Raw genomic sequence first — 56,164 nt, forward strand, 5'->3', positions numbered from 1 at the left:
CACACAGCGCCCCCCGGGGCTGGTGTTGGTTGGGGGGGGGGGGGGGGCGTCGCATAGAAAGTCGGGCTGGTCGACTTTCTGTGCGGGTGGTGGAGTCGGTTAGGCGCAGGGATATGCAGATCGGTCTACATATTTTCCCGGGGCGGGCAGGGGCGGGGCGGAGCGCGCGTAGGAAGTCGGGTGGGCCGACTTTTGGTGGGTCAGGGGGCGATGGTGTCGAGGGTGGTGCGGAGGCGGGTGAGGGCGGTGGGGAGGTCGGCGAGTGGGGGTGTGGCGAGGGCGAGGCGGAGGGCGTTGGGGTGGTGGGTGGTGGTGGCGAACGCATCGGCGGTGGAGATCAGGATGCCCTCGGCCGCGAGGGCGGCGGCCGCGTGGTCGGGGCGCTGGTGCGGTTCGAGGGTGAGCCAGAGGATGTAGGAGCTGGGGTGGGCGGTCGTGGTGAGGCCGTCGAGGGCGGCGCGGGCGATGGCCTGGCGCGCGGCGGCGTCCGTCCGGCGCTCGCGTTCCAGCCGGGCCACCGTGCCGTCCGCGAGCCAGCCGGTGGCGAGGGCGGTGATCAGGCCGGGTGCGCCCCAGGCCGCCGTGCGCAGCTGGGTGGTCGCCGGTCGCAGCAGGTGCTCGGGCAGGACGGCGAAGCCGAACCGCAGGCCCGGCGCCACGTTCTTGGACAGTCCGGCCACGTAGCAGGTGCGTTCGGGCGCGAGGGCGTGCAGGGGTGGTGGCGGCGCGGCCTCCAGGAAGGCGTACGTGCCGTCCTCGATCAGCGTGCAGCCGTGTTCGGCGGCGAGGCCGACCAGGCGTTCGCGCCGCGCCCGGTCGAGCACCCAGCCGAGCGGGTTGTGGACGGTTGGCATGGTGTACACCGCGCGTACCGGTCGGGCGTGGCAGAGCCGGTCGAGCGCGTCGAGGTCCGGGCCGGCGGGGGTGACGGGGACGGGTGCCAGGTCGAGCCCGTGCGCGGAGGCGAGCAGCTTGATGCCCGGGTAGCTGAGCGCGTCCACGGCCAGGACGTCCCCGGGGCGGGTGAGGGTGCGCAGGACGCAGTCCAGCGCCTGTTGCGCCCCGCTGGTGAGCAGCACGTTCTCCGGTGCCGTGTCGACGCCGCGGTCGAGCAGGTACCTGGCGACGGCCGCCCGGTCGTGCCGGTGGCCGCCCGGGGGGTGCTGGCGCAGCAGGGCTTCGGCGTCGCCCGAGGAGGCGAGGGCTCGCAGGGCCTGCCGTAGCAGGTCGCCCTGGTCGGGGGCGAGCGGCTGGTTGAAGGAGAGGTCCGCCAGCCGCGGCACCGGGAGCGTGCGGGAGGGTTCGAGGCCGTCGTAGCCGGAGCGCAGCCGGACGAAGGTGCCCCGGCCCTGTTCGCCCACCACCAGCCCGGCGGAGGCGAGTTCGGCGTAGACCCGGGTGGCGGTGGCGAGGGCGACCCGCCGTTCGCGGGCGAGGGCGCGGTGGGTCGGAAGTCGCGTGCCGGCGGGGAGCGCGCCGGAGCGGATGGCCGTCGCGTACTCGTCGACGATGGCCTTGTAGGAGGGCGGTCGCACCGGTCACCTGCCGTTCCTGGGCGTCATGCGCGTGGACGTGTATCCAGGACAATAACTGGATTGTCATGGGGTGGAGTTCCTAGCCTCGATCCGTCCGGCAGTGGAGCCGGGAAACCGAGCGGGGAAGCCGAGCGGGGAACCCGAGCCGGGAACGGAGCGCGCCCATGACCGTCCGCAGCGAGCGGGACCAGCACGTCGTCACCCTCACCATCGACCGGGAGAAGAAGCTCAACGCCCTCGACCACCCGACGATCGACGCGCTGCTCGCCGAGTTCGACCGGATCGACGCGGACGACACCGTCCGCGCGGTGGTCCTCACCGGCGCCGGGCGGCGGGCGTTCAGTGCGGGGGCCGACATCCCGTCCCTGGCGGCCGACATCGCGGGCGGGCCCGAGCGGGCGCTGCGCGAGTTCGTCCGGCGCGGCCACACCCTCACGCGGCGGATCGAGGAGTTCCCCAAGCCGATCATCGTGGCCGTCAACGGCCTTGCGTACGGTGGTGGTTGCGAGATCACCGAGGCGGCCCCGCTGGCCGTCGCCGCCGAGCACGCGACCTTCGCCAAGCCGGAGATCTCGCTCGGCTTCCCACCGCCCTTCGGTGGTTCGCAGCGGCTGCCGCGTCACGTCGGGCGCAAGCGCGGCCTGGAGATGATCCTGACCGGGGACCCGATCCCGGCCGCCCGGGCCGCCGAGCTGGGCCTGGTCAACTCGGTCGTCCCGGCAGGTGAACTGCTCGACGCGGCCCGGGACCTGGCCGACCGCATCACCCGGCACGCGCCGACGGCGGTGGCCGCCTGCCTCCGGGCGGTGACCCGCGGGATCAACCTCCCGATCGACGAGGGGCTCGCGGTCGAGGCGGCGGCCTTCGCGGCGACCGTGCCGACCGAGGGCGTCCGGGACGGGCTGCGGCGTTTCCTGGACCGCTCGTCCGGTTCCCGCTGACGGCGGTTCGGCAGGGCGCCGCGCTCCCGGGGCTGCGCTCCCGGTGCCGCGAGCCGAGAGACCGCCCGGGTCGCCAGGACTGGTGGAAGGCGCCAACGGGCGGGCAATGGAGAGGAATCGGGGGACGTCGGGCAAACCCGGGATCTGCTCGGGCGCCGGACGGGGACCTCGCGGGAGAACGTAGGGGCCGGGGCCGCCGGCGGCGTGCCGGTGGTCGCGGAGCACGGCGCGCGGGCGGTCGGGCAGTGGTGGTCAGGCGGTTCCCGGGTGCCGCGCCGGGAGGGTGGGCCCGGCGCCGCAGTGGGCGGCGACCGTGTCGGCGAAGGCGCGGGCCAGGGGGCACAGATTGGCCCAGTCACGGATGGCCCAGCCGGCGGTGAGGGCGGGCAGGTCGGGGAGCGGGAGCAGCCGCAGGCCGGGGTGGCCGGGGCCCTGCCACTGGGGGAGGGTGGGGACGACGGCGTGGCCGAGGCCGAGTTCGGCGAGCAGGATCGCGGTGTCCCAGTCCGCGACGCTGGTGTCGAAGACCGGTCGGATACCCGACTTCCCGAGCCAGGCGTCGAGTTGGGAACGGGCGACGGAGTTCTGCGGCAGCCCGATGAGCCGGGCGTCCTGGAGGTCGGCGGGTTCGATGCGGGCCCTGGTGGCGAGCGGGTCGCCCGCGGCGACGGCCAGGACCCACGGCAGGTCGACGACCGGCCGCTGGTCGATGCCGCGGACCGGGGTGCCGAGGGTGATCCAGGCCAGGTCGACCCGTCCGGCGGTGAGCGCCTCCAGGCAGCTGCGGCTGGAGACCTCCGTCTGGAACTCCAGGCTGACCTGGGGGAAGCGCCGCCGGAAGGCCACCACGGCCGCCGACATGAAGTGGCGGATACTGGTGGCGCCGGTGGTGATCCGGACGGATCCGCCCTCGCCGCGGGCGAGTTCGGCCACCCGGTGCAGTGCGTGGTCGATGCTGCCGAGGCCGGTGGAGACGGCCGCCTGGAGCAGGCGGCCCGCCTTGGTGGGCACCACCCCGCGCGAGTGGCGCTCGATCAGGGCGAGACCGAGCTCGCGTTCGAGCCGCTTCACGTGCTGGCTGACCGCGGACTGGGTGCAGTGGAGGTCGCGGGCGACGGCGCTGAGCGAGCCGGCCCGGCAGACCGCCGCGAAGACGCGGAGATCGTCGATGGTCACGGGGACCCAAGGTATCGCTTGGAGATGCCCCAGCAAACCGGCGGATTGACTTGGGGGTTCGGCGGGCTCGATCATCGATTCCGGGCCCAGGGCGGCAACCCGCCCGCTGTCCCCGCGGCGTTCCGGACGCACAGGCGGGGGCAGCGGGCGGGTGTCGACCCGCATCGAATCGCTACCTGCACGACGTGCACCACGTGGATGACCAGAAGGGGGAACGGAATGCGCTACGCCGACGGTCCGGGGACGGTCTGCGAGATCTTCGTCCAGGCACCGGTGGAACGGGTGTGGGAACTGGTGACGGACATCGACCTGCCCACCCGGCTCAGCCCGGAGCTCCAGCGCGTCGCCTGGCTGGACGGCGCGGACGGACCGGCGCCGGGCGCCCGATTCGAGGGCCACAACCGCCGTGAGGGCCTGCCCGACTGGCGGACGGTCTCCGAGGTGACCGAGCTGACCGAGCCGGCAGGGGTAACCGAGCCGACCGAGCCGGCCGTTTCCGTCGACCCCACCCGCCCCCGCGCCTTCGCCTGGGCCGTGATGGACGCCGACGGCTGCTACGGCGAGCCGGTGTCCGAGCCGGCCGGTGCGCTGGCGCGCTGGCGCTTCGACCTGACCCCCGAGGACGGCGGCACCCGGCTGCGCCAGTCGGTGGTGATCGGCCCGGGCCGCAGCGGCATGAGCCGCATCATCGACGCCAGGCCCGAGATCGAGGAGAAGGTCGTCGACTTCCGGCTGGGCGAGCTGCGCACGGCCATGACGGCCACCCTCGAAGGCATCAAGTCGCTGGCCGAGCAGGGGGAGTAGTCCCCGTCCGACGATCGATCCGGGCTGTCCGGGCTGTCGAGGCTATCCGGGTGCCCGGGCCGCCCCGGCCGGGTGAGACGGGCGTGGGTTCGCCGAAGGAGCGGTGCGGTGGCACGGGTGGCGTGGGCGGGCTCCGAGGTCCGCTGGATCGGGCAGCTCGGCCGACGACTCGTCGTGGTGCGGGAGGTGGACGGTCAGCGGATCCTGCAGGTCGACGACTGGTCCACCGTGGTCGACGAGCGGACCGCCGTCCACCACCGCTAGCGCGTAGCCGGTGGCCCGCAGCTGGAACAGGCCTGCGATCAGCACCGCGAAGCCGACCGTGACCAGCACCGGCACGGCGGTCGAGGCGGTGCGCCGGACGGCGGTCGGCGCGCTCTCCCGGGCCACCAGGCCGGTGGCGCCGCGGAGCCCGGACAGCGGCCACCAGACGGCGCGGACGACCGGCGGGACCATCGCGGGCAGGAGCAGGGCGAGGCCGACGATCGGCGCCATGGCCGCGTGGAGGGCGTTGTTGATCATGCTGTCGGACGCGCTGTCGGCCGCTCACGACCCGTTGCAGAGGCTGAGCCCCAAGGAGCAGGAGGTGCTCGGGCTAATCGCCGAGGGCCGCTCCAACGCGGCCATCGCCCGGCGCCTGGTGGTCACGGAGGCCACGGTGTCCAAGCGGATCGCGAGCATCTTCACCGAGCTCGACCTGCCCCAGGCGCCGGACGACCACCGGCGGGTGCTGGCGGTGCTGCGGTACCTGGCGGCCTGGAGGGGCGTCCGGCCTCCCTGCGCGGGGTCAGCGGCCTTTGCCCGGGCGGGGGTTGCGAGGTTGTCCTTCGGCCTCGCCCTCGGCCTCGGCCTCGCCCTCGGCCTCGGCCTCGCGGAGCGCTGCAGCGATGGCGTGGAAGCCGCGGCGCTCGGCGTGGGCGCGGGCGGTGGTGCCGTCGGCGTCGGGAAGGAGGGGGTCGGCGCCGTGGGCGAGGAGGATGCCGACGATCTCGCGGTGGGCGGCACCGCCGTCGCCGAGCAGGACGGCTTCCAGGAGGGCCGTCCAGCCGAGGTCGTTGACGTGGTCGACGTCGATCGCGGTCTCGGTGAGCACCGCGCGGACGTAGGCGACGTGGCCGCGTTCGGCGGCGGGGATGACCGACACTCCGCCGTAGCGGTTGCGGCGGGTGAGGTCGGGCCGACCGGGAAGCAGGGCGCGCATCATCGGGACGCTGCCGGTGATGCCGGTGACCAGCCAGGGGCTGTTCAGCGCGCGGTCCTGCGCGTTGACGTCGGCGCCGGCCCCGACCAGCAGCCGGGCGACGGCGACCCGGTCGGCGAAGGCGGCCCGCAGCAGCGCGGTGCGGCCCTCGGCGTCCCGCGCGTCGACGGCCGCGCCCGCGGCCAGCGCCGCGCCGGCGGCGTCGAGGTCGCCGCGCTCGGCGGCCTCCAGCAGCGACCGGTCGGCGGGGGAGAGCGGGCGGTCGGTCATGGCGGGGGTTCCTCCACGGGGTCGGCGGTCGGCGGGTGCTTCCAGCCTGACCTCTGCGGCACGTTCCGGCGTCGGCGGGGCGGTCGGTCGAGTCGGGCGGAACGGAGGACGGCCGGGTCATCCGATCGGATGACCCGGCCGTCGGCGATCACCGCGACAGGGTGAGCGGGTGGTCGTGCGGCCTGGGCCTGCTGGCCTGCGGTCACATGCAGGCGTGCGGTCGTGCGGTTTGCGAGGCCCTGTGCGCGGTCACCAGGACAGCGGGTAGCGGACCGGGTGACCGCCGATCCGGCCGGGCAGCAGGCCGATGACGACCAGCAGCCCGGTCGCCAGTGCCAGCAGGGGCAGGAACGGCACGGGATGCGGCGCCTGTAGGACCACGATCACGGCGGTGGCCGCCGCCGGGGAGTGCGAGAGGTGGGTGAGCATCATCGCGCCCAGCGAGAGCCCGGCGGCGATGGCCGCGCCCCAGGCGGTGCTGCCGGTGACGGCGAGGGTGGCGTAGCCGATCAGGGCCGACATCAGCTGACCGCCGACCAGGTTGCGGGGCTGCGAGATCGGCAGGCCGGGCGCGCCGTGCACCAGTGCCGCGCTGGCCGCCAACGGAGGGATCAGAAGGGGCTGGCGGAGCAGCACACCCACCGCGACGAGCAGGAGCAGGGCGCCGATGGCGAAGACGGTGGCCCGCAGGGCGTGCAGTCGGTGTGGTCCGGGCGTGGCGGCGGGCGAGGGCGTGGGCATGCGTGAGTGCTCCGGATGGGGGATACGGACCCGGAGATGATAAACAGACTGTTGAGGAAAAGGTGGGATGTTTTGCCTGGTGGGCAAGATCGTCCCCGAGTCGACCGGGGTCGCCTTGCCCCCCACCGGCGGTTCGCGCCGGGCGACCCCGGCGCGCCGGGTCAGCCCGCGCTGATCAGCGTCGTCGGGAGGTAGCCGGAGGTTATGCCCAGCTCCCACCCGTGGGCCTGGACGGCGAGCGCGGCGAGGGCGATCGGGACGACCGGGAGCAGTGTCCGGGGCCAGGCCGTCGAGGGCGTGCTGTTGCGGTGCCGGGCCAGGCGGGCGGTGAGGGCCTCCTCGAAGGCCGCCCGGTCGTCGTCCAGCAGGACCCGCAGCAACTGCTGGTCCTGGCTCAACCCCTCCGGCGCCGCCTCGCCGGCGGCGTCCAGGGCCCGGGCGGCGGCCGCGCGCCCGTCGGCGTCCGGCTTGCGCAGTGGCACGGGCCCGGGGGCGATCCACGGCGACCGCTCCGTCGGGACGACGAAGAGGTACGAGCGGAGCGCCTCCATCTCGGCGAGGGCGGCGGGGTCGGAGACCGAGGTGAGGTCCGAGTGCGGCAGGCCGTCGCGGACCGCGGGCGCGTAGTCGTCGGTGAGCAGCGGGCCGAGCATCCGCTCCCGGTTCCGGATCAGTCCGCTGATCACGCACATCGCGAAGGCCTCCACCCACGTCGCGGCAGTGGGTGCGAAGTCGACGGTGGCGCCGAAGCGGATGTCCTCGCTGTCCAGCGTCGTGCCGATGTACGGGAAGGGGACGTCGAAGTCGCCCCGGGGGAAGCAGCCGAGCTGGAGCACCCCGAGGGCGCACTCCGCGGCCGTCCGCAGGGCCGCGCGGGCGTCGGCGCCGGCGAGCGTCGGGTCCTCCAGGGTGAGGGCGCCGAGGTGGTCGAGCAGCTCCTCGCCCATCGAGCGGACGGACCCGATGGTCAACTCGTCCTCGATGTCGTACCAGTGGCCGAGGACCCGCCCTCGGATGTCCCCCAACGCGTCGCGGATCCGCTGGTGGACCACCGTGTGGCACGTCACTTCCACCACTTGCTGCTACCTCCCCGTCGGCGGCGCGGCACTCGTTCCGCGACCCGTAGCTGATGGAGAGGGACGCTAACAGCGACCACTGACAAGGCCTGGAGTACGGAGGAGGCGGGTCGCACGGGCCAGGTGCGGAAGGAGGTGGAGGTGGAGACGCACGGGTGGTCGGCGGCCAGGGCCGGGCTGCCGGGGTCCGTGGCCGCCGTGCGGTTGTCAGATGATCGGATAGGGATGTGACGCGACGTCAGGCGTCAAGCGGCCGGAATTGAGGCCTCGGGCGCCGGGCGCCGGACGCCTGACGCCGGTCGTCGGCGTTTCAGGTGGAGTGGACGAACTGCTGGTAGCAGGCGACGTCGTACTGGGAGGGCGCGCCCGCATTGCTGTAGGCCTGTCCACCCTTGCCACCGTTCGGTTGGCTGCCGAAGCCCGGCTCGTCGAAGGGGGAGCCGGGGGAGGAACTGGTGTGTCCCGGAGTGTGTCCGCCGGCCGCCAGGAAGTCCTGGCAGGTCTGGTTCGGCGGCCCCGGCTGGTTCGGGGTCGGGTTCGCGAACGCGACGGACGCGCCACCCAGGCAGAGGAGTCCGGCGAGCAGCCCGGTGGCCGCGGTACGGAGCATCGTGCCTCCTCGGTCGGGCACGTACGCGGGACCGGGCGGCCCCGCGCCCCCGTTCAGGGGTACGGAGCGGGATTGCCAGGTGTTCAGACCCGCGGTGGCCGGTCGGCTGATGCGCCGCCGGGTGTGACGGGGGTGCCTGCCGAAGTGGTGGTGCTCGCCGTGGAACCCCCCTGCCACTACCAGATTATCGCCCCCCAGGGGGCTTGCGGCAAGGCCCCGGTCGTCCCGCAGAATCGACGGCTGTAAGGCCATGACCTGCGGAAACGGAGTCGTGAGATGCGTGTGTTGTTGACGACGTGGGGCTCGCGCGGAGATGTCGAACCGCTGGCGGGGCTGGCGGCGGCGTTGCTGGGGCTCGGGGCGGACGTGCGGGTGTGCGCGCCGCCGGACGAGGAGTTCGTGGACCTGCTGGCCCGGATCGGGGTGCCGCTGGTGCCGCTCGGCCCGACGGTGCGCTCGGTGGTCGCCGGCCCGAAGCCGCCGACCATGCAGGACGCGTTCCGGCTCGCCCCCGAGCTGGTCGCCGCGCGGTTCGAGGTGCTCACCGCCGCGGCCGAGGGCTGCGACGTCATCCTGGCCACCGGTCTGATGCCGGCCGGCGCCCGGGACGTGGCCGAGCACCTCGGCATCCGCTACGTGCTCGCCTGCTTCCACACCCTGGGACTGCCCTCGCGGCACTTCCGGCCCGGAGCCCGGCCCGGCACGCCGTCCCCCGAGGGCGAGACCGACCACCGGGTGCTGTGGGAGCAGGACGCCCAGCGGGTGAACGGGCTGTACGGCGAGGCGCTCAACCGGCACCGGGCGGCGCTCGGCCTGCCGCCGGTCGACAACGTCCGCGACCACGTCCTCACCGACCGGCCGTGGCTGGCGGCGGACCCGGTGCTCTGTCCGTCGCAGGGCATGACGGAGCTCGACCCGGTGCAGACCGGGGCGTGGATCCTGCCCGACGACCGTCCGCTGCCGGCCGAGGTGGAGGCGTTCCTGGAGGCCGGCGAACCGCCCGTGTACGTGGGCTTCGGCAGCATGGCCGCCCACGCTCCGGAAGGCATCGCCCGGATCGCGATCGACGCGGCCCGCGCCCACGGCCGCCGGGTGATCCTGGCCCGGGGCTGGGCCGGCCTGGCCCCGGTCGATGACGGGGACGACTGCTTCGCCGTCGGCGAGGTCAACCAGCAGGCGCTGTTCCGCCGGGTCGCCGCCGTCGTCCACCACGGCGGCGCGGGCACCACCACCACGGCCGCCCGGGCGGGCGCGCCCCAGCTGGTCGTGCCCCGGATCGCCGACCAGCCGTACTGGGCCGCCCGCGTGGCCGAGCTGGGCATCGGCGCGGCCCACCTCGACCCCGCGCCCACCGTCGATTCCCTGTCCGCCGCGCTGGCCACGGCCCTGGCCCCCGAGACCCGTACCCGCGCGCTGGCCGTGGCCGGGACCATCCGCGCCGACGGGGCGACGGTGGCCGCGAAGCTGCTGTTCGAGGCCGCGGCCGCCCAGGAGGAGCCGTACGGCGCCGGGTGAACCGGACGGCGCCCGCGTCGGTGCGAACGGGCCTGCCGGACCGGTGAGTTCCGCGATCGGACCACCGCCCCGACGCCCGGTCGGCGGCGGGAGCCGGCCCACGCCGGGCCCTGATCCGGCACCGTTCCGGCGACCGGGCTCCGGCCGTCGGCGGTGTCGGTTAGGGTGCCCACCGGCGCGCCCGGCCACCGCAGGCCGGCGCGAGGGGAGGGCGGCATGACCGACGGAACGCGCGAGGGAGCCGGGAGGGACGGCGACGGCATCCAGTGGCTCGCGGACGTCGGTCGGCCGGACGCCGGTCGGCCGGGCACCGGACTGCCGGGAACGGGCGGGCCCGACGCGGACGGCGAGGTCGGCGGTGTGGTGTTCGCCCGGGGGATCCCGCCGGAGGAACTCGCCCGCCGGATGGGCGCCGACCCGACCGCCGGGACCGTGCCGATCAGCGGCGCCGAGATCCGGGCCCTGGACATCGACGTCTACCGCCCGGGCGACGACGGCGACGGCGTGGTCCGCGTCGGCGAGTGCGGCGGCTGGTCGTTCGCGATCGAGTACGGCGACTCCACCGGCGGCGAGCTGCTCACCGAGATAGCGCGCGACGGCGTCGAGGTCGTCCACTTCCGCCTGATGCCGGAACAGCCGCCGGCGCTGCTCGACTACGCCCGGGACGGCGCCGTGCTGTGCGGCTTCGGCCTCGGCGAGGAGCGCTGGCGCTGGGGCCAGGAGCCCGACCTGCTGGTGCCGGACCTGGTCGCCGCGTGCGTCCTGGAGGCGGACGGCGTCACCCCCTGCGGCCCCGAGGGCGAAGGCCCGGCCGCCCGCCGCACCCTCGCCGCCGTCGAGCGGCGCTTCGGTCTGAGCCTGCCCCGGACCGCCTTCGACGGGCTGCGCCTGCGTGCGTACGCCGTCCGCGGCACGCCGGGGATGGAACCGGGGTGAGCCGCGGGTGCGAGCCGTGCGGGCCCCGGTGGTGACGGCCGTGACCGGGGCCGCGGCGAACGCGACGCAGACAGCGCTGAGCGCGGCGATCGCGAACACCGGGAACAGGATGGACATCGCGGTCATGGCTGCCTCCTCTCCGGGCCCCGACGGCGGGCCCCGACGACCGTCATCGTTGCGCGCTTCCGGCCCTCCGCACATGTGCCGATCGGGAGGTTCCTGGGCCGGGATTCCCGGTGTGCCCCTGCCGATCGGCAGGGGCAGTAGGGCTGGGAAAGACGGGGTGAGCCGGTGGGGCCAGGAGGCCGGTCGGAGGGGCCGGGCCGCCTGAGACCCTGGGACAGGGCGTGAGCCGGCGCTGACGCCGAGGCCGGCGACCCTCGCCGGGATCCGGACGCACGGCCGGGAACACCTCGGCCGCACCGCACGGCCGGGAACACCTCGGCCGCACCGGCCAGTTGGCACCCGCCCCGGCTGCCCCCGTTACCCCACCGGCGGCTCGCCCGGCTGCCGCGGGCGCCAGGCGGCGAGGTGGGCGGTGAGGACGGCGGCCGGGTCGGGGGTGGTGTCGCGGAGGGCGACCATCGCCGCGGTGATCACGTCGCAGAGCTCGCCCTGCAGGTCGGCCAGGGTGTGGCTGACGCCCTTGCGGGGATTGGCGCCGAGGACGCCGAGCAGGGCCTCGGCGACCTCCCCGGCCTCCTCCTGGACCTTGACCACCTGGAGCGTCAGCAGCGGCTGACCGATGCCCGCCCGGTGTTCGGAGAGGTGGCGGTGGACGGCGTCGATCACGGCCCAGTCCCCGGCGCGGGAGGCGGGCCGGGGGCCGGTGTCCCGCTCGTCGTCTCGCAGGCGGGGCAGGACCTCCCGGCGGGTGTCGGTGACGAAGACGTCCACGCCGTCGGAGTCGGTGCGGTCGTCCTCGTCCGGTGCGGTGGTGTCGCTGCTCAACTCGCCCTCCGTGGCACGGTTCCGGCGCCCGGTGCGGCCGGACGGCGGTAAGGGTGCCACCGGGTGGGGCGGTTGAACCCTCACCCGGGCGGCCGGTGGCAGGACGGGCGGCGCGCGCCCCCGTCCGGAGGCTTCGGGCGGGTTGTGCCGGGTCGCGGCGCCTAGGGTCCATGGTGACCGGCCGACCCGAGAGGTGGACCCACCCCATGCACACCGCCGTCCGCGGCGCCGGAGCGCTCGGCCTGACCGCGCTGCTGCTCGCCGCCGCCACCGGATGCCAGGGTGAGGGGTCGTCCGCCGCCGAGCCCGCGCCCACCTCCCCGGCCATCGGCGCCTCGGCGACCGCCACCGGGCTCGCCGCCCAGCGACTGGACTGGCACGCCTGCGCCGCCCCGAGCGCCGCCCAGGGCGGCGGCACCGCACCCGCCGCGGACTGGCAGTGCGCCACCCTCAAGGCCCCGCTCGACCACGGCCGGCCGGACGGACCGACGATCGACCTCGCGCTGATCCGCAGCAAGGCCAAGGACGAGCAGCACCGGATCGGCTCGCTGCTCTTCAACTTCGGCGGCCCCGGCGCCTCCGGCGTGGCGACCCTGCCCGCCCTCGCCCCGAGCTACGCCTCCCTCAACAGCCGCTACGACCTGGTGAGTTTCGACCCGCGCGGGGTGGGCGCCAGCGCCGGGGTGACCTGCCTGGACGACCGGGCGCTGGACGCCTCCGCGACCGTCGACAGCACCCCCGGCGACCCGGCCGCCGTGAAGGCCCTCGACGACAGCAACGCCCGGTTCGTCGCCGCCTGCGAGCACAACTCGGGCGCGGTGCTGCCGTACGTGGACACCGAGAGCGCCGCCCAGGACATGGACCTGATGCGGCAGGTGCTGGGCGACCGGCAGCTCTCCTACTTCGGCATCAGCTACGGCACCCAGCTCGGCGGCGTGTACGCGCACCTGTTCCCGCAGCAGGTCGGTCGGATGGTGCTGGACTCCGTGGTCGACCCGACCAAGGACCCGCAGCAGTCCGCGCTCGGCCAGGCCCAGGGCTTCCAACTCGCCCTCGACGACTTCATGAAGGCCTGCGCGGCCCGGGTCGGCGCCTCCTGCCCGACCGGCGCGGGCGGTGCCGAGGGGACGGCGAAGGTCACCGCGCTGGTGCAGCAGTTGGAGCGGTCGCCGCTCCCCACCGCGGACGGGCGGCAGCTGACCGAGACCCTGGGCGTCACCGGCATCGCCGGCGCCCTGTACAGCCAGGAGACCTGGCCGGTGCTGGCGGCCGGGCTCACCGAGGCGATGGAGCAGGGCACCGGCACCACGCTGCTCCAGCTCGCCGACGGCCTGAACGGGCGTGACGCGCAGGGGCACTACAGCAACCTGAACGCCGCGAACCGGGCGGTCGGCTGCGTGGACTCGCGGCAGCGCTACTCCGACCAGGACGTCCAGCAGCAGCTGCCGCAGTTCCAGGCCGCGTCCCCGGTGTTCGGCGCGTTCACCGCCTGGGGCCTGACCGGCTGCACCGGTTGGCCGGTGCCGGGCAAGGGCGACCACCCGGAGGTCGCCGCCGCGGGCGCGGCCCCGATCCTGGTGGTCGGCACCACCGGCGACCCGGCCACCCCGGTCGAGGGCGCCCACGCGATGGCGCAGCAGCTCGGCCCGGGCGTCGGCGTCACCGTCACCCTGCACGGCGAGGGCCACGGCGGCTACAACACCGGCAACCCCTGCCTGAAGCAGACCGTGGACGCCTACCTGCTGGACGGTACGGTGCCGGCGGACGGGACGACCTGCAGCTGAGGAGGGGTCGTCGGGAGAAGTGGCCCAATGGAATCGGTGATGATTGGCTCTGTTGAGTGGTCCACTTCGCCGTTAGGCTCATCGACGTGACGAACAACGCGACCCACGTGACCGACGCTTCCAACGCTTCCGATGTTTCCGACGTTTCCCTTGCTTCCGGTGTTTCCGAGGTTTCCGGGGTTTCCGAACTGACCGACGGCCGGCCGGGGACCACCAAGGTCGACTTCTACTTCGACCCCGTCTGCCCGTTCGCCTGGATCACCTCCCGGTGGATCCTGGAGGTCGACCGCCACCGCGAGCTCGACCTCACCTTCCGGGTGATGAGCCTGTCCGTCCTCAACGAGGGCCGCACCGACCTTCCCGAGCGCTACCAGCGGCTGATGACCACCGGCTGGGGCCCCGTGCGGGTCTGCATCGCGGCCGCCGAGAAGCACGGCCAGCACGTGCTGCGCGACCTCTACACCGAGCTCGGCACCCGCCTGCACGACCAGGACCGGCCCGCCGACGACGCCGTCATCCGGGAGGCCCTGGTCGCGGCCGGGCTGCCCGAGGAGCTGGCCGACGCGGCGAACAGCACCCAGTACGACATCGCCCTGCGCAAGAGCCACCACGAGGGCATGGACCCGGTCGGCGAGGAGGTCGGCACGCCGACCATCCACGTGGACGGCGTCGCCTTCTTCGGGCCGGTGCTGACCGCGATACCCCGCGGGGAGGACGCCGTGCGGGTCTTCGAGGGCGTCCGGCTGCTGTCCGGCTACCCGAAGTTCTTCGAGCTCAAGCGGACCCGGACGGGCTCGCTCGACTTCTCCTGACCCCGCCGGGGGCCGCGGCCGGCTCGGCCGGGGACCGCGGACCCGGTGCCCGACGGGGGTGGGCGCCGGGTCCGGGGTTTCGGGACAGCCCCTCTTCGGGCTCCCGTCCTGGCGCGGAGCGTCCGACCATGGAGACGGAGGCTCCGTGGCCCCGAGAGGCGGTGAGCGTGGATGATCGCACGAATCCGGCTGCGCGCCGGCCGGAACCCCGCGACACCGCCGGACTCCGATCCCCGACCCGAACCGGGACCCGGACCAGCGCCCGAAGTCGAACCGGGACCCGGACCCGGTCCGACGGGCGAGCGCGGCCCCGGGCCCGGTCCGACGGGCAAGCGAGGCCCCGGCCAGGGCCCCGGCTGGAATCCCGGCCCGGGGCGGAACCCAGGCCCGGGGCGGCCCGGCCAGGGCCCCGGGGACGGCCCGCCCAAGCCGCCGCCGCCCTCGTGGCGCCGCTGGCTGCTGCCGGTCGCCGTCCTGGTGACGCTGCTCCTCCTGGTGCTGTTCTCCAAGCCCGGCACGCCCGGCAACCGCTACGCCTACACCGACTTCGTCAACCGCGTCGACACCGGACAGGTGCAGACGGTGATCGTCAGCGACACCGGAGCGGTGAGCGGCACGCTCAAGGACGGCACCCGCTTCACCAGCCAGATCCCGACCGCCCTGGACACCTCCCACCTCAGCCAGGCGCTCGGTGACCAGCACGTCACCGTCACCGGCACCCGTTCCGGCGGCAGCTCGATCTGGTCCACCCTGCTGCTGTTCCTGCCGCTGCTGCTCTTCGGCGGCCTCTTCCTCTGGTCGGGCCGGATGGCCGCCCGGTCGCTGGGCGGCGGGCTGAGCGCCATCGGCCGCTCCCGGGCGAAGATCATCGAAGCCGAGCGGCCGGCCACCGGGTTCGCCGACGTCGCCGGGTACGAGGGGGTGAAGCAGGAGGTCAGCGAGGTGGTCGACTTCCTGCGCAGCCCGGAGCGGTACGCCGCCGCCGGGGCCAAGGGGCCGCGCGGGGTGATCATGGTGGGGCCGCCGGGTACCGGCAAGACCCTCCTGGCCCGGGCCGTCGCGGGGGAGGCCGAGGTGCCGTTCCTGTCCGTGACCGGCTCCGGGTTCGTCGAGATGTTCGTCGGCGTCGGCGCCTCCCGGGTCCGCGACCTCTTCGAGGAGGCCCGCAAGCGCGCGCCGTCGATCGTCTTCATCGACGAGATCGACGCCGTCGGCGCCCGCCGGGCGGGCGGCACCCGGATCGGCGGCAACGACGAGCGGGAGCAGACCCTGAACCAGCTGCTCGCCGAGATGGACGGCTTCGACCAGAGCACCGGAATCGTCGTCATCGCCGCCACCAACCGGCCCGACGCCCTCGACCCGGCGCTGCTGCGCCCCGGCCGCTTCGACCGGCAGGTCACCGTGCCGCTGCCCAACCAGGCCGAGCGGGCGGCCATCCTCACCGTGCACACCCGGGGCAAGACCCTCGCCCCGGACGCCGACCTGGACCGGATCGCCCGCGGCACCCCCGGTTTCTCCGGCGCCGACCTCGCCAACCTGGTCAACGAGGCCGCCATCAACGCCGTCCGCGCCGACCGCGCCACCCTCACCGCCGACGACCTCGACGCCGCCCGCGACCGGGTGCTGCTCGGCCGCCGGGAGTCCTCCAACGCGCTGCTGCCCGAGGAGCGGCACGCCGTCGCCGTGCACGAGTCCGGGCACGCCCTGATGGCCGCGCTGTGCGAGCACGCCGATCCGGTCGCCAAGGTGACCATCCTCCCGGCCGGGGTCGCCCTCGGTGCCACCGAGCAGCTGCCGGAGGCGGAGCGGCACCTCTACAGCGAGGGCTACCTCACCGACCTGCTCACCGTCCAACTCGGTGGCAGGGCAGCCGAGTTGGTGGTGTTCGGCGAGGGCTCCACGGGCGCCGCCAACGACCTCGCGAACGCCACCACGGTGGCCACCCGGATGGTCCGCGAGTTCGGCCTCTCCCCGGAGCTCGGCCCGGTCGGCTATTCCAGCGGCAGTCCGCACTACCTCGGTGACAGCCCCGAGGACCTGCTGCGCCGCCCGTACTCCGAGCAGACCCAGCGCGCCGTGGACGAGGCGGTCGCGGGCCTGCTGCGGCAGGCCGAGCGTCGGGCCGTCGGCCTGCTGACCGAACACCGGCACCACCTGGACGAGCTGGCGAGCCTGCTGGTCGCCCAGGAGACCGTGGACGGCCGCCTGGTCCTGGAGATCCTGAAGCACCCGGGGAAGCGCCCGGCGGAGCCGGCGCGCCCGGCCGGGCCGACGCGCCCGGTGTCACTGACCAAGGCGGAGGAGCCTCAGGCGGACGGGGACCGAGGCGCGGACGGGGACTGAGACAGGGACCGGGTCGCGGACGGGGACTGAGACGCGGGCGGGGACTGGGTCGCGGGCGGTCGCTCGAAGAAGGTCTCCAGCACGACGGTCGCCTGCGTCCCGCTCACGCCCTCGATCGCGTAGAGCCTGCGCAGCACGTCCTGGAGCTGCTCGGTGGTCGCCGTCCGCACCTTGACCAGCACCGAGGCGCTGCCCGCGATGACGTGCGCCTCCACGATCTCGGGGATCGCGGCGAAGGCCTGCGCGGAGTCCCCCATCCAGGCCGAGGAGTCCACCATCACGAAGGAGAGCACCCCCAGCCCGAGGCCCTTCGGGTCCACCTCCACCGTGGTGCGGCGGACCACGCCGCGCTCGCGCAGCTTGCGCACCCGCTCGTGCGCCGCCGCCGCGGAGAGCCCCACGGCCCGGCCCAGGGCCGCGTAGGCCTGCCCGGCGTCCTGCTGCAACAGGGTGAGCAACGCGCGGTCGGTGTCGTCGAGATGATCGATGGTCATGGTGGGACCATACCCTGTTCTGGCATACTCCGGATCACCGGAACGACATTCGGCGAATCACGACATGAGGTGAACGATGTCTGGCTCCATCGAGTTCGGGCTGTACGAGGTACTGGACGAGAGGTTCCGTCGCTGCGCCAACGGTGACGTCCGACTGGAGAAGCTGTACGGCGACTGCCGCTGGGCCGAGGGCCCGGTCTACCTGCCCGCCTGGCGCCAGGTCGTCTGGAGCGACATCCCCAACGACCGCCTGCTGCGCTGGGACGAGGCCTCCGGAACGGTCGGCGTCTTCCGCTCCCCGGCCGGCCACCCCAACGGCAACACCCTCGACCGCGAGGGCCGGCTGATCAGCTGCGAGCAGGGCAACCGCCGGGTCACCCGCACCGAGCACGACGGCCGGATCACCGTCCTCGCCGACCGCTACCAGGGCAAGCGGCTCAACTCGCCCAACGACGCGGTGGTCCGCTCGGACGGCGCGATCTGGTTCTCCGACCCGGACTTCGGCATCACCAGCGACTACGAGGGCCACCGCGCCGAATCCGAGATCGGTGCCCGCAACGTCTACCGGATCGACCCGCACAGCGGTGAGGTCCGGCTCGCCGCCGAAGGCTTCGACGGGCCCAACGGGCTGGTCCTCTCGCTCGACGAGCGGCAGCTCTACGTCAACGACAGCCGGGCCGGGCACATCAGGGTCTTCGACATCGGTGAGGACGGCGACCTCAGCGGCGACCGGATCTTCGTCAAGGGCGAGGGCCGCCGGTTCGACAACATCCGCTTCGACCTCGACGGGCGGCTCTGGGCGGCGGCCTTCGGCGACGGCGTCCACTGCTACGCCCCCGACGCCACCCTCATCGGCCGTATCCTCGTCCCCGAACCCGTCTCGAACATCACCTTCGGCGGCCCGAAGAACAACCGCCTGTTCATCACCGCCACCACCTCGCTGTACTCGCTGGTGACGTCGATGACGGGCACCCACCGCGTCGCCTTCCGCGCGGGGCGCGCCGCCCGGCCCGAGGAGGCGCAATGAGCGAGGAATCGCCGTGACCGAGGAATCGCCGTAACCGAGGAGTCGCCATGACCGAGCCCCTGACCGCCGACCTCCAGCGGGAGATCGGCCGCGCGCTCGGGGTCGCGCCCGTCCCCGACCCGCTGCGGGAGGCCGAGCGCCGGGCGGCGTTCCTCGCGGAGCAGCTCCGGGCCGCGGGCGCCCGCACCCTGGTGCTGGGGATCAGCGGCGGGGTGGACTCCACCACCGCCGGGCGGCTCTGCCGGCTCGCCGTGGACCGGCTGCGCGCCGACGGGTACGCGGCGGCCTTCTGCGCGATGCGGCTGCCGTACGGGGTGCAGGCGGACGAGGAGGACGCCCGGCGGGCGGTCGCCTTCATCGAGCCGGACGAGCTGCTGACCGTCGACGTCAAGCCCGCGACCGACGCCGCCCTGGACGCCCTGCTCGCCGCCGGGCTGACCTTCACCGACCACGCCCACGAGGACTTCGTCCGAGGCAACGTCAAGGCCCGCCAGCGGATGGTGGTCCAGTACGCGGCGGCGGGTGCCAACGGCGGACTGGTCGTCGGCACCGACCACGCGGCCGAGGCCGCCGTCGGCTTCTTCACCAAGTACGGTGACGGCGCGGCCGACGTGATGCCGCTGTCCGGCCTGACGAAGCGGCAGGTGCGGTCGATGGCGGAGGCGCTGGGGGCGCCGGCCGAGCTGGTCAAGAAGACCCCGACCGCCGATCTGGAGAACCTGGCCCCCGGCCGCCCCGACGAGGAGGCCCTCGGCGTCACCTACGACGCCCTGGACGACTTCCTGGAGGGCCGCCCGGTCGACGAGGAGGCCGCTGCCACCGTCCTCGGCCACTACCGCCGCACCGCGCACAAGCGCGCCCTGCCGACCGTCCCGGACCCGGCGTGACGTCGGAGCACCGCGGGCCGTCGGCCCGGACCGACGCCGCGGCGGAACTCCTGGACCTGGCCGCCCGGTTGGCGGCCTGGCGGGCTCGGTAGTCAGCCCGTGACGACCAGTGCCGGGTGGTGCCGCCGCATGGCGGTGACGACCGCTTCGGGGCCGACGGGGAGGGTGGTCGTGGAGATGTTCGCCGGGCCGAAGCCCATCCGGCGGTTGGCCGCGGCGGTCGTCCGGACGGTTCGCGGGGCCCGGGCCAGGTAGCGGGCGGGGTCGGTCAGGACCAGCTCGACCATGCGCTGGGTGGCGCCCCTGACGGTGATCACCCGGATGCCGACGGCGGCGATCTCGTGCCAGGCGATCCGCCCGAGCTGCACGTGGTCCAGCCCGGCCGCGTCCAGCACCAGCTCGGGCCGGCCCCGGACGAGCCGGTTGGCGCACATCAGGGCGCACAGGCCGAAGAACAGCACGCCGGCCCCGCCGACGAGCCGGTTCTTTACCGACCCGTCCCCCGTCGCGAGGTCCGCGCCGAGCGCCACGAAGGCCACCGCGCCGATCAGGACGAGGAGCATCCGGAGCGGGGAGGAGCGGTACACGGTCGGCGGCACGGCCGCGGTCTGATCGGTCACGCCGGACAAGCTACCGGGCGCTCTCCGGCCCCCGCGGCCGGGGCTCCGCCTGCGGGGTCGGGCCCGGGGGCCCCGGCGGCAGCGCCCGGAGGGGCCTACGAGCGACCCCGGCAGGGCCGCGAAGAGGACCGGGGTGGCCAGGACGAGTGCGGAGTTCACCGCGTCGCGCTGCCTGTTCGCGGCCTGCGCGCCGTTCCGGAAGGACGACAGCAGCCACCCGTCGATCGTCGCCGTCAGGCCGCCCAGCACGGCGGCGAGGACCGCGTCGTGCGTCTCCTGTCCCCGGCCCTTGATACCGGTCCCCGTCACGGTGTCCCGTCCCCCCGGTGTCGACCCGCTCACGCGCCTCGCTACGGTACAGGGGAGCGGTTCGGAACCGAAGGGCCAGTGAGGCCCCGGATCGAACCGCGCCGACAGGCGTACGAGAGGGGACGAAGTGACGGGGGAACAGCTCGCGGTGGTGTCCGGCGGGGGCACCGGGATCGGCCGGGCGATCGCGGCCCGACTGGCCGGGGACGGATACCGGGTGGTGATCCTCGGGCGCCGGGCCGACGTGCTGGAGCGGGCCCGCGAGGAGATCGAGTGGACGGTGGGGCCCGACCGGATCGTCCCGCTGACGGTCGACCTGACCGACCCGGAGGCGGTCGAGGAGGTGGCCCGCCGGATCGGCGAACTCGGGCCGGTGGACGCGCTGGTGAACAACGCGGGCGCCTCCGTACCGGTGCCCGAGGACGGCAGCCTGGCGGCCCTGGCGCGCTCCTGGCGGCACGGCCTGGAATCCAACCTGCTCACCGCCGTCCTGCTGACCACCGCCCTGCAGAGCCGGTTGCGCCGGCCCGGCGGACGGCTGGTCGTGATCAGCTCGACGGCGGCCCAGCGCGGCGGCGCGGGCCCGTACTCGGCCGGCACGTACGCCGCCGCGAAGGCCGCGCTGCACGGCTGGGCCTTCGGCCTGGCACGGGAGTTGGGTTCGGAGGGGATCACGGTCAACGTGCTCGCGCCCGGCTACATCGAGGAGACCGAGATCTTCGGCTCCTGGTGGAGCGAGGAGTTCCACGCCCGGAAGATCGCCGACACCCTGGTCGGTCGGGCCGGCACCCCCACTGATGTGGCCGACGCCGTCGGCTACCTGGTCTCCCCGGCGGCCGGGTACGTCACCGGGCAGGTCATCGGTGTCAACGGTGGAGCGGTGCTCGGGCGCTGACGCGTTCATCGATCGTCAACCGGGCGTCCCTACGGTGGGTCCGACCACGAACCGCAGCACCCACCACAGGAGCCTCCGCTGTCCAGGATCATCACCACCGCCCTGCCCGCCCACGGCCACACCGGCCCGCTGCTGGCCGTCTCCGCCGACCTCGCCGCCCGCGGGCACGAGGTGGTGTTCCTCGGCGGCTCGCGGTTCGCCGGGGCGGCGGAGCGGGCGGGGGCGCGGTTCGTCGCGCTGCCCGCCGGGGCGGACTTCGACGACCGCGACCTCGACGCGAGCTTCCCGGGACGGTCGAGCCTGCCGCCCGGCCCGGAGCGGCTCGCCTTCGACGCCCGGCACGTGTTCATCGCGCCGATCCCCGTCCAGTACCGGGCGCTGCTCGCGCTGCTGGCGGACTTCCCGGCCGACGCCGTGATCGCGGACGCCTTCCTGCAGGGCGTGCTGCCGCTGGCGCTGAGCCGCCCCCGGTCGCAGCGCCCGTTGCTGATCGGCGTCGGCGTCACCCCGGCCATGCTGCCGAGCGTGGACACCGCGCCCTTCGGGTCCGGCCTGCCGCCCTTGCCGGGGGAGGAGGGCCGGGCCCGAAACCGGGCGCTCGGGGAGGAGGCGGCCCGGCGCGGCGAACCGCTGCGCCGGTACGCCGAGGAGGTGCACGCGGAGCTGGGCGTCCGGCTGCCGGAGGGCCCGCGCGGGCTGGCCGCGGTCACGGTGCCGGACCACTTCCTGCAGCTGACCGTGCCGGGCTTCGAGTACCCGCGCAGCGACGCCCCGGCCGGCTTCCGGCTGATCGGCGCGCTGCCCGGGCCGGTCGGGGGCGAGCAGCCGCTGCCGTCGTGGTGGGGGGAGGTGACCGGCGGGCGGCCGGTCGTCGTGGTGACCCAGGGGACGCTCGCCAACCGCGACCTCGGGGAACTCGTCGCGCCGGCCGTCAGCGCCCTGGCGGAGCGCGACGTGCTGGTCGTGGCCGCCACCGGCCGCCCGGACGGGCCGCAGGCGCTCGCCGAGCTGCTCGGCGGCGCCCTGCCGGGGAACGTGCGCGCCGCCGACTACGTCCCGTTCGAGCGGCTGCTGCCGCACACCGACGTGCTGGTGAGCAACGGCGGCTACGGCGGGGTGCAGACGGCGCTGCGGCACGGGGTGCCGCTGGTGGTGGCCGGGGCGACCGAGGACAAGCCGGAGGTGGCGGCCCGGGTGCAGTGGTCGGGGGCGGGGCTGGACCTGCGGACGGGCCGGCCGGCGGCGGAGGAGGTCGGGCGGGCGGTCGACCGGGTGCTCGGCGAGGGCCGGTTCCGGGAGCGGGCCCGTGCGCTGGGCGCGGAGTTCGCGCGGTACCGGCCGTTCGACACCATCGCCGAGCTGGTGGAGACGGACGGGCGTTGAGCCGCCCCGCCGGCGGGCCGGGAGGACCCGTCGGCGGAACGATTCCTCAGCGTTCGTCAGCGCCCCGTCGGCGTCGGCAGCCCGTCAGTCCCGTCGGAGTCGGTCTCGCAGCCGTCAGTCCCCGTCGGCGTCGGCCTCGGCGGTCGGCGTGCCGCCGGACCTGATGCCGAGCTTGACCTCGGCCGTCGTCCAGTCGGTCGCGATCGCCTGCTGGGCGGCGGCGAGGGTGACCTGGCCCTTGCAGATCGCGGTGTGCAGGTGCGTCTCCACCGAGTCCTTGGGGTTGTTCGGGCCCTTGCCCGGGACGTGGCCGGGGGAGGGCGGCTGGATCCACAGGTTGCGCGCGTCGTTGGGGTCGCCGCCGAGCTGCAGGCTGATCAGGTGGTCGTACTCGGCGTCGCCCATCGGGCCGGTGTAGCCGTAGGACTTGGCGTTGTCGGCCTTCTCCTTGCCCGTCAGGTTCGACGGCGGGCGGATGGTCGAGGTGTACCCGCCCGGCTTGCAGATGGTGTCCTTGAGGTTGTCCTGGGTGACCGCAGGGCTGATCGCGCCGGGGGTGCAGGTCGGGTCGGGCAGCGGCTGCTTGTCCGCCGTGTAGCGGAAGTGGCAGCTGCCGGGCGCGGGCTGCGGCTGGGCGTCGTAGGAGCTCTTGGGGCCGGGCCCGGTCACGATCGCGGCCGGTGCGGGCTGGGCGGCGTCACCGCCCGCGGCCGGGGCGGAACTCCGGCCGCTGCTCCCCTTGGCGGTGTGGCCGCCGCCGGGCGAGCAGCCTGCGGCGGTGGCGAGCAGGACGGCCGCGGCCACGGCCAGGACGCGGCGGGCGGGAGCCGACACGGGGGTTCCTCCATCTGGGTGTGCGTGAGCTGCGGTCACCCGGATGGCGGGGGCCGCGCCAGCGGACACTACCGTGTCGACAGGGCCGAAGGGGTGATGCCACGTCCGGGCGGGGGAAGCCTTTGCCGGGCGCGAGGAACCGTTTCCGCACCCATGACCGTCCGCCCGCCCCGGGAGCGAGCCGGGCGCCATCCCGGGAGTGACCCGGGCGCCCCGGGAACGAGCCGCCCGCCCCGGGAGCGAGCCGGGCGCCGCTCGCCCCGGGTGGGCCGGGCCGGTCGGCTACTGCGCCGCCGCGATCCAGTCCGAGACCAGCTCGTCCAGCACCCCCAGCGGCAGGCTGCCGTGCCCGATCAGCTGGTGGTGGAACTCCCGGACGTCGAACCGGGCACCGAGCGCCGCCTGCGCCCGCTGACGGTGCCGGACCAGCTCCCGACGGCCGATCAGGTAGGCGGTCGCCTGGCCCGGCCAGGCGAGGTAGCGGTCGATCTCGTTGCGGACGTTGGCCTCCTGGGTGGCCGTGTTGTCCCGCATGAAGGCCATCGCCCGCTCCCGGGACCAGCCGTAGTGGTGCATCCCGGTGTCCACCACCAGGCGCACCGCCCGCAGCGCGTCCATCGAGAGCATGCCGAAGCGGGCGAGGTCCGAGCTGTACAGCCCCATCTCGTCCGCGAGCCGCTCGGTGTACAGGCCCCAGCCCTCGACGTGGGCGGTCAGCTGGCCGCTCGGCTTCTGCCGGAACCGCGGCAGGTGGTGCAGGGTCTGCGCGACGGCGATCTGCAGGTGGTGGCCGGGCACGCTCTCGTGGAAGGCGATCGCCTCGTACTCGTACCTGAACCGGGTCCGCGGGTGCAGCGTGTTGATCCAGTGGGTGCCGGGCACCCCGCCCGGGCCCGGCGGCTGGTAGTAGGCCAGCGGGGCGCCCTCCGCCTCGATCGGGTCGATCTCCTTGGTCACGCAGTCGGCGATCGGGTACGGGCGGAACCAGTCCGGGCCGGCGCGGCGGGCCCGTTCCAGGGCGCCGTCCACCAGGGCGATGATCTCGTCGGCACTGTCGAAGCGGAGCGAGGGGTCCTCGCGCAGCGCGGTCAGCACGCCCGCGGCGTCGGTGATGCCGAGCACCTTGCCGCCCAGCTCGGCGAACTCCTCGCGCAGTGCCGCGACCGTGTCCAGCCCGATCCGGTGGATCTCCTCCGGGGTGAGGCCGGGCCGGGTGAAGCGGGCGACGGCGTCGGCGTAGCCCTCGGCGCCGCCCGGCACGTGGCAGACGCCGGCCCGGTCGTCGGGGCGGGCGTCCGGCGCCAACTGCCGGGCCAGCCCGTCCCGGTAGCGGGCCACCGCCGGGTGGACGGCGTCGCGCACGATCTCCCGGGCACGCTCGTACTCCGGCCGGCCCCGCAGCGGGCGCAGCAGCGTGGACTCCTCCGGGGCGGCGGTGAGGTGGCCCGCCAGCTGGGTGACCGCGGCGTCCACCCCGCTGCGCAGCGGTCGGCGGCCCTCGGCGGCGGCGTCCAGGGCCAGGCGCAGGGCGGCGTCGAGGTAGGCGGGCAGGCCGGCGAGCCGCTCCAGGTAGGCGTCGGCGCCCTCGTGGTCGACGGGGGTCATCGCGAGAGCGCCGAAGGCCTCGTTGTGCGCGGCGACGATGGTCGCCGAGACGCTGAACTCCTCCAGCCCGTGGGTGAGTCGGCCGATGCCGTTGTCGATCAGCCGGGCCAGGACCCGGTGGGTGGTCCGGTCCTCGTCGGCCAGCCCGTCGAGCGGGATCGCGGCGAGCCGGCCGCCGAAGCCCCGCAGGGCCTCGCGGTGCCGCAGCGCGGCGTCGCGGGAGGGGTCGGGCAGCAGGTGCGCGTAGCCCTCGACGCCGCTGAGGGTCGCGTCGAACGGGTTGTGGGTGTTCTCGGCGTCGAAGTACTCGTCGGCCAGTGCGGCGAGTTCGTTGTGCGGTGGCTGCTCGATCACGGGTCCCCCTGGTCCGGTGCAGTGCAGTGCGGTGCGCTTCGGTGCAGTGCAGTGCAGTGCGCTTCGGTGAGTGCTCGGTGCGATCAGGGGCTCGTCGGCGGGCCCCTGATCCCCGGCCCGCGTTCCCCCGATCCCGCCCGATTATTCGGAGCGGCCGGCGGCGTGGTCAATACGCGGCGGAGGGAGGGTAGTTCAACTGCCGCCTGGTGTCGGCCGCGCCGCCGGTGCGGTCCGGAGGGTCAGCGGTACGCCTCCGGGGCGGCCGGCTTCCCGGCGTCCTGCACCTCGACCAGGTAGCGCCAGCAGTCCGGGCGGCTGCCGTCCCGGTCGGTGAAGCCGTACTCCCGGGCGAGGTGCCCGCTGGACGTCGAGCGGCTGTTCCAGCGGGCGACCCCGGGGTCGGCGGCCAGCGCCGCGACCGCCCGGCCGACGAAGTACGGGGACTCGGAGATGCCGAAGTGCGGCTCGTGGGCCAGGGCGTCGCGCCAGGTCTCCTCGGTGACGCCGAAGTGTTCCAGCATGATCTCGGAACGCATCCAGCCCGGGGTGAGCGCGACGGCGGTGGCACCGCGCGGGCCCAGCTCGTGTCCGAGCGAGAAGGCCATCCGCAGCACCGAGGACTTGGCCAGGTCGTAGAAGAAGGAGTTGCGGTAGGTGTCGCGGTTGTACTCGGCGGTGCCGTCCGTCATCTCCACGACCAGGCCGCCCGGGTGCTTCAGCAGCAGCGGGAGCACGTGGTGGCTGGTGACGGCGTGCGTCTCGACCGCCAGGCTCAGCAGCCGCAGGCCGTCGTCCAGGTCGTGCTCCCAGACCGGGACGTTCCAGCCGAACAGCTTCTCGGCGCCCCAGATGTCGTTGACCAGGACGTCCAGCCGGCCCTGCTCGGCGTCGATCCGCTCCACCAGGGCGGCCACCTGGGCCGGGACGAGGTGGTCGGTCGGCACGGCGATGCCCCGGCCGCCCGCCGCGGTGACCAGTTCGGCGGTGTCCTCGATCGTCTCGGGCCGGTCGTACTCGGAGCGGTGCTCCCGGGTGCTGCGGCCGGTGACGTACACCGTCGCGCCGGCCGCGCCGAGCTCGACGGCGATGCCGCGCCCGGCGCCCCGTGTCCCGCCCGCGACCAGCGCGATCCGCCCCTCCAGCGTTCCTGCCATCCGTACGCCTCCCTGTTCGCCGGCCCTGGCACGACTGTGCCGACGCCCGTGGGAACGGACGTCGGCACCATCGTTGCGCAGGGGTCCGACAATCGGCGCCGACGTGCGGGCGCCGGAGTGCCGGAGCCGTGGGCCGCCGGGCCGCCGGAACGGCGGCGGAGCGGGGCCGGGGCAGCGGGGCCCGGGCCGGGGGTCAGCGGGCCTGGGCGGCCTTCGCCTCCTTGGCGGCCTTGGCGGCGGCCTCCTTCTCCTGCTTCTCCTTGATCCGCACGGCCTCCTTGCGGACGTCGACCTGGTTGGCGCGCTCGTGCTGCAGCCAGAGCGGGTTCTCGGCCTTGATCGCCTCGATCTCCTCGGTGGTGAGCGCGTCGGTCACGCCGCCGCGGGCCAGGCCGGAGATCGAGATGCCGAGCTTGGCGGCGACCACCGGGCGCGGGTGCGGGCCGTCCTTGCGCAGCTCCAGGAGCCACTGCGGCGGCTCGGCCTGCAGCGCGTTGAGCTCCTCGCGGGAGACCACGCCCTCCTGGAAGTCGGTCGGCGCCGCGGCGAGGTAGATCCCCAGCTTCTTGGCCGCCGTGGCCGGCTTCATGGTCTGGCTGGTCTTCTGCTTGAGCGATGTCATGGAGACAAGGGTAAGGGAGTGCGCGGCCTCCTCCGGTCACGGTCGGTAGCCTTGCCCTGTGACAGACATGCAGGTGAACCCCTCCTTCCGGCTCGTGTACGTCCCCGGCGTGACCCCCGGCAAATGGGCCCGGGTCTGGGGCGAGCGGCTCCCGGACGTGCCGCTCGACCTCCTCGCGGTCCCGTTCGGCGACGGCGAGCGGACCCTGCGGGAGGGCGGCGCGGACGCCGGGCTGGTCCGGCTGCCGGTCGACAAGGACGTGCTGAGCGCGATCCCGCTGTACACCGAGACCACCGTCGTGGTCTTCCCCAAGGACCACTGGCTCGCCGCCGCCGAGGAGGTCACCCTCGACGACCTCGCCGAGGAGGTGGTGTTCCACCCGCTCGACGACACCCTCGGCTTCACCGCCGAGACCCTGCCCGGGCAGCCCGCGATCGCCCGCCCGGACTCCACGGCCGACGCGATCGAGCTGGTGGCGGCGAACGTCGGCGTGCTCCTGGTGCCGCAGTCCCTCGCCCGGCTGCACCACCGCCGGGACCTCACCTTCCGGCCGATGACGGAGGCGCCGCAGTCGCAGGTGGCGCTGTCCTGGCCGCAGGAGCGGACGACCGACCTGGTGGAGGAGTTCATCGGGATCGTCCGGGGTCGTACGGTCAACAGCTCGCGCGGCCGCGGGGCCGCGCCGGCGGCGGCCGAGGCGGCGCCGAAGAAGGCGGCGGACGGGCAGCGCAAGCCGCAGCAGCAGAAGCCGGGCGGGGCCAGGGGGGGAGCGGCGAAGGCCGGCGGCCAGAAGGCCGGTGCGCCGAGGGCGGGCGGGCAGAAGCCGAAGCCGTCGGCCGGCGGGCGGGGCGCGGCGGCGGCCCGGCGCGGCAAGCCGAAGCGCCGGTCGTAGGCTCCCGTGGCGTAGCGTCGGCCCCGTTCCGTCGCGTCGTGGTGGGAGGAGCGGGGCCATGTGGCAGCACCTGGCGGTCATCCAGATGTCGATCGCCGAGAAGATCATCCGCACGGTCGCGGTCTACGCGCTGATCCTGATCCTGTTCCGGATCGCCGGGAAGCGCGGGCTGGCGCAGCTGAACACCTTCGACATGGTGGTCGTCTTCCTGCTCTCCAACGTGGTGCAGAACGCCATCATCGGCAACGACAACAGCCTCTTCGGCGGCGTGATCGGGGCGGTCACGCTGGTCGCGGTGAACTCGGCCGTCACCCGCTGGCTCGCCCGGGACCCGCGGGCGGCCCGGCTCCTGGAGGGCACGCCCACCACCGTCGTCCAGGACGGCAAGCTGGTGCCCGGCGCGCTGCACGGCCTGGCGCTGCGGGCGTCCGAGCTGGAGCACGCCATCCGGATCCAGAACGGCGACAACGTGACCGACGTCGCCCGGGCCCGGCTGGAGCCGGACGGCCAGCTGCTGGTCACCCTCAGGCCGAGCGAGCAGAACGCGACCCGGGGTGACGTCGAGGACCTGCAGCGGCGGTTGGAGAGGATCGAGCGGCTGCTCGCCGACCTCGCGGACGGGCGGCGGCCGTCGCGCTGACGGGGTGTCGTCCCCGTCGTCGGCCGCTGACGGGGTGGCGCTCCCGTCGTCGGCTGCTGACGGGGTGTCGCTCCCGTCGTCGGCCGCGGAGGGTCACGGGTGGGCGTCCGCCGGGGCCAGGGCGTCGGCCCTTCGGCGGCGGGAGGCCAGCGCGGCCGCGGCGCCGGCCAGGGCGAAGCCGAGCGCGGCCGAGAGCAGGTGGCCGACGGTGGTGAAGTCCGGTAGCGGGCCGGGCCATTCGCCGTCGCCGGAGAGCGGCCAGGCGAGCACGAAGGCGGCCCAGGGGAGGCGGGCCCAGCGGGGCAGGGCGAGGGTGGCGAACGCGAGGCAGGTCTGGGCGCCGTAGCTGATGCCGTAGTCGGAGTCCTGGCGCACGCTCTCCGGGTACCAGCCGTGCCGCAGGGCGACCAGGATGACGACGGCGGTGATCAGGGTGGCGCCGATGTGCCCGCCGAGGAGGACGGCGGTGGCGCGCAGTTTGCCGTAGCGGTGTTCCGCCCAGGCGAGGCAGCAGCAGATGCCGAGGCCGAGGGTGATCAGGGTGCCGACGAAGCCGGTGGAGGCGATGTCGGTGAGCGTGCCGTCGTAGAGCAGCGCACTGCCGAACAGCGCGGTGAGCGGGTGGTCGTGCAGGTTGTCCAGGTTGGTGCTGATGTAGGCGCGCAGGGCGTCCGCCCGGTCCGCGGAGAGGAAGCCGTCGACCCAGACGTGGCCCAGGACGAGCAGGGCGACGTAGCAGAGCGTCAGCGGCGAGCGGCGCGGGTACCGGAGCACGGCGCGCAGCAGCCGGGCCGGGAGCCCCCGTGGTGATCGAGCGTTCATGTGTCTGGTGCTGTCCCCGTCGAGCCGATAGTCCGACCGGCGCAACCCCGCCGGCCCCCGCCGCGACAGTACCGTCCCTGCCGGACGGGTGCTCACGGCCGCGTGCCTGTGCCCGTGTTCGTGCCCGTCTTCGTGCTTGCGTTCGCGGGCGGGGGCCGGCGGCGGGGCCGTCGGGAAGGCGCCGCCCCGCGGCGGCTACCGGCGGGTCAGGGTCGCCGTGAAGGGGCGCGGGGAGAGCGAGAGACCGCGGACGGGGCGGACGGGCCGGCCGGGCGCGGGGGTGATGGTCCAGCGGGCGGCGATGGTGGCGATGGCGAGGACGGCTTCGGTGGTGCCGAAGGTGTCGCCGAGGCAGCTCCGGGCGCCGAGGCCGAAGGGGGCGTAGGTGCCGGCGGCGGGCCGGGCGGTGGTGAGCCAGCGGTCGGGGTCGAATCGGCCGGGGCAGGGGAAGACGTCGGCCCGGCGGTGCAGCAGGTACGGGCTGACCAGGACGGTGGCGCCCGCCGGGACACGGTGGCCGCCGAGCCGGGTGTCGGCGGTGAGGGTGCGGCTGAGGAGCCAGACCGGCGGGTAGAGCCGCAGGGTCTCGCTGACGATCCGGGCGGTGAGCGGGAGGGCGGGCAGGTCCTCGTGGCGGGCGGGGCGGCCGTCGAGGACCGTGTCGAGCTCGGCGTGCAGGCGCTCGCGGACGGCGGGGTTGGCGGCGAGCAGGGTCCAGGCCCAGGAGAGGGTGGCGGCGGTGGTCTCCGTGCCGGCCAGCAGGAAGGTGACCACCTGGTCGTGGATCTCGGCGTCGGAGAGGCCCTGCCCGTCCTCGTCCACCGCGCCGAGCAGCACGGAGAGCAGGTCGTGGTGGTCGGTGCCGGCGGCGCGGTAGTCGGCGATCAGCCGCCCGGTGACGTCCCGGAGGTCCTGCCGGGCGCGCCGGTAGCGGCGGTTGCCGGGCGTGGGGAGGCGGCCGGCGCCGGGCAGCGGCATCATGACGCGGCGGCCGGCGCCGCGGACGATGGCGTCCATGCTCGCCTGCCCCGGCAACGCGCCGGCCCGGTCGTGCGCGGCGAACAGGCAGCGGGCGGTGACGGCGGTGGTGAGGCGGTACATCGCGGCGGGGACGTCGATCACGTCGCCGTCGCGCCAGGGGGCGGTGGTTCCGGCGATCTCCTCGGCCGTCATCGCGGCGTAGCCGGGCAGCCGGTCGCGGTGGAACGCGGGCTGCAGCATGCGTTGTCGGCGCCGGTGGGCGGTGGCGGGGCAGGCGGCGAGGCCGTCGCCGGGGGCCTCGCGGGCGCTGTCGGGGACGGGCCCGCCCCCGTCGTGCGCGTGGTCCTCGTCGAGCAGTCGGCGGACCAGTTCGGGGTGGCAGGCGACGTAGGCGTCGAGCGGGCCGAGCCGCAGCCGGACGAGGTCGCCGTGGGCGGCCAGCCCGGCCACGAAGTCGAACGGGCGCCGCAGGAGGGCGGGGGCGTGGCCGAGCAGCGGGAGACCGCCGGGGGCGGTGGCCGCGGTGAACCGGGTGGTCGGGAAGGAGTGGATCGGCACGGGCGTCACCTTGGGTCGGGTGGGAAGGACCGGAACGGTTCGTGCCCGGTGGTCTTTCCCGGCGGCCGCGCGTGAAACGATCGTGGACCGGCGGGTGGGGTGGGCGCGGGGGCGCACGCCGAATGTCCGTGCGCCCTCGAAGATTTGACGGATCGTTTACCAACCGGGCGCACGAGTGACTGGTGCTGCGCCGATCGGCGCATAGACTCGGGGTCTTGCGAGATTACCGGTCAGTAGGGCCGGGCGGCACCACCGGTCGGTGTGACGACCGGACGGCAGGAAGCCCGGCGGGGAGTGGGGAGTTCGGATGACCGACGAGCGGGTGCACGCGTTCACCGACGACGCCCTCGGCACGCACGACGCGGTGGCGCTGGCCGCCCTGGTGCGGGCCGGCGCGGTCAACCCCCGGGAGCTGGTCGCCGCGGCCGTCGCGCGCGCCGCGCGGGTCGACGGCCGGCTGCTGCCGGTCGCCCACGCCTCGTACGACAAGCCGCAGATCAGCCGGGAGGGCATCGGCGGGCCGTTGTGGGGCGTGCCGACCTACCTCAAGGACAACGTCGACCTGCGCGGCCTGCCGACCGCGATGGGCAGCGAGGCCTTCCGCGCCCAACCGGCCCGCCGCAACGCGCGCTTCACCGACCAGTTCCTCTCCACCGGCCTGGCCGTCCTCGGCAAGACCCGGCTGCCCGAGTTCGGCCTCAACGCCTCCACCGAGTTCGCCAACGCCCAGCCGGTGCGCAACCCCTGGAAGCCCTCGCACTCGGCCGGCGCCTCCTCCGGCGGCGCGGCGGCCCTGGTGGCCTCCGGCGTCGTGCCGATCGCGCACGCCAACGACGGCGGCGGCTCGATCCGCATCCCGGCGGCCTGCTGCGGCCTGGTCGGACTCAAGCCCACCCGGGGCCGGCTGGTCGCCAACTCGCAGGGCGCCAAACTGCCGATCGACCTGGTCACCGACGGCGTCCTGACCCGCTCGGTGCGCGACACCGCCGCCTTCTTCGCGGCCGCCGAGCGCCACCGCCGCAACCCCAAGCTGCCCCCGCTCGGCCTGGTCGAGGGCCCGGGGGAGCAGCGGCTGCGGATCGGGCTGGTGGTCGACTCGCCGATCGCCAAGACCGACGAGCCGACCCGCAGGGTGGTCGAGGAGACCGCCGCGCGACTGGAGGCCATGGGCCACCGGGTCGAACCGACCGCCCTGCCGTTCGGCGAGGAGTTCTCCCGCGACTTCGTCTCCTACTGGGGCTACATCGCCTGGGCGATCGCCTTCACCGGCCGGGTGCTGATCGATCCGAGCTTCCGCGCCGACAAGCTGGACGGCCTGACCACCGGGCTGCGCCGGCAGTTCCAGGCGGAGTTCCCGCACACCCCGGGCGTGCTGCGGCGGCTGCGCCGGGCCGAGGGGGTGTACCACCGGGTCTTCCGCCACCACGACGTGATCCTCTCCCCGGTGCTGGCCCACACCGCCCCGCCGATCGGGCACCTCAGCCCGAACGTCGACTTCGAGGAGCTGATGGACCGGCTGATGCGCTACGTGGCGTTCACCCCGGTCAACAACGTGACCGGCGGCCCGGGCCTCGCCCTGCCGGCCGGTACGGCGCCCGGCGGGCTGCCCGTCGGCGTGCACCTGTCGGCGGCGCACGGGCAGGAGCGGGTGCTACTGGAGCTGGCCTTCGCGCTGGAGGCGGACCGGCCCTGGCGGCGGATCGAGGACTGACCGGGGGCTCTCCGTCAGCGGCCAGGGGGCGCACCGCGGCGGCCCGGGGGCCGTCGGCGGCGGTGGCAACTACGGCGCCGGCGTGGCCACCGACCGGGCCGCGTGCACCTCGTGATGCAGTCGGGCCAGCGCACAGTCCGGTGCCAGCGTGGCCGACACCGCCTCCGGCAGCGGCCGGCCGGTGCGCAGCGACTCGGCGAGGTCGGTCAGCTCGCGGGTCACGGTTCCGACCTCGGCCGGGGTCGGGACGGGCGCGCCGTGTTCGATCCGCACCCGGGTGGCGGTCGTGGCGTCCACGATCCGCTCGACGGCGATCACCACCGGCCACAGGGCCTCCGCCCTGGTCCCGACCGGCGGCGGTTCGGTGAGCGCCCGCTGGAACTCGCTGCGGACCGCCGAGAGGTCCCGGTAGAGCCGCCGCCGGTACCGGGCCCGCGCCGGCTCGTCCCGCCCCGGCGCGGTGGTGAACGCCAGCGACACGTACGAGGCGGTGTCCTGGACGGCTTCGGCGAGGCGGTCGCCGACCCGGGTGTGCCAGGACTCCGGCCACAGCAGGTAGCCGGCCAGCAGGGAGATGGCGCAGCCGATCAGCGAGTCGTAGAGCCGGGGCAGCACCAGGTCGAACCCCCGGTGGTTGAGCAGGTCCGACAGCAGCAGGATCACCGGGGTGATCGCCGCGGTCTGGAAGGCGTAGCCCTTGGTCGACAGGGCGGGGATCAGCGCCGCCAGCACCGCCATCACCGGTACGTCCCACCAGCCGCGCGGCACCTCGGCGAGCACGGGGACGGCGATCAGCAGCCCGGCCGCGGTGCCGAGTGCGCGCAGCACGGCGCGCGAGAACACCGAGCCGAAGTCCGGTTTCATCACGAAGGTCACGGTCAGCGCCACCCAGTACGAGCGGGGCACCGCGATCACCGAGACCAGCACCTGCGCGAGGCCGATGCACAGGGCCAGCCGCAGCCCGTACCGCCAGGACGGGCCGGACAACAGCAGGGCGCGGGTCGCCCGCCGGGCCCGGACCCCCAGGCCCGCGGGCCGGCCGAGCCGGTCGTCGACGGCGTACGGGTCCGGCGCGGGCTCGGACACGACGGCGGCGGCGTGCCCGATGGCCTCGACCAGTGCCCGGGTGGACGGCCCGGCGGGGACGGGCAGGTCGGGCGAGGGGGCGGGACCGGTGCGGCCCTGCTCGACGGCGTCGGCCAGGGCGCGGACGGCGGCCGGGTAGGCCGCGGGCAGCGGGCCGTACCCGGGCGGCCGCAGGTGCGCCGCCGCGGCCCCCTCCACTACCGGGATCACCGCGTTGAGCTGGGCCAGCAGCCGTACCAGGGTGGGGGAGCGGCCGTGCCGCCGGGCCCGCCGGGCGAGCAGCAGGTCGTAGGAGTGGTTGAGCGACTGGGTGAGCTCGCGGCGCCGGGCGTCGTACTCCGGGGTGCCGGCGGCCGCCAGCACCTCGGCGGCCGAGCGGTAGGTGCCGGCGACCACCGCGCGTTCGGGGACGCCGAGGCGTAGCGGCCAGGCGAGCAGGGTCAGGGCGAGCACCTCCAGGCCGCCGAGCAGCAGCAGTCCGGGCGGCAGCCACCACGGGGAGGGCATCGGCAGGCCCGCTCCGACCACGGCGTTGAGCAGCAGGAGCAGGCCGGAGACGGAGGCGACCGCGCCGATCGAGGAGATCATGCCGGAGACCAGCGCGATGACGGTCAGCACCAGGACGGCCCACCATCCCGTACCGAACACCAGGGTGCCGAGCAGGACCCCGAGGGCGCCGAACAGCTGCGGGACGGCGATGTTGAAGATCCGCATCCGGTAGGCGTCGGCGGTGTCCCCGATCACCCCGGACAGCGCGCCCATCGACACCAGCGCCCCGTAGGCGGGCCGCCCGGTAGCGGTGCCCACCGCGAGCGGGGCGGAGAGCGCGACCGAGGCGCGAACCACCGCGGCCCGGGGAATCGGCGCGGCCAGGGGCCGCAGGCTCGCGGTCAGCCAGCTGGGCGGGGCGAGCCGGGCGGCTCCTCGGCGTGGCACGCTCCCAACCTATGGCGGCCGGGCTCCGCCGGCCCGGCGTAACACGCGGCGTGGAACACGGCGCGGCGAACGGCGCGGCGCACGGCGGCCCGGCGTCACGCCCCTACGCATGCCCCCGGCGGCCCGTAACGGTTCGCGGGGTTGCCGGGGTTCAATCCGGCGGTTATGTCAATTCCCGAAACATACCCCGGCTTATGTCCGCCTGCGAAACATAAAGCGAACCGCGAGAGGCGTCATGAGCTGCGCCGAATTCCCAATCGGCAACCCGCGGGAAAGGGTTGACACCATTAGTTGGTCTAGTCCAATGTGTGGGGGGCGTGGTTCGGCAGAGCCTGAGGCGGGGTGAGAGGCCTTGTCGGACAGGCGAGTTGGCCCCCTGACGCGGCGCCGGTGCGCGCTCGGGGGTCGAGCCGCGAAGGAGTGTGTGCGGACCGCCGCCGGCCCGCAGGGGTAATTACCGATCCGGTCCCGGGGCCGGTCGAGTGGCCCGCCGCGCCCGCGCCGCCCGCCGAATCAAGCGCTGCGTCGACTACGAACCGTGGAGTGACTGCCCATGCCGAGCCCAGACGGACAGGCCGAGGAGTATCTGTACCGCGCCGCCTCGCAGCGCCCCTACTTCAGCGCGGACACCGAGAGCTACCTGGCCCGCACGGCGCTGCGCGAGATCCGCAAGCAGCACCCGCTGCGCGTGCTCTCCGAGGAGGACCACGCGTTCTGGCAGACCTACGGCTACGTCGTCGTCAAGCAGGCCGTCCCCGCCGAGGCCGCGCGGCGCCTGCTCGACTTCACCTGGGAGTTCCAGGGCCTGTCGCCCGACCGCCCCGAGGACTGGTATCGCGAGCGCGAGTACCGCGACGAACTCGACCAGCACCTGCACATCTACGGCTTCGTCGAGGCCTACCACCACCAACTCCTTTGGGACAGCCGCCAGTCGCAGCGCGTCTACGACGCCTTCGTGGACGTCTGGGACTGCGAGGAGCTGTGGGTCACCCTGGACCGGCTCAACCTCAACCCGCCGAACGTCCGCAACCGCGACCGCGCGCTGATCGAGCCCACCGACCGCGGCTTCGACATCGAGCTGCACTGGGACGTCGACACCACCCGGGGCGTGCTGCCGCAGCGCGTCCAGGGCATCATCGCGCTCAACGACACCGCCCCCGACCTCGGCGGCTTCCAGTGCAACCCGGAGCTGTTCCGCCGCTTCAACGAGTGGCAGGCCGCCCAGCCGGCCGACCGGGACCCGATCCGCCCGGCCGTCGACCGGGACGAGTTCCCCGTCGTACGGCCAGAGTTGGCGGCCGGCGACCTCCTGATCTGGAACGGCCTGCTCGCCCACGGCGTCGAGCGCAACACCTCCGAACGCGGCGTGCGCGCGGTGCAGTACCTGTCGATGATGCCCGCGCTGGAGGAGGCCGAGAAGCTGCGCCGCTCCCGGGTGGAGTCCTGGCGCACGCTCGCCACCCCGGACTGGAACCGCACCCTCGTCGGCGACGCCGACCGGCCCGAGTCCCAGCGCTACCGGACCGCCGAACTCACCGAACTGGGGGAGAAGTTGCTCGGACTGCGGTCCTGGAGCGGCAAGCGCCTCGACGAGCCGAACGCCACCGGGGAGCGGGCATGCGCGACGTCTGCCTGACCCTGCCCACCAACCGCGAGTGCGCCGACACCATCACCGCGGTCGGCGCCGAAGCCGCCTACGCCGTACGGCGGTTCGGCGTCCGGGTGCACCTGCTGGTGCTGGACTCCGCCGACCCCGCCGCACGCGGCCGGCACGCCGCCGCGGCCGCCGCCCTGCCCGCCGTCGACGGCCTGACCGTCCACCACCTGGACGAGGACGCGCAACGCGCCTTCCTGCGCGAGGTGATCGACCGCTCGGGCGTCGCCGGCCCCGACAAGCTGCTCGACCTGATGCTGCCCGACACCGTCTCCTACGGAGCCTGCACCAACCGGGCGTTCCTGCTCGCCGCCGCCCTCGGCTGCGCCTCGGTGCACCGCCGCGACTCCGACAGCCGCTACCAATGGCTCGACGGCGAACCGGTGTTCCCCGTCGAGCACGAACTGGCCACCCTCGGCCTCAAGGCCGCCGACGCGGCCGCCGCCGTCACCGAGAACACCCTCGACCCGGCGCACGCGGACAAGCCCGTCGCCCTGGTCGGAGCCTCCTTCGTCGGCGAACTCTCCGTCGACCTCGGCGAGATCCTCGCCCTCGACCCCGAGGTCTACCACGACGTCGTCGCACTCTGGGCGCCCACCGGAGCGAGCGAGCAGGAGCGGCGCGAGCTCGTCGCCGAATCGTTCACCGGCGGCGGCACCGAACCCTTCACCGCCGACCACGCCGTCCTCGGCCGGCCCGACATCTGGCGCATCGACATGTGCAACATCGCCCTCGACCGCGAGGTGTACGAACGCGTGCCGCTGCCGCCCGCCACCGACACCATCGGCAGCGACTACTTCCTGCACCACGTCGTGCACGACGCCACCCTGCCCGGCGTCACCCACAACCGGCACATCGTCAACTACTACACCCCCGAGCGGCGCACCGGCCCCGGCTTCACCGCCTACCAGCTGCGCTACGCCAAGTTCCTGCTCTCCATGCTCTACCTCCACCCGGTCTACGCCGAGATGGCGGCCGCCGGCGGGGCCCTGCTGGACGAGCACCACCACCTGCGCCCCCGGCCGATCGCCGACGCCGCCCGCCGCAGCGCCGCGACCGGCCGGGCGGAGAACCACCGCAGACTCGCCGAACTCGACCGCTGCTACCGGCGACTGGGCGGCAAGTACGCCGAGTTCGCCGACCACCTGGCGCCCCGACGGGCGCGCCTGCTCGACCGAGCACAGTCGGACATCGAGGACTTCGCCCTGCTGATCGACGCGTGGGGCCCGCTGGTGCGGGCGAGCAGGACCACCCCCGCCGACCGGCTGCCGCGCTAGCCGGAGGACCGGGAGCTCTACGTGACACGCCAGACAAGCAGCCAGCCGGCACACCGGGCACGGAACCCGGTACCCGCCCACCGTGCCCCGACCGTCACCGCGGTCCACAGCGGCGCACCCCGCCCCGACCGGTACGGCCTGCACGACCAGACCGCGTTGCGGGCCGCTCTTGCGGCTGCGACCGATGACCGGATCATCTACGACCTGGACGGCATCGGCCGTCAGTACGCCGCGTTGTGCGCCGAACTGCCGGGTGTCGCGGTGCGGTTCGCGATGAAGGCCTGTCCGGTGGACGAGGTCCTCGGCCACCTCGCCGCACTCGGCTCCGGCTTCGACGCGGCAAGCCCCCAGGAGATCGCCCAGGCACTGCGCACCGGCGTGGCGCCCGAACTGATCCACTACGGCAACACCGTCAAGTCCGACCGCCACATCGCCCAGGCCTACCGGCTGGGCGTGCGCGACTTCGCCACCGACAGCCCCCAGGACCTCGCCGCCATCGCCGAACACGCCCCCGGCTCACGGGTGTTCTGCCGGATCGCGACCAGCGGCGAAGGCGCCCTGTGGGGCCTGAACCACAAGTTCGGCTGCTCACCCGAGGACGCCCTGCGCCTGCTCGACCAAGCCCGAACCGCCGGACTCCTCCCCTCCGGCCTGTCCGTCCACGTCGGCTCCCAGCAGATGACCGCCGAAGCCTGGAGCGCCGCCCTGGACTCCCTCGCCGCCGTCCTGGAAGCCCTCAACTGGCGCGGCATCACCCCCCGGCGCATCAACCTCGGCGGCGGACTGCCCGCCCTCGGCGTCCTCGACCGCCACGGCAACCCCCTCGACCCCCCACTCGACAAGATGTTCACCGTCATCCGCGAAGGCACCGACCGGCTGCGCGCCGTCAACGCCGGACCATTGGAGTTCCTCGTCGAACCCGGACGCCACCTGGTCGCCGACCACGGCGCGATCCGCGCCCACGTCGCCCGCCTCACCACCCGCCACCGCCTCGACGGCACCCGCGAGGACTGGCTCTACCTCAGCTGCGGCAAGTTCAACGGCCTCTACGAGATGGACCAGCTCCAGTACCGCCTGGAGTTCCCCGGCCACCCCGGCGGCCAGTTCGTCAACGCCGTCGTCGCCGGCCCCACCTGCGACAGCGACGACGCCTACACCCACGACGGCGCCCCCGTCCGCGTCCCCCACGCCGTCGCCTCCGGCGACCCCGTCTGGATCCACTCCTGCGGCGCCTACGCCACCGCCTACACCACCCAGGGCTTCAACGGCTTCACCCCCCTGCCCCACACCAGCATCGGCGGCGCCCGGACCCCGAACGGAGACACCCCATGACCGACCCCCGGATCCGACTCCTGCGCGCCGACGACTGGGACACCGTCGTCGCACTCGAAGAACGCGCCTACGCCACCAGCGGCCTCTCCGAAGGCCGCGACGCACTCCAGTCCCGACACCGCACCTCACCCTCCACCTGCTTCGTCCTCGACCACGCAGGCCACGTCGGCGGCTACCTCCTCGCCCTGCCCTACCCCCTCCACCACTGCCCCGACCTCCACCACACCGAAAACACCACCAGCGCCGAACAGCCACCCACCACCAACCTGCACGCCCACGACCTCGTCATCGCCGAACACCTCCGCGGCCACGGCCACGCCCACCGCATGCTGCGCCACCTGGAGGCCACCGCCAGGGCGGCCGGCTACCGGACCCTCTCCCTGGTCGCCGTCCGCGGTTCGCACGTGCTGTGGACCCCACTGGGCTACCGCGCGCGGCCCGAGACCGAGCTGCCCGCGAGCTACGGCGACGAGGCCGTCTACATGACGATGAGTCTGACAACTCGTCAGGAGCCGCTTCGGGTAACGGATTCCCGCGTCCCGGACAGGGCGCTGCCGCTGCCGCACTCCACCGACCCGATCCCCGGGCCCCGCCCCAGAGCCGAAGTGGGCTGATACGCATGTCCCCCGTTCGCGACGACTACCGCCGCTCCCAACTGGCCATCGGCGCACTGTTCTTCGTCCTCGGATTCCAGTACGCGACCTGGGTCTCCCGGGTGCCCGCGCTCAAGGCCGAGCTCGGCCTGGGCGAGGCCCGGATCGGCCTGCTGCTGATGACCTGCGGGATCGGTGCGGCGGTGTCCTTCCCGCTGGTGGCGGTGCTGATGCGGCGGCTCGGCTCCCGCCTGCTCTCGATGCTGTCGGCGCTCGCCCTCGGCGTGATCCTGCTCGCCCTGTCGGTGGTGCCCGACTACCCCGTCACCGTGCTGGTGCTGTTCTGCGACGGTGTCGCGGTCGGCTGCCTGAACGTCGCCATGAACGCCCAGGGCGCCGCCCTGGAGGCCCGGTTCGAACGGGCCACCATGTCCCGGCTGCACGCCACGTTCAGCGCCGGCTCCCTCCTCGCCGCGCTGCTGGCCTCCGCCGTCAACGCCTTCACCGGCACCCTGGCCGTGCACTTCGGGCTGGCCGCCGCACTGCTCGCGGCCGTGGTCGCCGCCGCCCGGCCGGGCCTGCTGGCCGACGAGCCGCAGCAGACCGCCGCCGAGGAGGAGAAGGAGGACCGCCGCGGTTTCGTCCTGCCGACCGTCGCGACGCTCTGGATGGGCCTCGCGATGGTGTTCGGCACCGTCACCGAGGGCGCCATGAACGACTGGTCGGCGCTCTACCTCAAGGACGTCGTGCACGCGGGCGCCGGCCTCGCCCCGCTGGGCATCGCCGTCGTCTCGGTGATGATGGTGTGCGCCCGGATCTTCGCCGACGGCTGGCGCACCCGCTTCGGCGACGGCCGCATCGTTCGCACCGGCAGCCTGCTGGCCGGCCTCGGCCTCGCCCTCGCCCTGCTGGTCGGCGGCGTGCTGCCGACCCTCCTCGGCTTCGCCTGCGTCGGCCTCGGCGTCGCGGCGGTCACCCCCTGCGTCTACGTCGCCGCCGCCCGCCGCGGCGCCGACGCGCTCTCCCTGGTCGCCGCCATGGGCACCACCGGCCTGCTCGCCGGCCCCGCCGTGATCGGCTTCGTCGCCGGCGCCACCAGCCTCGTCTGGGGCATGGCCGCCGTCGCCACCTCCGCCGCCCTCGTCTCCCTCTGCGCCACCCGCATCACCTGGCCGTCCACCGGCGCCCGGGACACCCCCACCCGGGAAGCACCCGCCACCACCTGACCCACCCCCACCCCCACCCCCAGTCCTCGCCCGGCACCTCGCGCCCTCCCCCGCGCAACGTGCCGGGCGAGCCCGATCCGCGCTCCGCCCCCGTCCACCCGAGAGCCCGCTCGCTCAGGCGGACGGGACGTCCGCGCCGTTGGTGGCGATGTGGTGGGCGAGCTTGGTGCGGAGGTCGGTGAGGCGGGCGATCTCTGCGTCGAGGGTGGCCAGGCGGGCGCGGACGACGGGGGCGTAGGTCTCCGGGCCCGGGTCGGCCGTGCAGCGGCGCGGCGGGTCCTCGGCGAGCAGGTCCAGCCGGTGCGGACGACTGGCCAGGTCGTCCACCGTCAGCCCCACGGCGAGGAGCCGGCGGATCACCCGGACCCGGGCGATCTCGGCCGGGCCGTACTCCCGCTGGCCGGAGGCGGACCGGGCGGGCGGGCGCAGCAGCCCGCGCTGTTCGTAGAAGCGCAGTGCCCTGGGGGTGGTGCCCGCCGCTGCCGCCGCGTCCCCGATCCGCATACCCGCCCCTCCCGTCGTCAGAGCTCCACGATGGTCGCCCCGAAGGTGTCCCCGGTGAACACTCGGGACAACGCCTGCGGGGCCCGATCGATGCCCGCGACCGGTGTCCACGGAAAGGTGAGTTCCCCGCTGCGCAACCAGGCACCGAGGCGTTCGCGCCACTCGGCCTCCAGGCCCGGGTGGTCGAGCAGGGTGAAGCCGCGCACGCTGAGGCCGAGGGTGACGATCCGGAAGCTGTCGACCACCGCGGGCGAGTTGCCGCCGGAGAGCCCCGGGTCGAGCTGCCCGGACACCGCGCCGACCACGGCGAACCGGGCGCCCCGCCGGGCCGCGTCCACCGCGGCGGTCAGCTGCTCACCGCCGACCAGGTCCAGGACGACGTCGAGCCCGTCCGGTGCCGCCTCGGCCAGGAGCTCGGCGAACGGCCGCTCGCCGGTCACCAGCACGGCGTCGTAGCCGAGTTCGGCGGTCAGCCGCTCCGCCTTGGCGGGTGAGCGGGTGGTGCCGATCACCCGCGCGGCGCCGAGCAGTCGGGCGACCTGCCCGGCCAGGGAGCCGACCGCGCCCGCCGCACCGGTCACCAGCACCACGTCGCCCGGGTGCACCTCGGCGCAGCGGGTCAGTCCGCCGTAGCCGGCCGAGGCGGCGGAGACCAGGGCGAGCGGGTCCGGGAAGTCCGGCGGGACCGGGGTGAAGCCGGCGGCGTCCGCCACCGCGTGGTCCCGCCACCCGTGCAGGTGGGTCACCAGGTCGCCCGGGCGCAGCGGCCCGTGCTCCGGCGCGGCGAGCACCTCCCCGAGGGCGGGCCCGAACAGCGCGTCCCCGGGCTCGACGTGGGGCACCAGCAGGCCGGTGCCGGCGCCGCTGATCACCGTGCGCAGCGCGGGGAAGACCAGGAAGGCCCGGTTGCGGACCAGCACCTGCCCGGGCCCGGGCTCCGGCAGCGGCTCCTCGGCCACGGTGAAGTCCTCGGGGGCGGGCAGCCCGCGCGGCCGGGTGGTCAGTCGGACGACTCGGGTGGTGGTGGGCAGGGGCACGGCAGCGCTCCTCGTGAGAAGGGGAAGCCCGTCGATGGGGCGCCCGGACGCTAACCCCTGACGCCTGCGTCAGGGGCAAGCGCAGCGGTCGATCAGGTGTCTGACGGTGTGTGAGGGGCGGAAGTCTTCTAGAGTCACCGGCGGTACGACCGTACGACCGTGAGCCGGACCGAGAGGGAAGAGCAGCATGACCGAGCAGGCCCCCGCGCCCTTCGAGCACGTGGACGAGGACTGGCAGACGGCGCTGGCGATCGTCGCCCACCCCGACGACATGGAGTACGGCGGCGCCGCGGCCGTCGCCCGCTGGACCTCGCAGGGCAAGAAGGTCGTCTACGTGATGGTCACCAGCGGCGAGGCGGGCATCGACTCGCTGGACCCCGCCGAGTGCGGGCCGCTGCGGGAGGCCGAGCAGCTCGCCTCGGCGCGCGTGGTCGGCGTGGACACCGTCGAGTTCCTCGGCCACCCGGACGGCGTGGTGGAGTACGGGCTGCCGCTGCGCCGGGACATCGCCCGCGCGGTGCGCCGGCACCGCCCGGACGTCGTGATCACCAGCAACTTCCGGGAGACCTACGGTGGGGTGTTCCTCAACCAGGCCGATCACATCGCGGTCGGCCGGGCGACCCTGGACGGCGTCCGGGACGCCGGGAACCGCTGGGTGTTCCGCGAACTGGTGGCGGAGGGCCACGAGCCGTGGAACGGCGTGCGGCAGATCTGGGCGGCGGCCTCGCCGGAGGCGAAGCACGCGGTGGACACCACCGACACCTTCGACCGGGGCGTGGCCTCGCTGGAGGAGCACAAGGCGTACCTGGCCGGGCTCGGCGGGCAGATGGCGGACGCCCGGGAGTTCCTGGAGGGCTTCGGCCGGGGCGCGGGCAGCCGGCTGGGGACGCGCTTCGCGGTGCCGTTCGAGGTGTTCCCGCTGAGCTAGTCGGACGGTTCGTCGGACTCGGGTCCGGGATCGGCCGCGGAGTCGGTCCCGGAGTCGGTCGTGGTACCGGCCGCGGAGTCGGTCGCGGTACCGGAGCCCGCTGCGGTTCCGGTGTCGGCCGTGGCCTCGGTGCCGTCCGGCGTCCCCGTGTCGGCTGCGCCCTCGGCGTCGGCGCCCTCGCGGCGCCGGCGCCGGTAGCGCAGCACCTGCCGCAGCAGGAGGGCGGCGACCAGCACCCCGAGGCCGATCGCGAACCAGAGCTGGTAGCGGATCGCCGTCCGGTACACCGCGCCGATGTTGGCGCCGGCCAGGTAGCCGAAGGTGCCCCAGACGGCCGTCCACAGCACCGCGCCGAGGATGTTGAACGGCAGGAACCGGCGCCAGGGCATCCCGGTGGTCCCGGCGATGATGCCGTTGGTCTGGCGCAGCACGTCCACGAAGCGGGCGACCGTGACGACCTTGCCGCCGTTGCGTTCGAAGAAGCCGTCCGCGCGCTCCATCCGGCCCGGGGTGAGCAGGACGTAGCGGCCCCACCGGTGGACGAAGGCGCGGCCGCCGGTGCGGCCGATCAGGTAGCCGAGGCTGTTGCCGAGGGTGGCGGCGACCGCTGCGATCACCAGGACGGCGGCGAAGTCCAGGTGCCCGGCGCCGGCGTACACCGAGGCGAGGACCAGGATGGTCTGCCCGGGCACCGGGATGCCGCAGTTGTCGAGCAGCACGAGCAGCGCCACCGCGAGGTACCCGTAGTGGTCCAGCAGTGGCGCGAGCCCGGCGAGTGCCCCGGGCAGCGGGGTGGTGGGGGCGGACACCGCTCCTCACCACCTCGCGCGGTCGGGGCGCGGGGTGGCAGGGGCGTCGGTCAGCGTCCCGCCTGACGCGTTTCGATGTTGCAGTCGGGGCCGGGGTAGATCAGACCCTCGTGGCCGTCCTCGAAGCGGACCATGTACGGCGGCTGGCCGTCGGCGCCGCGCACCTCGATGATCTCGCCCTTCTGGTCCACCATGCCCACCGACCTGCTGTGGATGTGGAGCTGGTCACCTACCGCTGCGTGCATGGTCTGCTCCTCGGGTCGTGGAGGCCGCCTCCGCGGCCGTTCCGCTATCCACTGTGCTGCGGGGGCGGCGGGCTCGCAACGCCTCGGGCGGACGGGACGCGGGGGGAACCCCGGGCCGGGCGTCAGCGGGCGGGCAGCTGTTGCACGAGGTAGCCGCGGACCAACCGCTTGCACTCGGCGATCAGTGTGGGATCACCGTCCGGGTCCCCGCGGAAGGCCAGTTTGAGCACCGCGTCGGCCGCCTCCAGGGCGACCCGCAGGGTCAGTGTGGTGGCCGCCGGGTCGCCGGCCCGGAAGAGTTCGCCGCCGAGTGCCTGCAGGCGCAGGGCGACGGCGGTGTTGTTGTCCACGCCCGTGTCCAGCAGGTGCCGGTCGTCGCGGACCCCGGCGGGGACGACGGGCCCGGCCAGGCCGAAGTCGACCTGGCCGAAACCGGGCACCGTGCGCTTCATCGCCACGAACTCCTCCACCGCGAGGTCGGTGAAGACCGCCGGATCGACCGGGGCCGCGGCGGTCAGCCGGGCGTCGAGGCGCTGGAGGTAGCGGTCGAGGTTGCGGCCGGCGAGCGCGGCCAGCAGGTCCTCCTTGCCGGCGAAGAACTGGTAGAGGGTGCCGATCGGCACTTGCGCGCGGTGGGCGACCTCCTTGGTGGTGAGCGCGGTCGCCCCGACCTCGTCCAGCAGCCCGGCGCAGGCGTCCAGGATGCGGCCGTACCGCTCCTGGCTGCGCTGCTGGACCGGGCGCCGCCGGGCCGACGGGGCCGTCCGTCCCGCCGGCTCGTGACGCCGGGTGCCCACGAACGCACCCGCCTCGCTGCCCTCGGCGGCCGCGTCGCGCAACGCGCACCGTTCGATTGGCTCGCTCCGCTCGCTCATGGGCTCACTCTGCCGCATTCGCCGTGGTGGCGGCGAATCACCGGGGCCGGAGCGGCCCGGAGTGCTCCGTGGGGGAGGAATCGACTGGTGGCCGGAGCTGAACGGCACGGTGGCGGGAAGGTGTCCACGAGTTGGCTTTGGTCTTGTCGTGGACGCGAAGACCGGTTCATACTCCTGGGGCGGACTACCTTGTGTGATCGGCCCGTGTCTCTTCGTGGTGATCGCGATTCGGTCGTGGCCGCCGTGACGACCGCGGCCGCCGTGACGGCCGTGACGGCCGTGGCGGCCAGGGCGACTGTGGCGACCGTGACGACTGTGACGGCCGTGACGGGCGTTCCGCCGGCGCCGCAGGTCCGGATCACCCCGTGTGCCGCCTGACTCGTGCCACGTCCCGTTGCTCGTCCCGTCGAACGGAAGGAGGGGGTCGGCCCGGTGACGCTGTCCCAGGGAGGGCGTGAGGCCCTCGACACCGCGAACCGCCGGCAGTTCCTGGAGTCCGGGTACCTGGTCCTGCCCGGCCTGCTGCCGGAAGCACTGCGCGAACGACTCGTCCCCGAGGTGGACCGGTGGGTGGACGAGGGGCTGCGGGCCCGCTCCATCGCGGCCTGCGCCGACCCCGCCCGGAACGGCCCGCCCCCGCTGCTGGAACTGGAGTTGCCGGCGCACGGCGAACTCCTCACCCACCCGCCGTTGTTGGGCGCCCTGACCCGCCTGCTCGGGCCGTCCTTCGTCTTCCACCACCTGCACAGCGACCGCCAGGCCCCGGACATCCCCGGCAAGCCCTGGCACCACGACTGCGAGCCCAACGACCGCGCCGACCCGTCGCTGCTGATGGTCCACGCGCTGCACTACCTCGGCGGCCTGGACGAGAAGGTCGGCAGCCTGGCCGTGCTGCCCGGCTCGCACCGCGGCACCGCCGACAGGTCCGCCTTCGCCCACCGCGGCACCGCGGAACTGCCCGGCGAGGTGGTCATCGACCGGCTGCCGCCCGGCTCGACCGTACTGCTCAACTCGGCGCTGTTCCACACCCGCAGGCCGGCGCCCGACGGGCCGGGCCGGAACCGGTACTTCATCGACGCCTCCTACTGCCAGGTGGGCGCGCGCTGGCGCCCGGTGAAGCCGTACTGGCGGCAGATGCTCGCCCGCGCCCGAGAACTGGACCTGGCCGACGGCCAGTGGCCCGAGCTGTTCGCGGAACGGCACTTCACCGAGTACACCGGAACCGTCTGAGGAGCCCTGCCGTGAAGATCGTCACCGCCGTCGCCTACTCCGAGGTCCACGACGCCTACCTGCGGGACCACCCGGTGGAGCGGGCCCACGAGGCGAACAGCAACGTGTACGGGGAGGAGAACCTCGAACGCGCCGACCGCATGCCCGGCGGCTGGTGGCGCGTCCGGCTGTCACGCGCGGACGTCCTGGGCGTCGTGCTGCCCTGGCACCTCAGTGAGGGCGGGGAGCTCGAACTGGTACCGCGCACCGGGCTGACGGTGGGGGAGGCGGCCGCCCGGGTCCGCTCCGGCGGGGCCGCCTGGACGGCCGCCAACCCGGTCTGCGCGGCCAAGCTGAAGCTGCTGCGGCGGGCCCCGTTCACGCCGCTGTTCCTCAGCAGCGCGCCGGTCGACCACTCCGACTACGGGGAGCTGTCCGCCCGGGCCGGACTGATCCACCTCGACGGCCTGCACCGCATGCTGGCCTGGGAGTTGGCCGGTCGGCTGCCCGCCCGGGCGGTGCTGGACGGGTACCTGGTGGGCGACGCCGGGCTGCCGGGCGGGCGGCTGCCGGCCCGGGGGGCCCGGGCGGGCCGGGCGGGGGACGAGTCGGCGTGAGCCCCGCGACGCAGCACGCCCGCTCCGCACCGTCCGCCTGCGCCGCCCGCTCCCTGCCCGCGCTGCTCGCCCGCCTCGCCCGGGCCCACCCAGGCCGGCCGGCGCTGAGCGACGGCGTGCGCAGCGTCGACTACCGCACGCTGGACGCGGCGGCCGGCCGGATCGCCGCCCGGCTGGCCGCCGCCGGCACCGGGCGCGGGGACCGGGTCGCCCTGGTCGGGCCCCGGGACGCCCGGATGCTGGTGCTGCTGCACGGGGTGCTGCGCTCGGGCGCGGCGGCCGTGCTGGCCGACCCGGACTGGTCGCCGGCCGACCTCGCCCGGCGGCTCGCCGCCGTACGGGTGGCCCGGGTCCTCGCCACGGAGGGCGGGCTCGGCGGGGAGGTGCTGGACGTCGAGGCGCTGCCCGAGCGGCCGGTACCCCGACCCCGGGACGGGCGGGATGACCGGGAGGGCCGGGAGGGCCGGGAAGGCCAGGGGGACGGGGAGACCAGGGACGAGGTGCTGCCCGAGGACGTCGCCTACCTGTCCTTCACCTCCGGGTCGAGCGGCGAGCCCAAGGCCGTCGCCGTCACCCACGCCAACGCCGTGCACTACGCGCAGGCGCTGGCCGGACGGCTCGCCCTCACCGAGGCCGACGCGCCGTGCACCGCGCACGTCACCACGCTGGCCGCGGACCTCGGCCACACCGCCTGGCTGCTCGCCCTCGCCACCGGCGGCTCGGTGCACGTCGTCCCGGACCGCGAGGTGCGCGACCCGGACGCCTTCTGGGCCTCGCTGCGGCGCGCCGGGGTGACCGTGCTGAAGACCACCCCCTCGCACCTGACCGCCCTGCTGGAGGGCCGCCCGGCGGACGCGCCGCCGCTGCACACCGTGCTGCTCGGCGGCGAGCCGCTGCCCCGGCCGCTCGCCGCCGCCCTGCTCGACGGCGGCACCACCGCCCGGCTGGCCAACCACTACGGGCCGACCGAGACCACCGTCGGCGCCACCTGCCTGCTCGCCACCGACGCCCGCCAACTCCCCGCGGAGGAGCCGACCGTACCGATCGGCACCCCGATCGGCGAGGTGCTGCTCACCGTGGTGGACGGCGCCGGGCGGGCGGTGCCCGACGGCACGGCGGGGGAACTGCTGATCGGCGGGCGCGGCGTCACCGCCGGGTACTTCGGGCGCCCGGTCGAGACGGCCCGCGGCTTCGTCCACCGCGACGGCCGGCTGATGTACCGCACCGGTGACCTGTGCCGGCGGCGGGCGGACGGGAACCTGGTCTTCCTGGGCCGGGTGGACCGCCAGGTGAAGGTGCGCGGCTACCGGGTGGACCTCGCCGAGGTCGAGCGCGCCATGGACGGCTACCCGGGCGTCGTCCGCTCGGCGGCGCTGCTCCGGGAGACCGCCGTCGGCAGTCAACTGCTCGGCGCGGTACGGCTGTCGGGTGGCATCGAGGCGGTCGACGGCCTCGACGCGTACCTGCGGGACCGCCTGCCGGGCTACTCGGTGCCCCAGCCGGTCCTGGTGCTGCCGGACTTCCCGGTGGGGCCGAACGGCAAGCTCGACCGCCGACGGCTGGGCGAGCTGGTGGCCGAACTGGTCGAGGCCCGGGCGCAGTCCCCGGGTGACACATCGGCCGGCCGGCACGGCCTGGCCGGGGAGATCGCCCGGTTCTGGGCCGGCGCGCTCGGACTGCCCGCGGTCGGTCCGCGGGCCGACGTGCTGGGCCTCGGCGGGGACTCCATCCTCGCCATGCGCACCGTCGCGTTCCTGCGGCGCTCGGGCCTGCGGGTCGCCTACGAGGACTACTACCGGCACCCGACGGCGGAGGGCCTGGCGGCCGCCGCCGTCCCGGCCGCACCGTCCCTCCCGGGTCCGCTCGCCGGTGCCGACGCCGGTAGCGGTAGCGGCATCGGCACCGACGCCGACGCCGATGTCGTTCGACTCGCCCCGGCGCAGCGCTGGTTGTACCGGCAGCGGACCCTGCAGGACGTGCGGCACTGGAACCAGTCCGTGCTGCTGCGCTGTCGCACCGCCGTGGACCCGGTGGCGCTCACGGCGGCCGTCGCGGCCGTCCTGGAACGCCACCCGGCGCTGCGCCGGCCGGTCTCCCCGGGCGGTTGCGGCGCACCCCGGCCGGTGCCCGAACTCGACCCGGTCTCCTACTCCCGGATCCCGCGCGCGGCCGGCCCGATCGCCGACACGATCGCCGGGGTCTGCACCGAACTCCACCGCAGCCTCGACCCGTTGGCCGGCCGGCTGCTGCGCGTCCACCTGTTCTCGGGCCCGCCCGGGACGGACGACCGGCTCGCGCTGATCGCGCACCACCTGGTGGTCGACGGGCTGTCCTGGCGGATCCTGCTCGACGACCTCGCGCACGCGTACCGGGCGGTGCTGGACCAGAAGCCGGCCGAGCTGCCGCCGACGGCGGACTTCTACGCCTGGGCGGCGGCCGCCCCGGCGGCGCCGGCCGAGCCCGGGGCTGCGGCTGCCGGAGTTCGGACCGCGCCCGTCGCGCCCGCCGTCGGGGCTCCTGCGCCGCCCGTGACCCGGCCCGGCGCGCTCAGTTGGGCGCTCGACGCGGACGCCACCGCCCGGCTGGTCGGCCGGTACGGCGGCGGGGCCGGGCTGGAGGCCATGCTGCTCGCCGCCTTCGCCGGAGCCGTCACCGGCTGGAGCGGCCGTCCCGGGTTCGCCGTCGAGGTCGAGACCCACGGCCGGGACGCCGCCGGCGATCCGGGTGAGTTCCTGGACACCGTCGGCTGGTTCACCGCCGTCAAGCACGTCGAGCTGCCGGCCGGGGCGGATCCGCAGACGGTGGCGCGGCGGCTGCGCGAGGCGCCCGTCCGACCGATGGACGCGCCCGGGGACGCGCCGGGGGATGCGCGGGGGGATGCGCCGGGGGAGCGGCCCGCCGCCGGGTTCAACTTCCTCGGGACCTTCCGGCTGCCCGAGGAGCCCGCCCTGGACTGGACGGTCGCCGAGGAGCAGGCCGGTACGGCCCGCTGCGCCGGGGGCGACCCGCTGTACGAACTGCGGCTCACCGCGCGGATCGTGGAGCAGCGGCTGGTCACCGACCTGGTGTACGGGTGGCCGGCGCTGTCGCACCACGCCGCCGAGCGGATCACCGGCGCGTTCGCCGAGGCCGTGGCCACCGAGGCGGGCGTCGGGACGACGCGGGCCGGGACGGTGCGAGCGCGGCCCGTCCGCGCCCCGCTCTCCACCTCCGGCCAGCTGCTGCACCCGGGTGTCCCGCCGACCGCCCGGGCGACGGTGCGCGAACCCGCCCGGGTGCTGCTCACCGGCGCCACCGGCTACCTCGGGCGGCACCTGCTGGACGCCTTCCTCCGCCGCGGCGCCGACGTCACCTGCCTGGTGCGGGCCGCCGACGACGCCGGGGCCCTGGACCGGCTGGGCCACGGCGCGTTCCGTGCGGTCCACGCCGTCGCCGGGGACGTCGACCGGGAGGGCCTCGGCCTCTCCCCGGCCGGGCTGGAGCGGGCCAGGGACGCACGGATCGTCGTGCACGCGGCGGCGGACGTCCGGCTGGTGGCCTCGCCGGACGAGCTGGAGCGCACCAACCACACGGCGGTGCGACGCCTGCTCGACTGGGTCGGGGAGCACGCCCCGGCCGCCGGTGTCCACCACGTCTCCACGCTCGCCGTCTCCGGCGGCGTGGACGGCCCGCCGCGTCGCTTCAGTGAGGCGGACCTCGGGATCGGGCAGCACTTCCGCACCCCGTACGAGCGGACCAAGTACCGCGCGGAGCAGGCCGTCCGGGCCTGGGCCGCCGGCGGGCACGCCGCCTACCTGCACCGCAGCGGCCACATCGCGGCGCACAGCCGGACCGGCGCGTTCCAGGCCAACACCGGCGACAACCGGATCTACCAGCTGATCCGCGGCTACCTGCTGGCGGGCGCCGCCCCCAGCCGGCCGGCCACCGCGTTCGCGTTCTCGCACGTGGACACGGTGGCCGCCGGGATCGCCGCGATCGCCCTCGACCCGTACGCCGCGCCGGGCGCCTACCACGTCGAATCGCCGTACGAGGTCCCGCACGACGAACTGGTCGGCTGGCTCGCCGGGCAGGGCCGCCGGGTGCGGCTCACCGACGAGGAGACCTTCGCGGCCGCGATCGCCGAGGCCGAGCGGCGGCACCCGACGGCCGCCCGGCTGGCCGCGGCCTGGGCGCAGCAGGAGGAGCGCAACGTCCGGGTGGACAGCGGGTACACCGCGGCCGTGCTGGACCGGCTGGGCGTGCGCTTCACCGCCCCGACCCCGCAGTGGTGGGCGGCCGCGCTGGCCTGGGCCGCCGAGGCCGGTTTCCTGCCGCCCGCCGACCCGTCCCGACCCGCCGACCCGTCCCGACCCGCCGACTCGGCCCGACCCGCCCCCGAAGGGCCCCGAAGCCCGCGAAGTCCCCGAGAAACCCGAATCACCCGAGGTCCCGAAGCTTCCGAAGGCAGGACTCACCCGTGAAGGCAGGCCCCGTGTCCCAGCTCTCCCCGGTGCTCAAGCAGGCCACCCCGGTCGTCGCCGTGCGCGGCGAGGGCCTCCACCTCTACGACGCCGAGGGCCGCCGGTACCTCGACTTCACCTCCGGCGTGGGGGTGACCAGCACCGGCCACTGCCACCCGAGGGTGGTGGAGGCCGTCCGCGAGCAGGCCGGCCGGCTGATCCACGGCCAGTACACCACCGTGCTGCACGACCGGCTGCTGACCCTCACCGAGCGGCTCGGCGAGGTGCTGCCGCCCGGCCTGGACTCGCTGTTCTACGCCACGGCCGGCACCGAGGCGGTGGAGGCGGCGCTGCGGCTCGCCCGGCACGCCACCGGACGGCAGAACGTCATCGTCTTCGAGGGGTCCTTCCACGGCCGCACGATGGGCGCGGCCTCGCTCACCACGGCCGGCACCCGGTTCCGGGCGGGCATCGGCCCGCTGGTGCCCGGGGTCGCGGTGGCGCCCTTCCCGGCGGCCTTCCGCCTCGGCCTGTCCGAGGAGGAGGCGGTGCGGTACGCGCTGCGCGGACTGGACGAGGTGTTGGCCACCGTGTCCGCGCCCGCCGAGACGGCGGCGATGTTCGTCGAGCCGGTGCTCGGCGAGGGCGGCTACGTCCCCGCCCCGCCCGGCTTCCTCGCGGGGCTGCGCGAGCGCGCCGACCGGCACGGCATCCTGCTGGTGGTGGACGAGGTGCAGACCGGCTTCGGCCGCACCGGCCGGTTCTGGGCCCACGGGTACGAGGTGGGCGTCCGCCCCGATGTGCTGGTCACCGCCAAGGGCCTGGCCAGCGGCTTCCCGCTGTCCGCGATCGCCGCGCCCGCCGCGCTGATGGGCCGTGCCTGGCCGGGCTCGCAGGGCGGCACGTACGGCGGGAACCCGGTGGCCTGCGCGGCCGCCCTGGCGACCCTGGACGTGCTGCACGAGGAACGGCTGGTCGAGAACGCGGCCGCGCAGGGCGCGCGACTGCTGGCCGGGCTGCGGAGGGTCGCCGCCGAGGCGCCCGGGATCGCCGACGTCCGGGGGCTCGGGCTGATGGCCGCGAGCGAGTTCTGCCACCCGGACGGCGCGCCGGACCCGGAGGCCGCCCGGCGCGCCCAACAGGCCGCCGCCGAGCATGGGTTGCTGCTGTTGCTCTGCGGGATCCACCTCAACGTGGTCCGGATGATCCCCGCGCTGGTGGTCACGGCCGGGCAGATCGACGAGGCGCTGGAGCTCTGGGCGAAGGCCGTCGTGGCCGGACGCCGACAGGAAGGGGAACCATGGACGCGGTGACGGAAATCGGCTGGAGCAGCCTGGAGTTGGAGGCCCGGCGGGAGCTCTGGTCGCTCCCGCTGGGCGAGGAGGAGCGGCGGCTGCTGTGGGCCGACGCGCGGGCCGGGCGGTGGGGTGCGGCGGAGCCGGTGCGCGCCCGGCTGCGGGACTTCGTCCGGGACGCCGTCGCCTCCGTCGGCGTGACCCACGTCAGCGGCCTGGTGGACCCGGCACGCCCGGAGAAGGAGATCACCGGGGTGCTCTCCTTCCTGCTGCGGGACTACGGCCGGATCGTCCCGCAGAACGGGCGCGGCGACCTCACCTCGGTGCTGCGCGACCAGGACGGCGACGGCAACACCGAACTCGGCTTCCACTGCGACACCTGTGACCTCCTCATCCTGCTCTGCCTGCGTCCCGCCTTCGACGGCGGCGGGTTGACCAAGCTGGCGAGCGCACGGCACGTCCACGACCTGATCGAGCGGGAGCGCCCGGACGCGCTGGCCACGCTCTGCGAGGACTGGACCTTCGACCGGACCGGCCGGGCGGGCCCGCAGCTGGTGGTCACCCCGATCCTCTACCACCGGAAGGAGGGGACGGTCGGCTGCTACTACCAGACCCGCACCGTCCGCTCCTCCCCGGACCGCGGCGGGCCGGAGTTGACGGACCGTCAGTGGGAGGCGCTGGGCGTGCTGGACGAGGTGCTGTACCGGCCGGAGATCGCCTTCGGCCTGCCGATGGCCGCCGGTGACCTGCTGATCATCCGCAACAGCCGTGTGCTGCACGGGCGTTCGCCGTTCGTCGACGAACCCGGCCGGTACGCCCGGAGGATGCTGAGGATCTGGGTGAACGAGGGGGAGGAATGGGCGCGTTGACCGCACCGCACGGCCGGGTGGCGATCGTCACCGGCGGCGGCAGCGGGCTCGGCCGGGCCTCGGCGCTGGCCCTGCTGGAGGCCGGCTGGACCGTCGCGGTGGCCGGGCGGCGCAAGGACGCCCTGGAGGAGACCGCCGCCCTGGCCGGCGAGGCCGCCGCCCGGGTGCTGCCCGTCCCGACCGACATCCGTAGCCCCGCGGAGGTCGCCCGGCTCTTCGACACCGTCCGGGACCGGTACGGCCGGCTGGACCTGCTGTTCAACAACGCGGGCGCCGCCACCCCGCGCCGGCCGATCACCGAGACCCCGTTCGAGGACTGGAACCGGGTGCTGGACACCATCGTCACCGGCGGTTTCCTCTGTGCGCGCGAGGCCTTCCGGGTGATGAGCACCCAGTCCCCGCAGGGCGGGCGGATCATCAACAACGGCGCGCCCTCGGCCCACGTGCCGCGTCCCAACTCCATCGCGTACACGGCCGCCAAGCACGCCGTCCTCGGCCTCACGAAGGTGCTCGCCCTGGACGGCCGCCCGTACGGCATCTCCTGCGGTCAGATCGACGTCGGCAACGTCAGCCCCGTCGACGGCGGGCCGCAGCCGGCCGCGCTGCAGGCCGACGGGACGATGGCCGTCGAGGCGACCATCCCGGTGGACCGCTTCACCGAGGCGCTGGTCCTGATGGCCTCCCAGCCGCCGGACACCACCATCCAGTCCCTGGTCGTGCTGCCGGCCACCATGCCGTTCGTCGGGAGGGGGTGAGCCGTGCTGGTCAGCGCGCGGTCCTTCGACGAGTACCGGGCGATGTTCGCGCTCACCGACCACGACCTGGAGCAGCGCATCCTGGACTGCCCGGCCGGCGCGGCGAGCTTCGTCGCCGGCGCCGGCCGGCGGGGCGTCGACGCCGTCGCGGTGGACCGCCAGTACGCCCACCACCGCGAGGAGTTGGGCCTGCTGGTGGAGCGGGAGACCGGCTTCAAGCGGGACCTGCTGGCCGAGGAGACGGCCGGCTGCGTGTGGTCGTGGTACGCCGACGTGGACGACCTGGTCGCCCAGTGGATCGCCAACGCCCGGGAGTTCCGGGCCGACATCGGCGCCCGCCCGGACCGCTACGTCGCCGGCTCACTGCCCGAACTCCCCTTCGGGGACGACGCGTTCGACCTGGTACTCAGCTCGCACCTGCTGTTCGCGTACGGCAACCGGCTGGACGAGGAGTTCCACCGGGCGGCCCTGCTGGAACTCGCGCGGGTGGCACGCCGGGAGGTCCGGCTGTTCCCGTTGGTGGTGTACGACACCGGAGTGCGCTACCCGCGGTTGGCGGCGCTGCGGCGGGAGCTGGCGGCCCTCGGGGTGCCGAGCCGGGTGGAGCGGGTGGCGTACGAGTTCCGGCCGGGGAACGACGAGATGCTGGTGCTCTCCTCCGGCGGCTACCGGGCTCCGGCACGGCCGCCGCGGTCGGTCGCCGCCGAGGACCGGGTGCGGTGGCGACACCGGGAGGGACCGGCCGGGCCCTGAACGCCGGAGGCCGGTCGGGGCGACGTGGTGTCGTCTCGACCGGCCTCCGGTGTGGTGACGGTGCGTGCCTCAGTGGGCGGAGGCGGCGGTTTCCGGGCTGGTCTCCGGCGTTGCGACGGCGGTGGTGGCCGCGGTCGCGGTCGCGGTGGCGGGCTTCGGGTTGAGGAGTCGTTCGGCGAGGTGGCCGAAGAGCAGTCCGAAGGAGGTCCAGAGGGTGAGCTGGATGGCGAGTGCGGCGAGGCGGAACTGCCAGAGGAGGGTGGCCGAGAAGTCCTCGGGGACCTCGTTGATGGCGGGCAGAAAGGCGTAGGCGAGGCCGACGGCGACGGTGAAGCCGAGGACGGCGACGACGGTGGCGTACCAGGTGCCCAGGCGTGGGGCGATGCGCTTGCCGACGATCACGGCGGCGACGGCCAGCAGCACGCTGAGTGCCATCATCAGGAAGTACAGGGTGGTGCGTTTGCCGATGGTCTCCGGGTCGCCCACCGACGGCGGGTTGGCCGGGTACTTGAGGAACGGCACGACGTAGACCGCGACCAGTGCGACGCCGGACAGCAGGGCTGCGGTGGCGCGCGGGGAGAAGCGGCCGATGCGGCCGAGGGCGAAGCAGTAGGCGAGCGCGGCGATGCCGCCGAGGGCGACGCCGTAGAGGAGGACGCCGGTGGCCAGGCCCGCGGTGGACTGCAGGGAGCGGCTGACGATCTCCATCTCGGGTGCGCCGGGGGCGGCGTGGGCGTCCTCGTAGGCGATGGCTGCGTCCACGCGGGGTTCGCCGAGCAGGTAGGCGACGATGAGGGCGAGCACGCCGGCGGCGAGGCCGGCGAGCATGCCGCGGACGAGCAGGGATCTGACGTTCACGGAGTTCACTGGTCTGTTTCCCCTGTTTCCCTGCTTCCCCTGGTCAGTGGCAGGGGAAGCCGAGCAGGTGGCGGCCGTCGTGGACCCACTCGTGGACGTCTTCGCCGGAGATGAGGGAGGTGGCGCCCTGCTCGGCGCCGACGAAGTAGATCAGGGCCATGAGCAGGATGCCGAAGAACACGGCCCAGGGCAGGATGGCCTTGACGGAGATGGGGGTGACCGCCGGGGCGGTGGGGGCTGCGGGGGCGATGGGGTGAGCCATGGCCGACCTCCTCTGGGAACACGCGTCCCGTTTCGGTGGAGCACGGACGGCAGGGCGGGTCTGACTCGCCGGGCCGGGGCTGGGGGCCGGGGCTGCGGCTTCACAGTGGCGCGACCGTGCCG

Annotated in this window: 51 protein-coding genes and 1 pseudogene; 28 read left to right on the top strand and 24 right to left on the bottom strand. The window is 74.6% G+C overall.

The annotated features are described in order from the left end of the window. Positions 1–200: 200 nt before the first annotated feature. Entirely contained in the window at positions 201–1,535 is a 1,335-nt protein-coding gene (locus ACIRST_RS35475) for a PLP-dependent aminotransferase family protein (RefSeq protein ID WP_402807703.1), read from the bottom strand. Between the two features lie 164 nt (positions 1,536–1,699). On the opposite strand from ACIRST_RS35475, the gene ACIRST_RS35480 reads away from it, so the two are divergent. Next, positions 1,700–2,476, top strand: coding sequence for an enoyl-CoA hydratase-related protein (locus tag ACIRST_RS35480; protein ID WP_402807705.1), 777 nt, complete (start codon positions 1,700–1,702; stop codon positions 2,474–2,476). 252 nt (positions 2,477–2,728) lie between these two features. On the opposite strand, the gene ACIRST_RS35485 is transcribed toward ACIRST_RS35480, so the two are convergent. Beyond that, positions 2,729–3,652, bottom strand: a complete 924-nt coding sequence (locus tag ACIRST_RS35485; RefSeq protein WP_402807707.1) for a LysR family transcriptional regulator — start codon at positions 3,650–3,652, stop codon at positions 2,729–2,731. A gap of 219 nt (positions 3,653–3,871) precedes the next feature. Here ACIRST_RS35485 and ACIRST_RS35490 point away from each other — a divergent pair, with 219 nt between their 5' ends. Further along, positions 3,872–4,456, top strand: a complete 585-nt coding sequence (locus ACIRST_RS35490; protein WP_402807710.1) for an SRPBCC family protein — start codon at positions 3,872–3,874, stop codon at positions 4,454–4,456. Positions 4,457–4,498: 42 nt separating this feature from the next. On the opposite strand, the gene ACIRST_RS35495 is transcribed toward ACIRST_RS35490, so the two are convergent. Beyond that, positions 4,499–4,978 carry a hypothetical protein gene (locus tag ACIRST_RS35495; protein ID WP_402807712.1) on the bottom strand — a complete coding sequence of 160 codons (480 nt, stop codon included), beginning with the start codon at positions 4,976–4,978 and terminating at the stop codon, positions 4,499–4,501. Between the two features lie 13 nt (positions 4,979–4,991). Here ACIRST_RS35495 and ACIRST_RS35500 point away from each other — a divergent pair. After that, positions 4,992–5,213: pseudogene (locus ACIRST_RS35500) on the top strand (response regulator transcription factor); the annotation flags it as partial. Positions 5,214–5,243: 30 nt separating this feature from the next. Here the strand turns inward: ACIRST_RS35500 and ACIRST_RS35505 are convergent. The 4 genes from ACIRST_RS35505 to ACIRST_RS35520 form a co-directional block, all read right to left on the bottom strand. Beyond that, positions 5,244–5,927: an ankyrin repeat domain-containing protein gene (locus ACIRST_RS35505; RefSeq protein WP_402807715.1), complete on the bottom strand. Its 684-nt coding sequence runs from the start codon at positions 5,925–5,927 to the stop codon at positions 5,244–5,246. A gap of 249 nt (positions 5,928–6,176) precedes the next feature. After that, complete coding sequence (locus ACIRST_RS35510) at positions 6,177–6,668, bottom strand: HPP family protein (RefSeq protein ID WP_396546044.1); 492 nt, start codon at positions 6,666–6,668, stop codon at positions 6,177–6,179. Positions 6,669–6,829: 161 nt separating this feature from the next. Continuing rightward, positions 6,830–7,744 (bottom strand): immunity 49 family protein, encoded by a 915-nt coding sequence (locus ACIRST_RS35515; RefSeq protein ID WP_350520128.1) that lies wholly within the window; start codon positions 7,742–7,744, stop codon positions 6,830–6,832. Positions 7,745–8,054: 310 nt separating this feature from the next. After that, positions 8,055–8,354, bottom strand: a complete 300-nt coding sequence (locus ACIRST_RS35520) for a hypothetical protein (protein WP_350520127.1) — start codon at positions 8,352–8,354, stop codon at positions 8,055–8,057. A 276-nt stretch (positions 8,355–8,630) separates the two neighbouring features. On the opposite strand from ACIRST_RS35520, the gene ACIRST_RS35525 reads away from it, so the two are divergent. Next, positions 8,631–9,869 (top strand): glycosyltransferase, encoded by a 1,239-nt coding sequence (locus ACIRST_RS35525; protein ID WP_402807718.1) that lies wholly within the window; start codon positions 8,631–8,633, stop codon positions 9,867–9,869. Between the two features lie 216 nt (positions 9,870–10,085). Beyond that, on the top strand, positions 10,086–10,805 hold the full coding sequence (locus tag ACIRST_RS35530; protein ID WP_402807720.1) for a DUF6461 domain-containing protein: 720 nt from the start codon (positions 10,086–10,088) through the stop codon (positions 10,803–10,805). Positions 10,806–11,288: 483 nt separating this feature from the next. Here ACIRST_RS35530 and ACIRST_RS35535 read toward each other — a convergent pair whose 3' ends face one another. Continuing rightward, the gene (locus tag ACIRST_RS35535) at positions 11,289–11,756 is read right to left on the bottom strand and encodes a MazG-like family protein (RefSeq protein WP_402807722.1); all 468 of its coding nucleotides are present in this window, start codon (positions 11,754–11,756) and stop codon (positions 11,289–11,291) included. A gap of 206 nt (positions 11,757–11,962) precedes the next feature. Here ACIRST_RS35535 and ACIRST_RS35540 point away from each other — a divergent pair, with 206 nt between their 5' ends. The 3 genes from ACIRST_RS35540 (at position 11,963) to ftsH (ending at position 16,695) form a co-directional block, all read left to right on the top strand. Further along, complete coding sequence (locus tag ACIRST_RS35540) at positions 11,963–13,540, top strand: alpha/beta hydrolase (RefSeq protein WP_402807724.1); 1,578 nt, start codon at positions 11,963–11,965, stop codon at positions 13,538–13,540. Positions 13,541–13,728: 188 nt separating this feature from the next. Then, positions 13,729–14,352: a disulfide bond formation protein DsbA gene (locus tag ACIRST_RS35545; protein WP_350520340.1), complete on the top strand. Its 624-nt coding sequence runs from the start codon at positions 13,729–13,731 to the stop codon at positions 14,350–14,352. A gap of 171 nt (positions 14,353–14,523) precedes the next feature. Then, positions 14,524–16,695 carry an ATP-dependent zinc metalloprotease FtsH gene (gene ftsH / locus ACIRST_RS35550; protein ID WP_402807727.1) on the top strand — a complete coding sequence of 724 codons (2,172 nt, stop codon included), beginning with the start codon at positions 14,524–14,526 and terminating at the stop codon, positions 16,693–16,695. Here ftsH and ACIRST_RS35555 read toward each other — a convergent pair. Next, positions 16,659–17,189, bottom strand: a complete 531-nt coding sequence (locus tag ACIRST_RS35555) for an Lrp/AsnC ligand binding domain-containing protein (protein WP_402807729.1) — start codon at positions 17,187–17,189, stop codon at positions 16,659–16,661. The genes ftsH and ACIRST_RS35555 overlap by 37 nt on opposite strands. Positions 17,190–17,265: 76 nt before the next feature. Here ACIRST_RS35555 and ACIRST_RS35560 point away from each other — a divergent pair, with 76 nt between their 5' ends. Together ACIRST_RS35560 and nadE are read left to right on the top strand one after the other, a co-directional pair. Next, entirely contained in the window at positions 17,266–18,216 is a 951-nt protein-coding gene (locus ACIRST_RS35560) for an SMP-30/gluconolactonase/LRE family protein (protein WP_350520120.1), read from the top strand. 47 nt (positions 18,217–18,263) lie between these two features. Beyond that, positions 18,264–19,103 (top strand): ammonia-dependent NAD(+) synthetase, encoded by an 840-nt coding sequence (gene nadE / locus ACIRST_RS35565; protein WP_402807733.1) that lies wholly within the window; start codon positions 18,264–18,266, stop codon positions 19,101–19,103. A gap of 92 nt (positions 19,104–19,195) precedes the next feature. Here nadE and ACIRST_RS35570 read toward each other — a convergent pair whose 3' ends face one another. Next, complete coding sequence (locus tag ACIRST_RS35570; protein ID WP_402807736.1) at positions 19,196–19,723, bottom strand: STM3941 family protein; 528 nt, start codon at positions 19,721–19,723, stop codon at positions 19,196–19,198. Positions 19,724–20,159: 436 nt separating this feature from the next. On the opposite strand from ACIRST_RS35570, the gene ACIRST_RS35575 reads away from it, so the two are divergent. Both ACIRST_RS35575 and ACIRST_RS35580 read left to right on the top strand, forming a co-directional pair. After that, positions 20,160–20,927, top strand: coding sequence for an SDR family oxidoreductase (locus ACIRST_RS35575; protein WP_350520115.1), 768 nt, complete (start codon positions 20,160–20,162; stop codon positions 20,925–20,927). 171 nt (positions 20,928–21,098) lie between these two features. Then, on the top strand, positions 21,099–22,310 hold the full coding sequence (locus ACIRST_RS35580) for a nucleotide disphospho-sugar-binding domain-containing protein (protein WP_350520114.1): 1,212 nt from the start codon (positions 21,099–21,101) through the stop codon (positions 22,308–22,310). A gap of 114 nt (positions 22,311–22,424) precedes the next feature. Here ACIRST_RS35580 and ACIRST_RS35585 read toward each other — a convergent pair whose 3' ends face one another. The 4 genes from ACIRST_RS35585 to ACIRST_RS35600 all read right to left on the bottom strand — a co-directional run bounded on the left by ACIRST_RS35585 (position 22,425) and on the right by ACIRST_RS35600 (position 26,879). After that, positions 22,425–23,144 carry a hypothetical protein gene (locus tag ACIRST_RS35585; protein ID WP_402807740.1) on the bottom strand — a complete coding sequence of 240 codons (720 nt, stop codon included), beginning with the start codon at positions 23,142–23,144 and terminating at the stop codon, positions 22,425–22,427. 282 nt (positions 23,145–23,426) lie between these two features. Beyond that, positions 23,427–25,103, bottom strand: coding sequence for a DUF885 domain-containing protein (locus ACIRST_RS35590; RefSeq protein ID WP_402807741.1), 1,677 nt, complete (start codon positions 25,101–25,103; stop codon positions 23,427–23,429). Positions 25,104–25,342: 239 nt separating this feature from the next. Then, positions 25,343–26,257 (bottom strand): SDR family oxidoreductase, encoded by a 915-nt coding sequence (locus ACIRST_RS35595; protein ID WP_402807743.1) that lies wholly within the window; start codon positions 26,255–26,257, stop codon positions 25,343–25,345. A gap of 193 nt (positions 26,258–26,450) precedes the next feature. After that, positions 26,451–26,879 (bottom strand): DUF5997 family protein, encoded by a 429-nt coding sequence (locus ACIRST_RS35600; RefSeq protein ID WP_396546025.1) that lies wholly within the window; start codon positions 26,877–26,879, stop codon positions 26,451–26,453. Between the two features lie 58 nt (positions 26,880–26,937). Between ACIRST_RS35600 and ACIRST_RS35605 the strand changes: the two genes are divergently transcribed. Next, positions 26,938–27,771: a LysR family substrate-binding domain-containing protein gene (locus tag ACIRST_RS35605; protein WP_402807745.1), complete on the top strand. Its 834-nt coding sequence runs from the start codon at positions 26,938–26,940 to the stop codon at positions 27,769–27,771. A 58-nt stretch (positions 27,772–27,829) separates the two neighbouring features. Further along, complete coding sequence (locus ACIRST_RS35610; RefSeq protein WP_402807748.1) at positions 27,830–28,411, top strand: DUF421 domain-containing protein; 582 nt, start codon at positions 27,830–27,832, stop codon at positions 28,409–28,411. Between the two features lie 93 nt (positions 28,412–28,504). On the opposite strand, the gene ACIRST_RS35615 is transcribed toward ACIRST_RS35610, so the two are convergent. Continuing rightward, positions 28,505–29,233, bottom strand: a complete 729-nt coding sequence (locus ACIRST_RS35615) for a rhomboid-like protein (RefSeq protein ID WP_402807751.1) — start codon at positions 29,231–29,233, stop codon at positions 28,505–28,507. 195 nt (positions 29,234–29,428) lie between these two features. Further along, entirely contained in the window at positions 29,429–30,772 is a 1,344-nt protein-coding gene (locus ACIRST_RS35620; protein ID WP_402807753.1) for a cytochrome P450, read from the bottom strand. A 307-nt stretch (positions 30,773–31,079) separates the two neighbouring features. Here ACIRST_RS35620 and ACIRST_RS35625 point away from each other — a divergent pair, with 307 nt between their 5' ends. Next, a complete protein-coding gene (locus tag ACIRST_RS35625) occupies positions 31,080–32,483 on the top strand; it encodes an amidase (RefSeq protein WP_350520106.1) in 1,404 nt (467 codons plus the stop codon). A gap of 69 nt (positions 32,484–32,552) precedes the next feature. Here ACIRST_RS35625 and ACIRST_RS35630 read toward each other — a convergent pair whose 3' ends face one another. Continuing rightward, positions 32,553–34,505 (bottom strand): FUSC family protein, encoded by a 1,953-nt coding sequence (locus ACIRST_RS35630; RefSeq protein ID WP_402807756.1) that lies wholly within the window; start codon positions 34,503–34,505, stop codon positions 32,553–32,555. 553 nt (positions 34,506–35,058) lie between these two features. Here ACIRST_RS35630 and ACIRST_RS35635 point away from each other — a divergent pair. The 5 genes from ACIRST_RS35635 to ACIRST_RS35655 all read left to right on the top strand — a co-directional run bounded on the left by ACIRST_RS35635 (position 35,059) and on the right by ACIRST_RS35655 (position 40,587). Continuing rightward, positions 35,059–36,141: a phytanoyl-CoA dioxygenase family protein gene (locus ACIRST_RS35635; RefSeq protein ID WP_402807758.1), complete on the top strand. Its 1,083-nt coding sequence runs from the start codon at positions 35,059–35,061 to the stop codon at positions 36,139–36,141. After that, positions 36,123–37,436 carry a DUF6271 family protein gene (locus ACIRST_RS35640; protein WP_402807761.1) on the top strand — a complete coding sequence of 438 codons (1,314 nt, stop codon included), beginning with the start codon at positions 36,123–36,125 and terminating at the stop codon, positions 37,434–37,436. The genes ACIRST_RS35635 and ACIRST_RS35640 overlap by 19 nt, the downstream gene beginning before the upstream one ends. A gap of 138 nt (positions 37,437–37,574) precedes the next feature. Further along, the gene (locus tag ACIRST_RS35645) at positions 37,575–38,768 is read left to right on the top strand and encodes a type III PLP-dependent enzyme (RefSeq protein ID WP_402807821.1); all 1,194 of its coding nucleotides are present in this window, start codon (positions 37,575–37,577) and stop codon (positions 38,766–38,768) included. Then, positions 38,765–39,382: a GNAT family N-acetyltransferase gene (locus ACIRST_RS35650; RefSeq protein ID WP_402807764.1), complete on the top strand. Its 618-nt coding sequence runs from the start codon at positions 38,765–38,767 to the stop codon at positions 39,380–39,382. Before ACIRST_RS35645 ends, ACIRST_RS35650 begins: the two co-directional genes overlap by 4 nt. Positions 39,383–39,387: 5 nt before the next feature. After that, a complete protein-coding gene (locus tag ACIRST_RS35655; RefSeq protein WP_402807767.1) occupies positions 39,388–40,587 on the top strand; it encodes an MFS transporter in 1,200 nt (399 codons plus the stop codon). 114 nt (positions 40,588–40,701) lie between these two features. Here the strand turns inward: ACIRST_RS35655 and ACIRST_RS35660 are convergent, their stop codons facing one another. Both ACIRST_RS35660 and ACIRST_RS35665 read right to left on the bottom strand, forming a co-directional pair. After that, positions 40,702–41,091: a MerR family transcriptional regulator gene (locus tag ACIRST_RS35660; protein WP_402807769.1), complete on the bottom strand. Its 390-nt coding sequence runs from the start codon at positions 41,089–41,091 to the stop codon at positions 40,702–40,704. 17 nt (positions 41,092–41,108) lie between these two features. Further along, entirely contained in the window at positions 41,109–42,122 is a 1,014-nt protein-coding gene (locus ACIRST_RS35665) for an NADP-dependent oxidoreductase (protein ID WP_350525822.1), read from the bottom strand. Positions 42,123–42,315: 193 nt separating this feature from the next. Here ACIRST_RS35665 and ACIRST_RS35670 point away from each other — a divergent pair, with 193 nt between their 5' ends. Next, positions 42,316–43,056 carry a PIG-L deacetylase family protein gene (locus ACIRST_RS35670; protein WP_402807772.1) on the top strand — a complete coding sequence of 247 codons (741 nt, stop codon included), beginning with the start codon at positions 42,316–42,318 and terminating at the stop codon, positions 43,054–43,056. Here the strand turns inward: ACIRST_RS35670 and ACIRST_RS35675 are convergent. The 3 genes from ACIRST_RS35675 to ACIRST_RS35685 form a co-directional block, all read right to left on the bottom strand. Further along, positions 43,053–43,865 (bottom strand): VTT domain-containing protein, encoded by an 813-nt coding sequence (locus ACIRST_RS35675; RefSeq protein WP_402807775.1) that lies wholly within the window; start codon positions 43,863–43,865, stop codon positions 43,053–43,055. The two genes, ACIRST_RS35670 and ACIRST_RS35675, sit on opposite strands and share 4 nt — an antisense overlap. A 50-nt stretch (positions 43,866–43,915) precedes the next feature. Beyond that, complete coding sequence (locus tag ACIRST_RS35680; protein WP_350525782.1) at positions 43,916–44,110, bottom strand: DUF1918 domain-containing protein; 195 nt, start codon at positions 44,108–44,110, stop codon at positions 43,916–43,918. Between the two features lie 122 nt (positions 44,111–44,232). Then, entirely contained in the window at positions 44,233–44,985 is a 753-nt protein-coding gene (locus ACIRST_RS35685; protein ID WP_350525783.1) for a TetR/AcrR family transcriptional regulator, read from the bottom strand. A gap of 432 nt (positions 44,986–45,417) precedes the next feature. Here ACIRST_RS35685 and ACIRST_RS35690 point away from each other — a divergent pair, with 432 nt between their 5' ends. From ACIRST_RS35690 to ACIRST_RS35720, 7 genes are read left to right on the top strand one after another with little or no spacing between them, the layout of a single operon-like run. Beyond that, a complete protein-coding gene (locus ACIRST_RS35690; protein WP_350525784.1) occupies positions 45,418–46,215 on the top strand; it encodes a phytanoyl-CoA dioxygenase family protein in 798 nt (265 codons plus the stop codon). Positions 46,216–46,226: 11 nt separating this feature from the next. After that, complete coding sequence (locus ACIRST_RS35695) at positions 46,227–46,811, top strand: DUF6309 family protein (RefSeq protein ID WP_350525785.1); 585 nt, start codon at positions 46,227–46,229, stop codon at positions 46,809–46,811. Then, positions 46,808–51,271, top strand: coding sequence for an AMP-binding protein (locus tag ACIRST_RS35700; RefSeq protein WP_402807779.1), 4,464 nt, complete (start codon positions 46,808–46,810; stop codon positions 51,269–51,271). The genes ACIRST_RS35695 and ACIRST_RS35700 overlap by 4 nt, the downstream gene beginning before the upstream one ends. An 11-nt stretch (positions 51,272–51,282) precedes the next feature. After that, positions 51,283–52,563 (top strand): aminotransferase class III-fold pyridoxal phosphate-dependent enzyme, encoded by a 1,281-nt coding sequence (locus ACIRST_RS35705; protein ID WP_350525823.1) that lies wholly within the window; start codon positions 51,283–51,285, stop codon positions 52,561–52,563. Then, positions 52,551–53,414, top strand: a complete 864-nt coding sequence (locus tag ACIRST_RS35710; RefSeq protein ID WP_350525787.1) for a TauD/TfdA family dioxygenase — start codon at positions 52,551–52,553, stop codon at positions 53,412–53,414. Before ACIRST_RS35705 ends, ACIRST_RS35710 begins: the two co-directional genes overlap by 13 nt. After that, positions 53,402–54,169: an SDR family oxidoreductase gene (locus ACIRST_RS35715; RefSeq protein WP_402807782.1), complete on the top strand. Its 768-nt coding sequence runs from the start codon at positions 53,402–53,404 to the stop codon at positions 54,167–54,169. The genes ACIRST_RS35710 and ACIRST_RS35715 overlap by 13 nt, the downstream gene beginning before the upstream one ends. Positions 54,170–54,172: 3 nt before the next feature. Further along, on the top strand, positions 54,173–54,922 hold the full coding sequence (locus ACIRST_RS35720; RefSeq protein WP_350525789.1) for a class I SAM-dependent methyltransferase: 750 nt from the start codon (positions 54,173–54,175) through the stop codon (positions 54,920–54,922). Between the two features lie 69 nt (positions 54,923–54,991). Here the strand turns inward: ACIRST_RS35720 and ACIRST_RS35725 are convergent, their stop codons facing one another. Together ACIRST_RS35725 and ACIRST_RS35730 are read right to left on the bottom strand one after the other, a co-directional pair. Then, positions 54,992–55,789, bottom strand: a complete 798-nt coding sequence (locus ACIRST_RS35725) for a CbtA family protein (protein ID WP_402807784.1) — start codon at positions 55,787–55,789, stop codon at positions 54,992–54,994. Positions 55,790–55,823: 34 nt separating this feature from the next. Further along, positions 55,824–56,042: a CbtB-domain containing protein gene (locus ACIRST_RS35730; protein WP_396546005.1), complete on the bottom strand. Its 219-nt coding sequence runs from the start codon at positions 56,040–56,042 to the stop codon at positions 55,824–55,826. Positions 56,043–56,164: the final 122 nt, after the last annotated feature.

The sequence above is a fragment of the Kitasatospora sp. NPDC101447 genome (assembly GCF_044767225.1).
In the GTDB taxonomy this organism is placed as follows: Bacteria; Actinomycetota; Actinomycetes; order Streptomycetales; family Streptomycetaceae; genus Kitasatospora.

Excerpts from the sequence above, each read along its gene's own strand:
- ACIRST_RS35480 (WP_402807705.1), top strand. The coding sequence starts at position 1,700 with ATGACCGTCCGCAGCGAGCGGGACCAGCACGTCGTCACCCTCACCATC.
- ACIRST_RS35490 (WP_402807710.1), top strand. The coding sequence starts at position 3,872 with ATGCGCTACGCCGACGGTCCGGGGACGGTCTGCGAGATCTTCGTCCAG.
- ACIRST_RS35495 (WP_402807712.1), bottom strand. The coding sequence starts at position 4,978 with ATGATCAACAACGCCCTCCACGCGGCCATGGCGCCGATCGTCGGCCTC.
- ACIRST_RS35505 (WP_402807715.1), bottom strand. The coding sequence starts at position 5,927 with ATGACCGACCGCCCGCTCTCCCCCGCCGACCGGTCGCTGCTGGAGGCC.
- ACIRST_RS35510 (WP_396546044.1), bottom strand. The coding sequence starts at position 6,668 with ATGCCCACGCCCTCGCCCGCCGCCACGCCCGGACCACACCGACTGCAC.
- ACIRST_RS35520 (WP_350520127.1), bottom strand. The coding sequence starts at position 8,354 with ATGCTCCGTACCGCGGCCACCGGGCTGCTCGCCGGACTCCTCTGCCTG.
- ACIRST_RS35525 (WP_402807718.1), top strand. The coding sequence starts at position 8,631 with ATGCGTGTGTTGTTGACGACGTGGGGCTCGCGCGGAGATGTCGAACCG.
- ACIRST_RS35530 (WP_402807720.1), top strand. The coding sequence starts at position 10,086 with ATGACCGACGGAACGCGCGAGGGAGCCGGGAGGGACGGCGACGGCATC.
- ACIRST_RS35540 (WP_402807724.1), top strand. The coding sequence starts at position 11,963 with ATGCACACCGCCGTCCGCGGCGCCGGAGCGCTCGGCCTGACCGCGCTG.
- ftsH (WP_402807727.1), top strand. The coding sequence starts at position 14,524 with ATGATCGCACGAATCCGGCTGCGCGCCGGCCGGAACCCCGCGACACCG.
- ACIRST_RS35555 (WP_402807729.1), bottom strand. The coding sequence starts at position 17,189 with ATGACCATCGATCATCTCGACGACACCGACCGCGCGTTGCTCACCCTG.
- ACIRST_RS35560 (WP_350520120.1), top strand. The coding sequence starts at position 17,266 with ATGTCTGGCTCCATCGAGTTCGGGCTGTACGAGGTACTGGACGAGAGG.
- nadE (WP_402807733.1), top strand. The coding sequence starts at position 18,264 with ATGACCGAGCCCCTGACCGCCGACCTCCAGCGGGAGATCGGCCGCGCG.
- ACIRST_RS35595 (WP_402807743.1), bottom strand. The coding sequence starts at position 26,257 with ATGGCAGGAACGCTGGAGGGGCGGATCGCGCTGGTCGCGGGCGGGACA.
- ACIRST_RS35600 (WP_396546025.1), bottom strand. The coding sequence starts at position 26,879 with ATGACATCGCTCAAGCAGAAGACCAGCCAGACCATGAAGCCGGCCACG.
- ACIRST_RS35610 (WP_402807748.1), top strand. The coding sequence starts at position 27,830 with ATGTGGCAGCACCTGGCGGTCATCCAGATGTCGATCGCCGAGAAGATC.
- ACIRST_RS35615 (WP_402807751.1), bottom strand. The coding sequence starts at position 29,233 with ATGAACGCTCGATCACCACGGGGGCTCCCGGCCCGGCTGCTGCGCGCC.
- ACIRST_RS35625 (WP_350520106.1), top strand. The coding sequence starts at position 31,080 with ATGACCGACGAGCGGGTGCACGCGTTCACCGACGACGCCCTCGGCACG.
- ACIRST_RS35635 (WP_402807758.1), top strand. The coding sequence starts at position 35,059 with ATGCCGAGCCCAGACGGACAGGCCGAGGAGTATCTGTACCGCGCCGCC.
- ACIRST_RS35640 (WP_402807761.1), top strand. The coding sequence starts at position 36,123 with ATGCGCGACGTCTGCCTGACCCTGCCCACCAACCGCGAGTGCGCCGAC.
- ACIRST_RS35650 (WP_402807764.1), top strand. The coding sequence starts at position 38,765 with ATGACCGACCCCCGGATCCGACTCCTGCGCGCCGACGACTGGGACACC.
- ACIRST_RS35655 (WP_402807767.1), top strand. The coding sequence starts at position 39,388 with ATGTCCCCCGTTCGCGACGACTACCGCCGCTCCCAACTGGCCATCGGC.
- ACIRST_RS35660 (WP_402807769.1), bottom strand. The coding sequence starts at position 41,091 with ATGCGGATCGGGGACGCGGCGGCAGCGGCGGGCACCACCCCCAGGGCA.
- ACIRST_RS35670 (WP_402807772.1), top strand. The coding sequence starts at position 42,316 with ATGACCGAGCAGGCCCCCGCGCCCTTCGAGCACGTGGACGAGGACTGG.
- ACIRST_RS35680 (WP_350525782.1), bottom strand. The coding sequence starts at position 44,110 with ATGCACGCAGCGGTAGGTGACCAGCTCCACATCCACAGCAGGTCGGTG.
- ACIRST_RS35685 (WP_350525783.1), bottom strand. The coding sequence starts at position 44,985 with ATGAGCGAGCGGAGCGAGCCAATCGAACGGTGCGCGTTGCGCGACGCG.
- ACIRST_RS35710 (WP_350525787.1), top strand. The coding sequence starts at position 52,551 with ATGGACGCGGTGACGGAAATCGGCTGGAGCAGCCTGGAGTTGGAGGCC.
- ACIRST_RS35715 (WP_402807782.1), top strand. The coding sequence starts at position 53,402 with ATGGGCGCGTTGACCGCACCGCACGGCCGGGTGGCGATCGTCACCGGC.
- ACIRST_RS35730 (WP_396546005.1), bottom strand. The coding sequence starts at position 56,042 with ATGGCTCACCCCATCGCCCCCGCAGCCCCCACCGCCCCGGCGGTCACC.